58 protein-coding genes, 1 tRNA gene and 1 other annotated feature are annotated in these 57,671 nt (G+C 39.5%); of the genes, 11 read left to right on the top strand and 48 right to left on the bottom strand.

Annotated elements, in window-relative coordinates; genetic code table 11:
* Nucleotides 1-14: 14 nt before the first annotated feature.
* Entirely contained in the window at nucleotides 15-461 is a 447-nt protein-coding gene (locus FFM68_RS04545; protein ID WP_137618249.1) for a YueI family protein, read from the bottom strand.
* A gap of 241 nt (nucleotides 462-702) precedes the next feature.
* Here FFM68_RS04545 and FFM68_RS04540 point away from each other — a divergent pair, with 241 nt between their 5' ends.
* The 4 genes from FFM68_RS04540 (at nucleotide 703) to FFM68_RS04525 (ending at nucleotide 4,360) form a co-directional block, all read left to right on the top strand.
* Complete coding sequence (locus tag FFM68_RS04540; protein ID WP_167483458.1) at nucleotides 703-2,319, top strand: SulP family inorganic anion transporter; 1,617 nt, start codon at nucleotides 703-705, stop codon at nucleotides 2,317-2,319.
* 332 nt (nucleotides 2,320-2,651) lie between these two features.
* Nucleotides 2,652-3,341: a phosphatase PAP2 family protein gene (locus tag FFM68_RS04535; protein WP_137618247.1), complete on the top strand. Its 690-nt coding sequence runs from the start codon at nucleotides 2,652-2,654 to the stop codon at nucleotides 3,339-3,341.
* A 78-nt stretch (nucleotides 3,342-3,419) separates the two neighbouring features.
* The gene (locus tag FFM68_RS04530) at nucleotides 3,420-3,734 is read left to right on the top strand and encodes a PadR family transcriptional regulator (protein ID WP_137618246.1); all 315 of its coding nucleotides are present in this window, start codon (nucleotides 3,420-3,422) and stop codon (nucleotides 3,732-3,734) included.
* An 11-nt stretch (nucleotides 3,735-3,745) separates the two neighbouring features.
* Nucleotides 3,746-4,360: a hypothetical protein gene (locus FFM68_RS04525; RefSeq protein WP_167483449.1), complete on the top strand. Its 615-nt coding sequence runs from the start codon at nucleotides 3,746-3,748 to the stop codon at nucleotides 4,358-4,360.
* Between the two features lie 72 nt (nucleotides 4,361-4,432).
* On the opposite strand, the gene FFM68_RS04520 is transcribed toward FFM68_RS04525, so the two are convergent.
* The 8 genes from FFM68_RS04520 to rpoN all read right to left on the bottom strand — a co-directional run bounded on the left by FFM68_RS04520 (nucleotide 4,433) and on the right by rpoN (nucleotide 13,216).
* On the bottom strand, nucleotides 4,433-5,332 hold the full coding sequence (locus FFM68_RS04520; RefSeq protein WP_137618244.1) for a restriction endonuclease: 900 nt from the start codon (nucleotides 5,330-5,332) through the stop codon (nucleotides 4,433-4,435).
* 167 nt (nucleotides 5,333-5,499) lie between these two features.
* On the bottom strand, nucleotides 5,500-5,871 hold the full coding sequence (locus FFM68_RS04515) for a hypothetical protein (protein WP_137618243.1): 372 nt from the start codon (nucleotides 5,869-5,871) through the stop codon (nucleotides 5,500-5,502).
* 160 nt (nucleotides 5,872-6,031) lie between these two features.
* Entirely contained in the window at nucleotides 6,032-7,345 is a 1,314-nt protein-coding gene (gene eno / locus FFM68_RS04510) for a phosphopyruvate hydratase (protein ID WP_137603484.1), read from the bottom strand.
* 111 nt (nucleotides 7,346-7,456) lie between these two features.
* The gene (gene tpiA / locus FFM68_RS04505; RefSeq protein WP_137618242.1) at nucleotides 7,457-8,212 is read right to left on the bottom strand and encodes a triose-phosphate isomerase; all 756 of its coding nucleotides are present in this window, start codon (nucleotides 8,210-8,212) and stop codon (nucleotides 7,457-7,459) included.
* A 105-nt stretch (nucleotides 8,213-8,317) separates the two neighbouring features.
* Nucleotides 8,318-9,508, bottom strand: coding sequence for a phosphoglycerate kinase (locus tag FFM68_RS04500; RefSeq protein WP_137618241.1), 1,191 nt, complete (start codon nucleotides 9,506-9,508; stop codon nucleotides 8,318-8,320).
* 149 nt (nucleotides 9,509-9,657) lie between these two features.
* Nucleotides 9,658-10,659 carry a type I glyceraldehyde-3-phosphate dehydrogenase gene (gene gap, locus FFM68_RS04495; protein ID WP_137618240.1) on the bottom strand — a complete coding sequence of 334 codons (1,002 nt, stop codon included), beginning with the start codon at nucleotides 10,657-10,659 and terminating at the stop codon, nucleotides 9,658-9,660.
* 40 nt (nucleotides 10,660-10,699) lie between these two features.
* A complete protein-coding gene (locus FFM68_RS04490) occupies nucleotides 10,700-11,737 on the bottom strand; it encodes a sugar-binding transcriptional regulator (RefSeq protein ID WP_137618239.1) in 1,038 nt (345 codons plus the stop codon).
* 177 nt (nucleotides 11,738-11,914) lie between these two features.
* Entirely contained in the window at nucleotides 11,915-13,216 is a 1,302-nt protein-coding gene (gene rpoN, locus FFM68_RS04485) for an RNA polymerase factor sigma-54 (protein ID WP_137618238.1), read from the bottom strand.
* A 53-nt stretch (nucleotides 13,217-13,269) separates the two neighbouring features.
* Here rpoN and FFM68_RS04480 point away from each other — a divergent pair.
* Nucleotides 13,270-13,341: transfer RNA gene (locus tag FFM68_RS04480), tRNA-Arg, on the top strand.
* 361 nt (nucleotides 13,342-13,702) lie between these two features.
* Here FFM68_RS04480 and FFM68_RS04475 read toward each other — a convergent pair.
* The 3 genes from FFM68_RS04475 to FFM68_RS04465 form a co-directional block, all read right to left on the bottom strand.
* Nucleotides 13,703-13,939, bottom strand: a complete 237-nt coding sequence (locus FFM68_RS04475) for a hypothetical protein (protein ID WP_137618237.1) — start codon at nucleotides 13,937-13,939, stop codon at nucleotides 13,703-13,705.
* A 112-nt stretch (nucleotides 13,940-14,051) separates the two neighbouring features.
* On the bottom strand, nucleotides 14,052-14,654 hold the full coding sequence (gene rpoE, locus FFM68_RS04470) for a DNA-directed RNA polymerase subunit delta (protein ID WP_137618236.1): 603 nt from the start codon (nucleotides 14,652-14,654) through the stop codon (nucleotides 14,052-14,054).
* Nucleotides 14,655-14,727: 73 nt separating this feature from the next.
* Nucleotides 14,728-15,162, bottom strand: a complete 435-nt coding sequence (locus FFM68_RS04465; RefSeq protein WP_137609150.1) for a YwiB family protein — start codon at nucleotides 15,160-15,162, stop codon at nucleotides 14,728-14,730.
* 143 nt (nucleotides 15,163-15,305) lie between these two features.
* Between FFM68_RS04465 and FFM68_RS04460 the strand changes: the two genes are divergently transcribed.
* Both FFM68_RS04460 and FFM68_RS04455 read left to right on the top strand, forming a co-directional pair.
* Nucleotides 15,306-16,115, top strand: a complete 810-nt coding sequence (locus tag FFM68_RS04460; RefSeq protein ID WP_137618235.1) for a lipoate--protein ligase family protein — start codon at nucleotides 15,306-15,308, stop codon at nucleotides 16,113-16,115.
* Nucleotides 16,105-17,454, top strand: a complete 1,350-nt coding sequence (locus FFM68_RS04455) for an HD domain-containing protein (RefSeq protein ID WP_137618234.1) — start codon at nucleotides 16,105-16,107, stop codon at nucleotides 17,452-17,454. The genes FFM68_RS04460 and FFM68_RS04455 overlap by 11 nt, the downstream gene beginning before the upstream one ends.
* 72 nt (nucleotides 17,455-17,526) lie before the next feature.
* On the opposite strand, the gene FFM68_RS04450 is transcribed toward FFM68_RS04455, so the two are convergent.
* Entirely contained in the window at nucleotides 17,527-17,970 is a 444-nt protein-coding gene (locus tag FFM68_RS04450; RefSeq protein WP_137618233.1) for an NUDIX hydrolase, read from the bottom strand.
* A gap of 140 nt (nucleotides 17,971-18,110) precedes the next feature.
* On the opposite strand from FFM68_RS04450, the gene gloA reads away from it, so the two are divergent.
* Nucleotides 18,111-18,479 (top strand): lactoylglutathione lyase, encoded by a 369-nt coding sequence (gene gloA / locus FFM68_RS04445; RefSeq protein ID WP_137618232.1) that lies wholly within the window; start codon nucleotides 18,111-18,113, stop codon nucleotides 18,477-18,479.
* Between the two features lie 70 nt (nucleotides 18,480-18,549).
* Here gloA and FFM68_RS04440 read toward each other — a convergent pair whose 3' ends face one another.
* From FFM68_RS04440 to FFM68_RS04395, 10 genes are all read right to left on the bottom strand, one after another.
* The gene (locus FFM68_RS04440) at nucleotides 18,550-19,908 is read right to left on the bottom strand and encodes a TrkH family potassium uptake protein (RefSeq protein ID WP_137618231.1); all 1,359 of its coding nucleotides are present in this window, start codon (nucleotides 19,906-19,908) and stop codon (nucleotides 18,550-18,552) included.
* Between the two features lie 28 nt (nucleotides 19,909-19,936).
* The gene (locus tag FFM68_RS04435; protein WP_137618230.1) at nucleotides 19,937-20,572 is read right to left on the bottom strand and encodes a V-type ATP synthase subunit D; all 636 of its coding nucleotides are present in this window, start codon (nucleotides 20,570-20,572) and stop codon (nucleotides 19,937-19,939) included.
* A 4-nt stretch (nucleotides 20,573-20,576) separates the two neighbouring features.
* Nucleotides 20,577-21,953 (bottom strand): V-type ATP synthase subunit B, encoded by a 1,377-nt coding sequence (locus tag FFM68_RS04430; RefSeq protein WP_137618229.1) that lies wholly within the window; start codon nucleotides 21,951-21,953, stop codon nucleotides 20,577-20,579.
* Nucleotides 21,946-23,727 (bottom strand): V-type ATP synthase subunit A, encoded by a 1,782-nt coding sequence (locus FFM68_RS04425; RefSeq protein WP_137618228.1) that lies wholly within the window; start codon nucleotides 23,725-23,727, stop codon nucleotides 21,946-21,948. The genes FFM68_RS04430 and FFM68_RS04425 overlap by 8 nt, the downstream gene beginning before the upstream one ends.
* Nucleotides 23,728-23,740: 13 nt before the next feature.
* Entirely contained in the window at nucleotides 23,741-24,052 is a 312-nt protein-coding gene (locus tag FFM68_RS04420; protein WP_137618227.1) for a V-type ATP synthase subunit F, read from the bottom strand.
* Nucleotides 24,042-25,037, bottom strand: coding sequence for a V-type ATPase subunit (locus tag FFM68_RS04415; RefSeq protein WP_137618226.1), 996 nt, complete (start codon nucleotides 25,035-25,037; stop codon nucleotides 24,042-24,044). Before FFM68_RS04415 ends, FFM68_RS04420 begins: the two co-directional genes overlap by 11 nt.
* A 94-nt stretch (nucleotides 25,038-25,131) precedes the next feature.
* The gene (locus FFM68_RS04410) at nucleotides 25,132-25,716 is read right to left on the bottom strand and encodes a hypothetical protein (RefSeq protein WP_137618225.1); all 585 of its coding nucleotides are present in this window, start codon (nucleotides 25,714-25,716) and stop codon (nucleotides 25,132-25,134) included.
* A gap of 11 nt (nucleotides 25,717-25,727) precedes the next feature.
* On the bottom strand, nucleotides 25,728-26,198 hold the full coding sequence (locus tag FFM68_RS04405; protein WP_137609138.1) for a V-type ATP synthase subunit K: 471 nt from the start codon (nucleotides 26,196-26,198) through the stop codon (nucleotides 25,728-25,730).
* Nucleotides 26,199-26,216: 18 nt separating this feature from the next.
* Nucleotides 26,217-28,178: a V-type ATP synthase subunit I gene (locus FFM68_RS04400; RefSeq protein ID WP_137618224.1), complete on the bottom strand. Its 1,962-nt coding sequence runs from the start codon at nucleotides 28,176-28,178 to the stop codon at nucleotides 26,217-26,219.
* Nucleotides 28,168-28,488, bottom strand: coding sequence for a DUF3987 domain-containing protein (locus FFM68_RS04395; protein WP_137618223.1), 321 nt, complete (start codon nucleotides 28,486-28,488; stop codon nucleotides 28,168-28,170). Before FFM68_RS04395 ends, FFM68_RS04400 begins: the two co-directional genes overlap by 11 nt.
* Nucleotides 28,489-28,534: 46 nt before the next feature.
* Nucleotides 28,535-28,582 (bottom strand) — a sequence feature (sodium ion sensor (DUF1646 type); this cis-regulatory element may regulate processes involved in with the transportation of sodium ions).
* A 214-nt stretch (nucleotides 28,583-28,796) separates the two neighbouring features.
* Between FFM68_RS04395 and FFM68_RS04390 the strand changes: the two genes are divergently transcribed.
* Nucleotides 28,797-29,522, top strand: a complete 726-nt coding sequence (locus FFM68_RS04390) for a gamma-glutamyl-gamma-aminobutyrate hydrolase family protein (RefSeq protein WP_137618222.1) — start codon at nucleotides 28,797-28,799, stop codon at nucleotides 29,520-29,522.
* An 88-nt stretch (nucleotides 29,523-29,610) separates the two neighbouring features.
* Here the strand turns inward: FFM68_RS04390 and FFM68_RS04385 are convergent, their stop codons facing one another.
* The 11 genes from FFM68_RS04385 to zapA form a co-directional block, all read right to left on the bottom strand.
* Nucleotides 29,611-31,056 (bottom strand): alanine/glycine:cation symporter family protein, encoded by a 1,446-nt coding sequence (locus tag FFM68_RS04385; protein ID WP_137618221.1) that lies wholly within the window; start codon nucleotides 31,054-31,056, stop codon nucleotides 29,611-29,613.
* A gap of 153 nt (nucleotides 31,057-31,209) precedes the next feature.
* Nucleotides 31,210-32,025: an aldo/keto reductase gene (locus tag FFM68_RS04380; RefSeq protein WP_137618220.1), complete on the bottom strand. Its 816-nt coding sequence runs from the start codon at nucleotides 32,023-32,025 to the stop codon at nucleotides 31,210-31,212.
* Nucleotides 32,026-32,113: 88 nt separating this feature from the next.
* Nucleotides 32,114-33,370, bottom strand: coding sequence for an ABC transporter permease (locus tag FFM68_RS04375; protein ID WP_137618219.1), 1,257 nt, complete (start codon nucleotides 33,368-33,370; stop codon nucleotides 32,114-32,116).
* Complete coding sequence (locus tag FFM68_RS04370) at nucleotides 33,363-34,262, bottom strand: ABC transporter ATP-binding protein (protein WP_137618218.1); 900 nt, start codon at nucleotides 34,260-34,262, stop codon at nucleotides 33,363-33,365. Before FFM68_RS04370 ends, FFM68_RS04375 begins: the two co-directional genes overlap by 8 nt.
* 11 nt (nucleotides 34,263-34,273) lie before the next feature.
* Nucleotides 34,274-34,738: a DUF2178 domain-containing protein gene (locus tag FFM68_RS04365; RefSeq protein ID WP_137618217.1), complete on the bottom strand. Its 465-nt coding sequence runs from the start codon at nucleotides 34,736-34,738 to the stop codon at nucleotides 34,274-34,276.
* Complete coding sequence (locus FFM68_RS04360; protein WP_137618216.1) at nucleotides 34,735-34,944, bottom strand: helix-turn-helix transcriptional regulator; 210 nt, start codon at nucleotides 34,942-34,944, stop codon at nucleotides 34,735-34,737. Before FFM68_RS04360 ends, FFM68_RS04365 begins: the two co-directional genes overlap by 4 nt.
* Nucleotides 34,945-35,030: 86 nt before the next feature.
* On the bottom strand, nucleotides 35,031-36,806 hold the full coding sequence (gene uvrC / locus FFM68_RS04355; RefSeq protein ID WP_137618215.1) for an excinuclease ABC subunit UvrC: 1,776 nt from the start codon (nucleotides 36,804-36,806) through the stop codon (nucleotides 35,031-35,033).
* 122 nt (nucleotides 36,807-36,928) lie between these two features.
* On the bottom strand, nucleotides 36,929-37,243 hold the full coding sequence (gene trxA / locus FFM68_RS04350; RefSeq protein ID WP_137618214.1) for a thioredoxin: 315 nt from the start codon (nucleotides 37,241-37,243) through the stop codon (nucleotides 36,929-36,931).
* Nucleotides 37,244-37,357: 114 nt separating this feature from the next.
* Nucleotides 37,358-39,718: an endonuclease MutS2 gene (locus tag FFM68_RS04345; protein ID WP_137618213.1), complete on the bottom strand. Its 2,361-nt coding sequence runs from the start codon at nucleotides 39,716-39,718 to the stop codon at nucleotides 37,358-37,360.
* A gap of 62 nt (nucleotides 39,719-39,780) precedes the next feature.
* Nucleotides 39,781-40,329, bottom strand: a complete 549-nt coding sequence (locus FFM68_RS04340) for a CvpA family protein (protein WP_137618212.1) — start codon at nucleotides 40,327-40,329, stop codon at nucleotides 39,781-39,783.
* A 12-nt stretch (nucleotides 40,330-40,341) separates the two neighbouring features.
* Nucleotides 40,342-40,776 (bottom strand): cell division protein ZapA, encoded by a 435-nt coding sequence (zapA, locus tag FFM68_RS04335; RefSeq protein ID WP_137609124.1) that lies wholly within the window; start codon nucleotides 40,774-40,776, stop codon nucleotides 40,342-40,344.
* Between the two features lie 135 nt (nucleotides 40,777-40,911).
* Here zapA and rnhC point away from each other — a divergent pair, with 135 nt between their 5' ends.
* On the top strand, nucleotides 40,912-41,811 hold the full coding sequence (rnhC, locus tag FFM68_RS04330) for a ribonuclease HIII (protein ID WP_137618211.1): 900 nt from the start codon (nucleotides 40,912-40,914) through the stop codon (nucleotides 41,809-41,811).
* Between the two features lie 97 nt (nucleotides 41,812-41,908).
* Here the strand turns inward: rnhC and FFM68_RS04325 are convergent, their stop codons facing one another.
* The 8 genes from FFM68_RS04325 to FFM68_RS04290 form a co-directional block, all read right to left on the bottom strand.
* Nucleotides 41,909-43,099: an amidohydrolase family protein gene (locus tag FFM68_RS04325; protein ID WP_137618210.1), complete on the bottom strand. Its 1,191-nt coding sequence runs from the start codon at nucleotides 43,097-43,099 to the stop codon at nucleotides 41,909-41,911.
* Between the two features lie 102 nt (nucleotides 43,100-43,201).
* Nucleotides 43,202-44,662, bottom strand: coding sequence for an amidase (locus FFM68_RS04320; RefSeq protein ID WP_137618209.1), 1,461 nt, complete (start codon nucleotides 44,660-44,662; stop codon nucleotides 43,202-43,204).
* A gap of 96 nt (nucleotides 44,663-44,758) precedes the next feature.
* The gene (locus FFM68_RS04315; RefSeq protein WP_137618208.1) at nucleotides 44,759-44,962 is read right to left on the bottom strand and encodes a hypothetical protein; all 204 of its coding nucleotides are present in this window, start codon (nucleotides 44,960-44,962) and stop codon (nucleotides 44,759-44,761) included.
* A gap of 227 nt (nucleotides 44,963-45,189) precedes the next feature.
* Nucleotides 45,190-45,849: an amino acid ABC transporter permease gene (locus tag FFM68_RS04310; RefSeq protein ID WP_137618207.1), complete on the bottom strand. Its 660-nt coding sequence runs from the start codon at nucleotides 45,847-45,849 to the stop codon at nucleotides 45,190-45,192.
* Complete coding sequence (locus FFM68_RS04305) at nucleotides 45,849-46,685, bottom strand: transporter substrate-binding domain-containing protein (RefSeq protein WP_137618482.1); 837 nt, start codon at nucleotides 46,683-46,685, stop codon at nucleotides 45,849-45,851. The genes FFM68_RS04310 and FFM68_RS04305 overlap by 1 nt, the downstream gene beginning before the upstream one ends.
* Before the next feature lie 272 nt (nucleotides 46,686-46,957).
* Nucleotides 46,958-48,421 carry a ribosomal protection-like ABC-F family protein gene (gene abc-f / locus FFM68_RS04300; protein WP_137618206.1) on the bottom strand — a complete coding sequence of 488 codons (1,464 nt, stop codon included), beginning with the start codon at nucleotides 48,419-48,421 and terminating at the stop codon, nucleotides 46,958-46,960.
* 261 nt (nucleotides 48,422-48,682) lie between these two features.
* Complete coding sequence (locus FFM68_RS04295) at nucleotides 48,683-49,786, bottom strand: alpha-hydroxy-acid oxidizing protein (protein ID WP_137618205.1); 1,104 nt, start codon at nucleotides 49,784-49,786, stop codon at nucleotides 48,683-48,685.
* Between the two features lie 507 nt (nucleotides 49,787-50,293).
* Entirely contained in the window at nucleotides 50,294-50,623 is a 330-nt protein-coding gene (locus tag FFM68_RS04290; RefSeq protein ID WP_137618204.1) for a DUF4180 domain-containing protein, read from the bottom strand.
* Nucleotides 50,624-50,917: 294 nt separating this feature from the next.
* Between FFM68_RS04290 and FFM68_RS04285 the strand changes: the two genes are divergently transcribed.
* Complete coding sequence (locus FFM68_RS04285) at nucleotides 50,918-52,402, top strand: aldehyde dehydrogenase family protein (protein WP_137618203.1); 1,485 nt, start codon at nucleotides 50,918-50,920, stop codon at nucleotides 52,400-52,402.
* Nucleotides 52,403-52,702: 300 nt separating this feature from the next.
* On the opposite strand, the gene FFM68_RS04280 is transcribed toward FFM68_RS04285, so the two are convergent.
* From FFM68_RS04280 to FFM68_RS04255, 6 genes are all read right to left on the bottom strand, one after another.
* Nucleotides 52,703-54,058: an alanine/glycine:cation symporter family protein gene (locus FFM68_RS04280; RefSeq protein WP_137618202.1), complete on the bottom strand. Its 1,356-nt coding sequence runs from the start codon at nucleotides 54,056-54,058 to the stop codon at nucleotides 52,703-52,705.
* 481 nt (nucleotides 54,059-54,539) lie between these two features.
* On the bottom strand, nucleotides 54,540-54,851 hold the full coding sequence (locus FFM68_RS04275; protein WP_137618201.1) for a DUF1292 domain-containing protein: 312 nt from the start codon (nucleotides 54,849-54,851) through the stop codon (nucleotides 54,540-54,542).
* A gap of 15 nt (nucleotides 54,852-54,866) precedes the next feature.
* Nucleotides 54,867-55,295, bottom strand: a complete 429-nt coding sequence (gene ruvX, locus FFM68_RS04270; RefSeq protein ID WP_137618200.1) for a Holliday junction resolvase RuvX — start codon at nucleotides 55,293-55,295, stop codon at nucleotides 54,867-54,869.
* The gene (locus FFM68_RS04265; protein WP_137609112.1) at nucleotides 55,292-55,561 is read right to left on the bottom strand and encodes an IreB family regulatory phosphoprotein; all 270 of its coding nucleotides are present in this window, start codon (nucleotides 55,559-55,561) and stop codon (nucleotides 55,292-55,294) included. The genes ruvX and FFM68_RS04265 overlap by 4 nt, the downstream gene beginning before the upstream one ends.
* A gap of 269 nt (nucleotides 55,562-55,830) precedes the next feature.
* Nucleotides 55,831-57,171, bottom strand: coding sequence for a type I glutamate--ammonia ligase (glnA, locus tag FFM68_RS04260; RefSeq protein WP_137609111.1), 1,341 nt, complete (start codon nucleotides 57,169-57,171; stop codon nucleotides 55,831-55,833).
* Between the two features lie 47 nt (nucleotides 57,172-57,218).
* Entirely contained in the window at nucleotides 57,219-57,599 is a 381-nt protein-coding gene (locus FFM68_RS04255; RefSeq protein ID WP_137603531.1) for a MerR family transcriptional regulator, read from the bottom strand.
* Between the last annotated feature and the right edge of the window lie 72 nt (nucleotides 57,600-57,671).

The following is a 57,671-nucleotide window of genomic DNA, read 5'->3' as shown; positions in this document are numbered from 1 at the left end:
TAAGACAATTTTCTTTAATTAAAGAAACGACTGAAAAAGCTTTTCTTTTCTTTTGGCTCCTCGTCATCTTCTGATTTCGTTGGATATTTTGCTTCAATATCGATGATTTCTTCATTCACTGCGTAATCCGTTACTAATAAGATCCCGATACTCTCTTCTGATTCGGCAGTTGCATCATTGACGATCGTAAAATCAGCGGCATTTTTTGAAGCCAGACCAATAAAAACACGTTGCAGTTCTTCAGAGACTGCACCATTGATCAATAATTTCCCATCAGGATGTTGCTTGATCTCTTCGACCAAATTCTGTTGATCTTGTTTATTACGCATCTCTCCTACGGTCATACTTACAAAGCAACGCTCCCGAAATGTTCCCAAGTATTTTCTCTGCTCCTCTGGATTGATTCGTGGCGAGCCATAACGTCCTTTATCTAAGTGCTGCTGCACTTCATCTTTTGCCAATCTATTCACTTCCTTATAAATAAGTTTTTTCTTTAAAATCAGTATATCAAAAAAACAAAAAACTTGCTGACACTTTGCCAAGCTAATAAGAAATCCCTTTCACAGAAAAACTATTCAAAAACCATTGTACTTTTATTTGGATTATCTTATAGTTGAAGATGGTTTAAAAAAAGAAAATTTTTTATCAGAAGCCCGTCAATAAACGGGCTTTTGTCGTATTTTCAAAAAGGAGTGTTTTACAATCAAGCGTTATAAAAATTTGTTACAACAAGAGTTTCACCATTATTCAAAGGATAAACTGCAAAAAGATCTATTGGCTGGATTGACGGTCGCTGCTGTCGCATTGCCGTTAGCATTAGCCTTTGGTGTTTCCAGCGGCGCAGATGCTGCAGCTGGAATGATCACAGCTATCATTGCTGGTGTTGTGATTGGCAGTTTGTCTGGCGGATTTTATCAAATCTCTGGTCCGACTGGTGCCATGGCCGCCATTTTGATGGGGATCATCGCCGCACAAGGGCTCGCAGGCGTATTAGTCGCCACCTTTATTGCCGGAGTCATTTTATTACTCGCAGGCTTATTCAAATTAGGCACATTGACTTCCTTTATTCCTTCGCCGGTTATCACAGGCTTTACTTCAGGAATCGCCATTATTATCGCACTAGGACAAATCGATAACTTTTTAGGTACGACGTCTGTCGGCGAGACAGCTATCGCAAAATTGCTAAGTTATAAAACAGATTTTACACCGCATTTACCTACTTTATTATTAGGACTGATCATCTTATTCATATTGATCTTTTATCCCAAAAAATGGAACCAAGTTTTACCAGCTTCCCTTGCAGCAATTATTCTAGCGACTATCGCTGCCTTCATTTTTAAATTACCTGTAGCAAAAGTGGGCAAGATTCCCACCTCATTGCTGACAAGTGAACGACTGAATCTTGCTGCAATCGATCTTCCCTTGATCAAGCAATTATTTTTGCCCGCAGTCAGTATCGCGATGTTAGGAATGATTGAAAGTCTGCTCTGCGGTGCTTCAGCCGGACGAATGACCGGAAAAGATCTTGACAGCAACCAAGAATTAATTGCTCAAGGAATTGGCAATATTATTTTGCCTTTTTTTGGCGGGATTCCTGCAACGGCAGCAATTGCACGAACTAGCGTAGCTATCAAATCTGGTGCCCAAACACGATTGGCTGGAATTTTTCACGCACTCTTCTTATTTTTATCCATGATTATTTTTGCTCCAGTTATGTCACAGATTCCGATGGCCGCACTTGCCAGCGTCTTGCTTATCACAAGCTGGCGGATGCATGAATGGTCCACGATCAAAACGATGATTCGCCAAAAAAATCGAACCGCGCTGTTGCTGTTTTCTGTTACGATGTTGAGTACGATCGTTTTTGATTTAAGTATCGCGATTGTTATCGGCATTATTTTCAGCTGCATTTTCTTTATCGCTAAAAGTGCAAAAATCTCGATCATCACAGAAGAAATCGATTGGCAAAGAATTAACCTGCCACCTTCTACTGTCGGTTCTGATTGGGCGGTTATCTATATTACTGGACCATTATTCTTCATGTCTACCAATCAATTAAAACAAGAACTCGATCAAGTCGTAGATAAAGAAGGCCTCATCTTTTCGCTTCGCGGTGTGCCTAGTATCGACTTGACCGCATTAGATACTTTTGCTGATTACTTTTCAATCGCCGCGTTGCGCGATCAAAAATTAGTCTTTACTTCGATGCAGCCAGAAGTAGAAAAACAATTCCAACAACTTTGGCAAAAAAATACGGATCGTCCTATCCAACACCCAACCGTTGCTCATGCCCTGCATGCGTTGCATCAAGAATATTAGATCCTAAAGCTATGAAGAAAATTCTTCATAGCTTTTTTTGTGCAAGTTTAACGCGGCTGTCAGGGAAAGTAGGTGAATGATAACGAAAGAATTTATCCACTTTGGCTGATTTTATTTAAGTATCGATAGTTGGTCAAACCTTTCCACGCAACAACTTTTTGTTGTATAGCTTTGTGTAAAAAATTCTGCTAGGCTGTCACTCAAAAGCACCAATATTTTTGATGTGGTCGTTAATAAAATCTTTGAAAATAAGTACCTTGCATTATTTAGTAGATTACTTTATATTATTTAGTAGTTAAGTACTTAATAATATTTAGTAAAAGAAGAAAACTATGAACCTCATACATTTTAAAAAGAAAGACATCTATTCAGCATTATTCTGTTTATTGGTTTTTACTATCACCGCTAGTTTGATTTGGTTACAAAATAAAACGATTCTAACGATCGATTCCTTTTTAACCCATCAGATTCAGCAAATTTTCGGCCACCCACAAATGACTTATCACGGAAACTTTTTTAACGATTTGATGACCTTTTTTGCTACTTACGGCGATGCGACACCGCTGGTACTACTTTCCTTCATACTGTCCATTCCATTATTTATCAGCGGCTATCGTTTCTTAGTCATTTGGTTTTTAGGTGTTGTTGCGACAGGCGGAATCGTCGGCGTGATAATGAAATTATTCTTTCAACGAGAACGTCCTCTTGGACACTTATTAGAAGACGATGGTGGCTCTTTTCCAAGCGGTCATGCTGTCGGCAGTACTTTGGTTTGTTTGGCACTGCTAGTTGTTATCATCCCGTTACTGAAACAGCCCGCACTCAACTTCATTGTCAAAAGCCTTGTTTGGGTCAGCTGGATTAGTATTTTAGTTTCGCGCTTATATTTCAGCGCCCATCATTTTAGCGATCTCATCGGCGGTGTCTCGCTAGCAGCTTTTTGGTTTTTTTCGGCAGTAGTTGTCTACAGTTTGACAGCCGATTGGTTCAAAAAATACCTCTTCAAAAAAAGCAAAATCTAAAAAAACAATCGCGTTGGTAATTTGATAAATTCTTAGGTATGATAGGAGAAAAGTTTATAAAAAACGTAGGAGTAGCCCATGAATAAAGAAATGTTAAAAGGAAATATCGACCTACTTGTTCTGGCTGTTTTGAAAGAACAAGACAGTTACGGTTATGAGATTTCTAAGATCCTATCTGATAAATCAGGCAATGTTTTTGAGATCCAAGAAGCAACCTTATATTTAGCTCTAAAAAGATTGGAAAAACAAGAAGTGATTCAGTCTTATTGGGGTGAAAAAACGCATGGCGGAAAGAGGAAGTATTATCATATCACCGAAAGCGGCTTAGCACATTTTGAGGAAATAAAGAATGATTTTAAAACGTTGTCTGCTATCGTAAAAAAAATAATTTGAGGTGAATCATTTTGAAAGTGCACATTATTGATTTTAAGGAAATACGGTATCGAATCCTTCTTTTGATTTCAATTCTTTTATTTTTTGGTTGTTACCTGCTCGATATTCTTATCGAACCAAGAGAAACTGGCTTCATCTTTATTTTGGTGTATTTTACAGCGATACTCTTAGCAGCCTCTTGGGCGATTCTAAATTATATTGATAATTTGCGAATAAACCCGTTATATAAAAATTATCATACGATTGCCACATTCGTTGCATCCTTAACCGTTTCAAAAGATGAGCGTGAAGAAGTTGAACAGTTGATGAGCGATTATGTTGAAGATCAAGTCCAAAATGGTGCTGAACGAGAAACCGCCGAAAAAGAAATAATCGAACAATTCAGAACTAGCGAACTCCAACACAATCCCGCATTTTTCTATATTCATTCTTTTAACTATTTAATCAAGCTGGGAATCTTATTTATTGTGATTGGACTCATCCTTGCATTGATCGATCTAGTGATGGCCGATGCCCATACCCCCGCAATCGATGCTTTAGAAATCACATTGATTGGCTTTGGATTTGGCTTCTGGCTAACATTTGCCCTGTACCGCTTATTAAATCAAATTTTGATGAAGAAATAATTTTAAAGTCGAGTTGAACAACTCGACTTTTTTGATATATTCGTTTACGTTATCGGATGCGGTCAAATCGAATTACTCATCTTCAGTAAAGAAATCCAAATCAATTGCATGTACTTCAATAATTTGCTTAACGTCTACCCCGACTTTATGGCGAATCATTTCTTTGGCTAATCTTTCACCATCTATTAGCATAATTTTAGCTAGTTTCAAATTATTAACGTATTCTTTTGCCTCATTAGAAAATTTAGCTGTTGTAATAAATACGCCTTGGTTCAGACCTTCGTAACGATCATCCATTGCACCTTTAAACTTTTGGATTTCAGGACGTCCAACTGTCCTTGTAGGATTCCAACGTTTTGCTTGAACATAAATATTATGAAAGCCTAATGGATCTTCATTGATGATCCCATCAATACCGCCATCACCACTTTTGGCTGTCAATAAACTACCATTACCATACCCCATTGCATTTAGTAGCTTCAGCACAATTTTTTCGAAATAAAAGGGAGAATTTTCAAGAATTTTTGCCAGAATAGTTTCTCTGAGTTCTGCATCGATTAACGCTACTTTGCTGATAATTGCTTCTTCAGGAGTTTCCTCATCGTTGCTTGGATCTTCTGTATCAGCATTTCCACGCGACTTATTCTTAAATTTTCTAAAGGATTCAAACTGCATTAACTTCTTATTATCAACAAAATCCTCTTTCAGCAAATTATAACCCACATCAGTAATACGATAAATTCCACGACTAGGGCTTACAACAGCTCCCGCCTGTTTTAAATAAGATAACGACCAGCCTAATCGATTATTGAACTGAATGATTCCCGATTCAAGCCGAAAATTTATTTGTTCTTGAGTTAAGTTCAATACATTTGCAACTTCTATTCTAATTTCTTTGACAACTTTTGGTGATCCATCAGCTAATACTTGTAAAGTATATAGATACAATTCTTCGTATGTCGGTAAATTCACTACTATCTACTCCTCCAAAACAATAACAAACCATAACTTCCACTTTCCTACAAAACAATATAAGTAAATCACGGTTCAAAAACATCAATGTTCTGACGTTTTGAATCCTGGTGGCTACAACTATCTTTACTGGAAAACCTATATTTTATTACATTGAACAGATCAATTTATGAAATTCTATTCAACATATGTCCTTCAAATAATATTATTTTCTCTATTTTTTTTGCCTTAAATGTTTCAAATTCGTAATAGATTGTAAAATAATTTTCTTGATTTTTATTGGTTAATAACGCTAAGAAGAAGGCTTGCTTTCCATGCGAAACAGATGTAATAGAAGTTACAGTCTCTGCTTCCATGCTCCATTGTTCTAGATCTGCTAAATTTTTGATTTCCTTTCCATCAGGCAGGACTATGGAAATATGACTTGTTGAGTTTAATTGTAATTCCGTTAGATTCTTTGTTAACAGATTAATTGAATACGTTTCAATAAATTTATTCTTTGGCGAATTATTACAATTACTATTAGTAATAATTTTCAAATTTTTTCCTCCATTCAACTTTGTTACCTACATAGTATCATATTTCAATTTTATGACTACCTACCGACCTTTTACACTTATCAATACTCAATCCCCCTCATTTTGACACAAAAAAACCTGCGAGAATTTCTTCTCACAGGCTTCAGCTTAATAAATTTAATTATTTAGCGATGAATGGGTTGTTTTTTAAGTTGTAGAAAGATTTGATACCTTTGTATTCTGCAACGTCACCCAATTGGTCTTCGATACGTAATAATTGATTGTATTTAGCAATACGGTCAGTACGTGAAAGAGAACCAGTTTTGATTTGTCCAGCGTTTGTTGCAACAGCGATGTCAGAGATTGTTGAATCTTCTGTTTCACCAGAACGGTGAGAAACAACTGCTGTGTAGCCAGCTTCTTTAGCCATTTCGATAGCATTGAAAGTTTCTGTTAAAGTACCGATTTGGTTAACTTTGATAAGGATTGAGTTATCAACGCCCATTTCGATTGCTTTAGCTAATTTTTCAGTGTTTGTAACGAATAGATCGTCACCAACTAATTGAACTTTATCGCCTAAAGCTTCAGTTAATTTCTTAGTACCTTCCCAGTCGTTTTCGTCTAAGCCGTCTTCGATTGAGATGATTGGGTATTTAGCAACTAATTCTTCGTAGAATGCGATCATTTCATCTGTTGTCTTTTCGCCTTCGCCTGAGTCAGCTAAAACGTAAACACCTTTTTCTTTGTCGTAGAATTCTGAAGAAGCAGCATCCATAGCAAGAACGATATCTTTACCAGGTACATAACCAGCTTTTTCGATTGCTTCGATGATTACTTCGAAACCTTCTTCGTTAGAACCAAGGTTAGGAGCAAATCCGCCTTCGTCACCAACTGATGTAGCTAAACCTTTAGCTTTCAAGATTGAAGCCAATGCGTGGAATACTTCAGCACCATAACGTAAAGCTTCTTTGAATGTTGGAGCGCCAACTGGCATGATCATGAACTCTTGGAAGTCGATAGAGTTATCAGCATGTGATCCACCGTTGATGATATTCATCATAGGAGTAGGCAAAACTTTAGTATTAAATCCGCCAAGGTAGTTGTACAATGGGATTTCTAAATAGTCAGCAGCTGCACGAGCAACGGCAATAGAAACACCAAGAATAGCGTTCGCACCTAATTTACCTTTGTTAGGAGTGCCATCTAATTCGATCATAGCAGCATCGATTGCAGCTTGGTCGCGTACATCGTAGCCAATGATTGCTTCAGCGATAACATTGTTTACGTTATCGACTGCTTTAGTAACACCTTTACCGCCGTAACGAGCTTTGTCGCCATCACGTAATTCAACGGCTTCGTATTCACCAGTTGAAGCACCTGAAGGAACCATACCGCGGCCGAATGCGCCGTCTTCTGTATAAACTTCTACTTCGATTGTTGGGTTACCACGTGAATCTAGGACTTCGCGTGCGTAAACGTCTGAGATAATTGACATGTTTTGTCTCTCCTTTAAATTTTGTTTTATTAATAGGGGCAAGCCCTTATAACCAATATTAGTGAAAATCACGAACAGTTGCAAACAAAAGCTGCGATTTTCTGAAAAAAATTATTTTGCGCCTTCTAATAAAGCTAAGAATGAATCAGCTTTTAAGCTGGCTCCGCCGACTAAAGCACCATCAACGTTTTCTTTTGCCATGTATTCAGCAATGTTTTCTGGTTTTACAGAACCGCCGTATTGGATACGAACAGCTTCAGAAACTGCTTTGCCGTAGATTCCTTCAACAGTTGAACGAACAACACCACAAATTTCGTCTGCAATTTGTGCGTCAGCAGATTTACCAGTACCGATCGCCCAGATTGGTTCATAAGCAATGACCATGCTTGAAACTTGTTCAGCAGAAAGGTCAGCTAAACCAGCTTTGATTTGTCCTTCGATCCATTCAGCTGTTTTGCCAGCTTCATAAGTTTCTAAAGACTCACCACAGCAAAGAATTGGCAACATGCCGTTAGCAAAGATTGCTTTGGCTTTTTTGTTGATTTCTTCGTCTGTTTCGTGGAAGTATTCACGACGTTCTGAATGGCCGATGATTACATAGTCCACACCAAGATCAGCTAAAGCTGCTGGTGAAGTTTCACCAGTAAATGCTCCAGCATTTTCCCAGTAACAGTTTTGAGCAGAGATTTTTAAGTCAGTGCCTTTAGCTGCTTCAACTAATTCTTGTAAGAATAAAGCAGGTGATCCAATTACTGAATCTACTTTATCATTTGCAGGAACATTGTTTTTTACTGCTTCGGCAAAATCTTTTGCTTCTGAAGCAGTTAAATTCATTTTCCAGTTACCAGCGATAATTGGTTTACGCATTTAAAAAAACTCCTTTTCATATTAAGGTATCCGTTATCCATTCACAATCCAACTCTTTGCAGACAACTATCTGCCTAAGAGCTGGAGGAATGAAGTTAACTTTTCCTATTTATTATTGATTGCTGCAAGACCAGGTAATTCTTTACCTTCTAATAATTCAAGACTTGCGCCGCCACCTGTTGAGATGTGGGTGAATTTGTCAGCAAAGCCAAGTTGTTCAGCTGCTGCTGCAGAGTCTCCGCCACCAATAATTGTTGTAGCATCTGTTAAGTTTGCGATTGCTTCACAAACACCGATTGTTCCATTTGCAAAGTTGCTCATTTCGAACACACCCATAGGTCCGTTCCAAACAACTGTTTTTGCGCCTTTTAATGTTTGAGCGAATAAAGCGATTGATTCTGGTCCAATGTCAAGACCCATTTGTCCTGCTGGAACATCACCAGTATGTTCTTCAGTTGGAACGTCATTTGAGAATTCAGCCGCTGTGATTGAGTCAACTGGTAATACTAATTTATCGCCCGCTGCTTCAATTAATTCTTTTGCTAATTCCACTTTGTCAGCTTCTACTAATGAGTTACCGATTTCCATGCCTTTAGCTTTGTAGAATGTGTATGTCATTCCGCCGCCGATCAAGATTTTGTCAGCTTTAGGAATCAAGTTTTTGATTACGCCGATTTTATCCGAAACTTTCGCGCCACCTAAGATAGCGATCATAGGGCGTTTAGGTTCTTCAACAGCTTCGCCGATGAATTTGATTTCTTTTTCCATTAAGAATCCAGCAACAGTTGGAATTCCAGTAGAAGCGATCCCTACGTTTGAAGCGTGGGCCCGGTGTGCAGTACCAAATGCGTCATTTACGAATACATCGCCTAATGAAGCCCAGTATTTGCCAAGTTCAGCGTCATTGCCGCTTTCTTTTTTGCCGTCGATATCTTCAAAACGAGTATTTTCAAATACAACTACGTCGCCGTCTTTCATGTCTGCGATTGCTGCTTCTAATTCAGAACCACGAGTTTCAGGTACGAACGTTACGTTTTTACCTAATAATTCGCTTAGACGTTCAGCAACAGGTTTTAATGATTTGCCTGCTTTGTCTTCTTCTGTTTTCACACGACCTAAGTGAGAGAACAAAATAGCTTTGCCGCCTTGTTCTAAAATGTAGTTGATTGTTGGTAACGCCGCTTTGATACGAGTGTCATCAGTAATCACGCCATCTTTAACAGGAACGTTAAAATCCACACGGACTAAAACTTTCTTGTCTTTCAAGTCAAGATCTTTAACTGTCATTTTTGCCATGAAAGAAAACCTCCAAATATTTTTTTGAATCTCTATCATTATACAACTCTTTCTAATAAAAGAGCTAATGATAGACTTACGAAAAAAACGGAGAAGCGCGTTGCTTCCCCGCCTTGTTTCAGACAATTTGTTTTCGTTTAAACTAAATCTTAAAGTTTTGCGAAGTATTCTAAAGTACGAACTAATTGAGCAGTGTATGACATTTCGTTGTCATACCAAGCAACAGTTTTAACTAATTGTTGTTCGCCAACTGTCATTACTTTAGTTTGAGTTTCGTCAAATAATGAACCGTAAGTCATGCCTACGATATCTGAAGAAACGATTTCGTCAGTGTTGTAACCGAATGATTCGTTTGATGCTGCTTTCATAGCTGCATTTACTTCATCAACAGTAACTTTTTTGTTAAGAACAGTCACTAATTCAGTTAATGAACCAGTTGCAACAGGAACACGTTGAGCTGCTCCGTCTAATTTACCGTTCAAGTCAGGGATAACTAAACCGATTGCTTTAGCAGCACCAGTTGAGTTAGGCACGATGTTTGCTGCAGCAGCACGTGCGCGACGGAAGTCACCTTTAGGATGAGGTCCATCAAGAGTCATTTGGTCACCAGTGTAAGCGTGGATAGTTGTCATTAAACCTTCAACAACACCAAATTCGTCATTTAAAGTTTTAGCCATAGGAGCTAAACAGTTAGTAGTACATGAAGCACCAGAAATAACTGTTTCGTCACCAGTTAAAGTTTCGTGGTTAGTATTGTAAACGATTGTTGGAACATCGTTACCACCAGGAGCTGAGATAACAACACGTTTAGCACCAGCTGTTAAATGTTTTTCAGCAGCAGGTTTAGAAGTGAAGAAGCCAGTACATTCTAATACGATGTCTACTCCTAGTTCTCCCCAAGGTAATTCTTCAGGGTTGCGGTTAGCAAGAACTTTAACTTCTTTTCCGTTCACGTTGAATGAACCTTCATGAACTTCAACAGTTCCGTTAAAGCGACCTTGAGTTGTATCATATTTTAACAAGTGAGCCAACATTTTAGCGTCTGTTAAGTCGTTGATAGCTACAACTTCCAATCCTTCTACATCTTGGATACGGCGGAATGCTAAGCGTCCGATACGTCCAAATCCGTTAATTCCAACTTTTACTGTCATTTAAGATTTCCTCCTTATGGAATCAAAAAATATATTTATTTTAAAGGGATGACCCTTTTAAAATCTCATTTGCAGCAGCTTCATCTGTGATGAGCCACGTTTGTTTTGGAGCATTTTTCATATATGCTGTGATGGCTTTCGCTTTGCTTTTGCCACCTGCGACAGCTAGAACAATCGGCATCTTTTGAATATCTTCTAATGATAAACCGATACGTGGTACTTTATGAACGATTGCTCCATGTTCATCAAAAAAGTAACCAAATGATTCTGCTACAGCATTTTTTTGTTTCAAACGAATGATTTCATCTTCTGACATCTTTCGTCTGGCTGCCATGTGTACCGCCCGACCAATACTGTGTACAACACAATTTGCCTCTTTGATCATCGCCAAGACATTTTTAATCGAAGGTTCTTTCAGCAGTGTGTGATACGCTAATTCACTCAATTGTTCTGGCACATACAACACGCGATGTTCACCATGTGCATTAGCTGCCATCAAGGCACTCACTGAATTGGCTTGAATAGCTACCGCTTCACCGATACCGCCTCGGGCTGGAACAAAAGTATTATGACGTTTCGCTGTTTCTAACGGGCTGACGTGTCTAGCAACTTCTGCCATTGTCGTACCGCCCATCACTGCGATTATGTTTCGGCCATCTGGTAATTGACGTTGCAATGCTTCGTCAATCAACTCGCCAAATTCACCGATCACTTTTTCCTGTTCATCACTGTTACCAGAAACAATCAGGCATCGTTCGATTTTAAATTGCGAAGCAAGCCGTTTTTCTAACTGATCCATACCGGTAAATTGTTCCATCAAAACTTCTAGATGTTGCAATAAACCTTCGCCTTTTTCAGTCAGCAACATGCCGCTCTTTGTCGCATCAATCAAACGCTGATCTCTAAGATAATCTGTCTCACTACGCAGTACACGCTCAGTAAGACCTAATGAATCAGCTAAGTTTCTTCGACCGATTGGTTGCATCCAAAAAATATTCTGCATGATGCGATATCTTTTCTTTACAACCTCTAACACATCAGGGGCGATTGCTTCGAGTACTCTTAATTCACTTAACAAAGGAATCCCTCCGCTGGACTCAAGTAGTCCCTCATAGACGTTTGGCGACCCATGAATTTTAAAAAAAATGCAAGAAAATCAAATTACTCATTTGAAATTTGCAAATTTCTTACATTTCAGAGTGTAACAGGTTTGAGACTTCTATGCAAGGAAAAAGACCCGCTTTTTTCACTTGATTTAATCAAAACGTTTTCTTTTCGATGAACTGGGAATATTTAGCGCATCCCGATATTTTGCTACTGTTCGTCGAGAAATTTTTTGCGCTTGTTCAGCAAGCAATCCGACGATTTTTTGATCTGATAATGGCTTGTGCTTATCTTCTTGTTCGATTAAAGTACTGATCAACTGTTTAACTTCATCTGCCGATGTTTCTTCATCATTGACTTTATTGACAAAAAAACGGCGTAATTCAAATACACCAAAATCCGTCTCGATATACTTGCCATTGACCGCACGGCTGATCGTCGATTCATGGACTTCTAATTGTTTAGCTACATCTTTTAACATCAATGGCTTTAATGTACCTTGTTTGTTTTCAAAAAAAGCTGCTTGATGCTGTACAATGATTTTTCCGACCTCAAGAATCGTATCTTTTCGCTGGCCGAGGGTTTTATTCAGCCATTCAAATTGTTGCAATTTTTCTTTTAAATAAACTTTGGTCTCTTCATCGGCCTGCAGTTTCAAGCGATTAAAATAATTTTCTTGAAAATTCAAGCGCAGTTGTCCTCGTTTATTAGATAAAACGACTAACTGGCCTTCTCGCCTTACTAATGTAAGATCTGGAATAATAAAGTTTGAGTCTTGGCTTCCAAAACCTGTTCCTGGAAATGGATTCAAGGATCGAATATAATCCAGAATCTGTTGAACTTGAGCTAAACTGATTTTGTATTCCTTGGCAATTTGTTCAAATTTTCTTTTCGCAATCGCCTCAAAAGATTCTTCTAACAAGAGATACGCCAAGTCTGGTGCGTAATCATCTTGCTCGGTTTGCAACATCAAACATTCTTGCAAGTTTCTAGCACCCACTCCTGGCGGATCTAATTGTTGCAAGAGTGTCAACGCATCCAGATATTGAATATCTGTCGCTTTCAACTCTTTTTTAATTTCCTCTTCATCGACCTTCAAATAGCCGTTTACATCGATGTACTCTACTAACACCAACATGATCTCACGAATAAACGTGTCGCGGTAATTCAAATGGATCTGATGGATCAAATGCTCAAATAACGAGACCGGATGATCGGCGATTTGGATAAAAGAATCTTCTTTGACCGGTCCGCTGTGCATTTGCATCAAGTCGCTTTGGATTTTTGGAGCGACCACATCAAACAACGGATTTTCTAAAGAAACCGTTTCAACATAGTCTTGCAACTCTTCAGTATTAAATTGTAAGATCTGGATAGCCTGCTGCAATTCTTGTGTCATCGCTAGTTTTTGAGTCTGTTGCTGCTTTTGCGAATAACTTTGTTGAAACTTCATATTACTTTCCCCTTGTTTTTTTCAAATTATATGCTAAACTAATACTCGTGCTTGCGCCCTTAGTGTAGTGGATATCACGTAAGATTCCGGTTCTTGAGACGGGGGTTCGATTCCCTCAGGGCGCATTTTCTCAACAATTTAGAGTATACATCAAATGACAAGATTACACAAAACCGCTATATATGAAGATTTACGGTATATTCACTTACAAAGAGTTTGTGGTTAAAAGTAATTCGTGGCCTTTCTGTAGTTAAACCTTTAATAAAGTGGGTTAGGTTTTATCAATATAATAGTAAGCAAAAGAAGCTGAAAGGCTTCTTTTTTTGTTTCTGTTAATTATTTAAGTTTGGAGAAAACTAGACAAACAGGCTCTAGATTTATCAAAAAAGCTGATAAACCTCATCTTTTAAATCTTCACGCGTCATTTCATTCATCCTACCGTTGTTCAGGGCAAAATAAAAAGCACAAAGCTCCTTGGTCTGTACTCTACTCAACTATTTCAATGTCTTTGATATCTTTTATCAGTACCGTTTCTAGTGGATAAGATTTTCTATACATTTGTGGTAGATGAGTTGTTGCCACATCTAGCAATAAAGTCTCTCCTATATCATTATCGAAAACTGTTTCGCAATCATCCACGAATCCAACAATACTATTTCCACTATTTAACATTACTTGCACAATATGACCGATAAAATTATACATTTCATTTATTTTTTTCATTTTTATTCTCAGCGTTTTACCTCTCTGCATCACTTGATACTACTCTGTAGAGCGGTGTCTTTTTTTGATCGGTTTCACTAAGTTAAAAAAAGAAAAGAATAGATCAATCGATCTATTCTTCGTCCTCTTCATCATCAAAATCATCGTCGTCATCATCGATAACACTTAGATCATCTTCGATTCCGCCTGGGACAACTTCTTCATCATCCTCGTTTGCATCCGCTCCGATTTCTTGTAAATCAGAGTTGTATGCTGCGATTTCGTCATCGTCATCGTCATCATCGTCGTCGATTTCATCTTCTTCATCGTCGGCTAATAAGTCTGCATCCTCTGGATCATCGTCATTATAGTCGATCGCATCTTCATCGCCATTGATGAAGGCATTGACTTTTTTGCGTTTTTTACGACGCGGTGCATCTTCTTCTTCGTCGTCTACATGGTTGACTTCTTCATCGATAGAATCGATCGCATACCATGAACGTAATCCCCAGCGATTATCGCCTAGAGAAATAAAGCTTCCATCAATATTTAAATCGGTATAAAATTGGGCTAATGCATCACGAATTTCACTGTCTGATTTGCCAAGATAATTTTGGATTTGATTTACTAGATCCGAAAAATCCATTACATCTGCGCGTTCTTCCAGAATTGCGTGTGCCACTTCAATCATTGATAATTCATCTTTGTTCAAACCATCAAAAATACTAAGTTCCAAGTATGACACGTCCTTTCAAAGTCTACTCCTTATCATACAAAATCAAAAGCTAAAAAGCAAACCTTTCTTGTACTCAGGTTGTAAATTCTAAGACCATTTGATAGTCGCCGACTTTTTCTTCTTTCATATAAAGAGTATAATCAATCGTAATGATTCCGGAAAATGGACGATCTTTCAAACTGACATGTAAATTTTTTGCGTAAGTTGAAATGATGAACATGCCGTAGGGGGTTTTGTAATTTGTCTCCAGTTTTTCACGATAGGCAAATCGCATGCGCATCCGCGCTTCGCCAGAACGGATCAATTGAACTTGCGAATCTGGGGTCACCTTCACCGTAACAGGTGCCTCTTGTCCGTCCGGTTGAATCTCTTTGTAACGAATATACAACGTGTCTCCCATCTTGACGACTTGTCCAAGGAGATCAAATACGAAATCTTCTGACTCATTATTTTGAGTGACTTTCGTTTGAACTTTTATTTTTGCTGGAATGCCTTCTTTAATATTCACAGAGCTTCCACTCCTTCCACTATTTATTTTTGTCGGTTTTACTTTTTTTGTCAACTACTTCTGCTTTTTGAGCGACTTAATTAGTTGCTTTTCACATTTTTGTTTATAATAGTAAAAAAATTAAAGAACGAAAGGACGATTAGATGAAAGAAGCATTGCTTTTTGATCAAGGGATGCTCCCAGAAAATGATTTGTTCAGCCCCTTTGCTTTAACTGATGTGTTAACAGCATTCAGTGGTGAGCAGGAACAGCCGATCATTCATTTCTGGCAATTACCACAAACATTGATCTTAGGAATGAAAGACAGTCGCGTGACTTACTTTGACCAAGCGCTCAAGACTGTCCAAAAAGAAAATTATCACCTGCTTTTACGTAATGCTGGCGGGTTGGGCGTAATCAGTGACGCTGGGATCCTAAATGTCTCATTGATTCTTCCAAAAAATACGATCTCCGCACTATCGATTGATGATGGTTATCAAGCCATGGTGGATTGGCTGGAACAGACTCGTTTCGGTCAATTAAAATTAACAGTCGGTGAAATCACTGATTCTTATTGTCCAGGTAAATATGATCTTTCAATCAATGGCAAAAAAATTGCGGGGATCGCACAACGACGAGTAAAAGATGGTGTCGCGATCATGATGTATTTAAGCGTCAATGGTGAGCAAAATTTGCGGGGCAACATTGTTCGCAGCTATTATCAAAGCGGATTAGAAGAACAATTTGGAATCGATTATCCGCCAGTAAATCCGGCAAGCATGACAACCCTGCATGATGCGGCAGCTTTTGATGTAACGATTGATTCTGTCAAAAATGAATTACTGCAAACCTTGCCGCATCAGGATCAAACGTCCTTTTTACCAAATTTTCAGCAATTAGACGATTATCAACGACGCATTCAAAATATGTACCAACGCAATTCGATCATTCAGGAGGCTCTCAATGACCTATAAATATCAAATGCTCCCACTGGAAAAAGTTTTCCGCGATCCTGTTCACAATTATATCCATGTCCAACACCAAGTAATTTTGGATTTGATCAATTCAAGAGAAGTTCAACGTTTGCGCCGAATCAAGCAACTCGGGACGACCTCTTATACGTTTCATGGAGCAGAACACAGCCGTTTTGCCCATTCACTAGGAGTATATGACATCACTCGCCGAATCTGCGATATTTTTCAGCGAAACTTTTCTAAAGAAAAATACGGGAAAGACGGTTGGGATGACTCCCATCGTTTAGTCGCCTTGTGTGCGGCCTTGCTGCACGATGTTGGGCACGGTCCTTATTCGCATACTTTCGAACATATTTTCCATACTGATCATGAAGCGTTGACTGTCGCCATCATTACTTCACCAGAAACAGAAGTTTTTCAGATTTTAAATAATGTTGAAGAGGGATTTCCAGAAAAAGTTGCCAGTGTGATCACTAAAACTTATGAAAATCCGCAAGTAGTACAAATGATCTCTAGCCAGATCGACGCGGATCGAATGGATTATTTGTTGCGAGATGCCTACTACACTGGGACAGAGTATGGTACTTTTGATTTAACACGAATCTTGCGGGTCATTCGGCCTTATGCCGGCGGGATCGCTTTTTCGATGAATGGGATGCATGCTGTTGAGGACTATATCGTTAGTCGTTATCAAATGTATGTCCAAGTTTATTTCCATCCAGTTTCTCGTGCGATGGAAGTGCTGTTAGAACATTTATTAGATCGTGCCCACGAACTGTATCAGCGTAACGCGGATATTTTTACGCTTCATTCGCAATTTTTGATTCCTTTTTTGAAAGAAGATTTCTCGTTGGCCGATTATTTGAAATTGGACGACGGAGTACTAAACACGTATTTCTCTCAATGGATGGAAGAGCAAGATTTGATTTTAAGTGATCTAGCCGACCGCTTCTTAAATCGCAAACCATTAAAATCAATCGCAGTCGACACTAGTGATAATCCACGTTTAACTGAAATGAAAACTTTAGTTGAAAAAGCCGGCTTTGACCCACGTTATTATACTGCGATCAATTCCAGTTACGATCTACCTTATGACCTGTATCATCCTGAAAAAGGCAGCCACCGAACACAGATTGAATTGATGCAAAAAGACGGCTCATTGATTGAATTATCAAAGGCCAGTCAATTAGTTTCCGCACTGACTGGGCAAGGACAAGGCGATGTCCGTTTCTATTATCCAAAAGAAATGACCCAGCAAGATAGTAAAAATTCTGATCTTTTTGAAGATTATTACCAGGCTTTTGCTAAATATATTCACAACGGTGAGTTAGTCAATTAAAAAAACTTTCTGAGAAGGATTGGCCCCCAAACGTTAGACCAAGGCTCTAACATTTGAGGGTCACTACAAAACTCAGAAAGTTTTTTTCTTTAGCCATTCTTCCACTGCCCATTTATGGCTGCCCCGCTTCAATAATTCAAGCGCTTTAGCTGGCGATTCCCAGCTGCTGTTGTTGCCTTCTTCTAACGGCTCAGATATTTTTTTCCAACTTTTTGCAAAATAAAAATAGCCGGGATTGTAAAAGAAAGTCGTACGATGACGAGAATAAAAATATTCATCAGCCTGCCCTAGATAATCGGATAAAATGACTTCATAGCCTAATTCTTCCAACATCTCACGAGCGATTGCTTCTTCTTTAGTCTCGTTTCCTTCGATTTCTCCTCCAGGCAAAAAGTAAGCGCCATTAGGAGCTTGAACAAGTGCAATATTTCCTTCCTCATTTATTAAAATTGCGTAAGCCGCGTAACGCGCTTGATAATTTTTATCGGTTTCTTTTACGCCAAACACTGGGATCATTGGTATCCTCCTGCAAATTGTATTTACTAGTTAGTTTACATTAAAAAATCCTCATAAACAACCACTGAGCTGAACATGCTGCTGCAATTTAAACTTTTATGTTATCATGAAATTATCAATTATTAGGAGGTTGCTTATTTATGAAAATGGCACATACTTGCGTCCGCGTAAAAGACTTAGACGCATCCGTAAAATTTTATCAAGACGCATTTGGCTTTGAGGAATCCCGTCGTCGTGATTTTCCAGAATCAAAGTTCACTCTTGTTTACTTAACTTTACCAGGAGATGAGTACGAACTAGAGTTGACTTACAACTATGATCATGCTGCATATGACTTAGGAAACGGATACGGTCATATTGCAATTCGTTCAGAAGATATCACGCAACTTCATGAACAACATAAAGCTCACGGTTTTGCTGTTACCGATATGAAAGGCTTGCCTGGAACAGATCCCTCATATTATTTCATTACCGATCCAGATGGCTACAAAATTGAAGTAATTCGTTAAAATGTAAAAGGTTGTGGCAGTTGCCGCAACCTTTTTTATACTTATATGAACTTTTTTAAACAACGGACTCTTAACCGATAATCACACTTTCTTCTGGAAGCTTGTAACGCCCGCCTTTGGCTTTTATCAAGCGCATCATTAAGGCAAAACCCACGGTCAAAACACCCACTCGTCCAAGATACATCAAACCGATGATCAAAAGCTTTCCTATCAGACTTAAATTCGGTGTTAATCCCATTGTAAGCCCTACAGTTCCAAAAGCTGAAAATGTTTCAAACAACAGATATTCAATTCCGCGAAAGTGCGGCAAGATCTCAGTTGCTGACATCACCATCGTCACGCCGATACACAAGCTTAATGTAATAAAAAATAAGGTGAGCGCGCGTGAGACAATCGATGGTCGGATCGTCCGCCGAAATACTTCCGCATGTTCCCTTCCTTTCAAGAGGGAAATCGCTTGGACTACCAAAACTCCAAATGTCGTTGTCTTCAGACCACCGGCTGTGGAGCCTGATGTTCCCCCGATAAACATCAAAACAATTGTAAACAAGATCCCCGCCTGGCTAACACTCCCATAATCAACTGAAAAATAACCAGCCGTTCGAGCAGTCACCGACATAAAAAATATGTTAACAAAACTATCAAGCGCAGATACATTTCCGACGATTGTCTGTCCACCGGCTTCGGATACATAAAAAACGATCGTCCCGATAATCAGCAGACTGCTCGATACAGTTAACGCTAACTTACTATGCAAACTCAGTCTTCTTGTTTTACGAAAATTCAACAAATCTCGCCAAACGATAAAGCCCAATCCACCAGCAATGATCAAGCCGGAGATTACTAATAATACATACGCGTTGTTTTGAAAACCTACTAGACTATCTCCAAACAAATCAAAGCCAGCATTGCAAAAGGCTGAAACAGAATGGAACAACGCATACCAAAGACCTTTTGACATTCCATAACTAGGAATAAAATCTATCGCCAGCAGCAAAGCCCCCACTAATTGAAAGCCCAGTGCAAACCGAAGAATGTAAAACATCAAGCGCATCACGCCTGATAAAGTATCGAGATTTAATGACTCTTGCAAAATGATCCTAGTCAACAATCCGACTTTTTTCTTCATGAGTGCAATAAAAATAAACGGCATCATCATAAAACCTAATCCACCAACTTCAATTAAGCACAAAATGACCCATTGTCCTCCCATATTCCAATGTTCACTAGTTGTCAGTGTCGTAAGTCCCGTTACACAAGTTGCCGATGTAGCCGTAAATAAGGCATCGATGAATGGCGTCCCTTTCCCTGATTGTGTAAACACCGGCAGGGTCAACAGTAAACCGCCTAATAAAATCACTACCGCAAATCCTAAGGCGATAAATTGGATCGGATGAAGTTTGTTAGACCAATACTTTTTTCTATTCATACTTCCTACTTTCAAAAAAAGGAACTACTTAGTAAGTAGTCCCCATATTTTTAACTTTGATCATACGAGTTACTTCTGCCCGTTCGTTTTCTTCTAACTTCATTTGGATAAAGTAAATTGTCTCTTCCAATTGCGGGATCGTCATATACTCTAGAGCATTTACGCGTCGGCGTGTCTTTTCGATCTCTTTTGCCATCAATTGACACGTTTTTTCGATCTCAGTCAGCTCCAATAATTCGGGCAAGACTTCTGTAAATTTTTGCAGACTTTGATCCAGTTCATCGTTGGAATTCAGGAAACCATATTCCAACGGTCCATCTGACAATTCTGATTGATGTTGAAAATTCATTATCGGTACTTTGACACTCATAACGTCTTTTTCGATCACATCCAGTGTAACCCGTTCTTTTGGAACAGCTAACAACTCTTCGATATATTTGTCATTTAACAACGCATCCGCTACTGAAAAATTTTTCATTGCTTGTTGCAACTTCACTTCAACTTCTGTGCGCAATTGATCGTTCTTTTTAACTAATAAAATAAAACGACGCATCAGCTCATCTTGCTTATCTTTCAACAGTTTATGCCCGCGACTAGCTGTTGTTAATTGTTTTTTCAGCCGGGTGAGTTCCATCCGCGTTGGATTGACGTTTAATTTCACCATAGGATCAAACTCCTTCTGTTAAATATTCATCCAACATGTCATCTTTGATCCGTTTCAACTCTGTACGCGGCAACATCGCTAAAAGTTCCCAGCCAAGATCCAACGTTTCTTCGATCGAGCGGTTTTCATAAAATCCTTGATTGACATACTCTTCTTCAAAGCGCTCGGCAAATTTTGCATAGATTTTATCGACATCTGATAATGCGGAATCTCCAAGCACTACTGCTAACTCTTTAGCTTGCTTTCCTTGCGCATACGCCGCAAACAACTGGTTCATCGTCGGTGCGTGATCTTTCCGCGTCTTGCCTTCACCGGTTCCTTTATCTTTTAAACGTGACAAGGATGGCAATACATCGATTGGCGGTTGAATTCCATTTTTATCCAATTCACGGGATAAAATGATTTGCCCTTCCGTAATATACCCAGTTAAGTCAGGGATTGGATGCGTCTTGTCATCTTCTGGCATCGTCAAGATTGGGATCTGCGTTACAGAACCTTTCAACCCGCGAATCCTGCCGGCACGTTCATACAATGTCGCTAGATTCGTATAAAGATAACCAGGATAGCCTCTTCGACCAGGAACTTCCCGCCGAGCAGCCGAAATTTCACGCAATGCTTCACAATAATTTGTCATATCTGTCATGATAACTAAGACGTGCATGCCTTTTTCATAGGCTAAATATTCAGCGGCAGTCAAAGCCATCCGCGGCGTGGCGATCCGTTCAATTGCTGGATCATTCGCCAGATTCATAAAAACTACGGAACGATCGATCGCCCCAGTTTGACGAAAATCTTCCATGAAAAATTCTGCTTCTTCAAACGTAATACCGATTCCAGCAAAAACAACCGCAAAATCATCGTCTGCATTCAATACGGTCGCTTGCCGAGCAATTTGAGCAGCTAATTCTTTGTGCGGTAAACCAAAACCAGAAAACACCGGCAGTTTTTGACCGCGAACTAGCGTATTCAAATGATCAATCGCTGAGATTCCTGTTTGGATAAATTCATCCGGATAATCTCGTGAAACAGGATTGATTACTTCCCCATTGATATCAACATTTTTTTCAGCTAAAATCTCTGGTCCGCCGTCTTTGGGCCGACCGAGACCATCAAATACCCGACCGACCATATCTTCTGAAACACCCAGCTCTAATGGATGACCTAAAAAACGTGCAGTCGATTCTTTTAAATTGATACCACTAGTTCCTTCAAAGATTTGGACTAACGCCTTGTCTTCGTGAATCTCTAAGACTTGGCCGCGTCGGATTTCTCCATTGCTCAAACGGACTTCCAACAACTCTTCGTATTTGATTCCTTCTACTTTGTCAATCGCCATCAAAGGGCCGACCACTTCATTGATCGTTTTGTATTCTTTAATCATTGGTCATTCCTCCTTCTGCAACGATTGCTTGGATTTCCGCAACGATATCTAAATTGATTTGATCCAATTTGGCTAATTCTGTTTCTGGGATGTATTTGCTCCGCGCGATTCGATCACGTAAAACAAATGTCCCGTCCATGATTTCTTTCAAATACGTTCCCAACTCTAATGCGCGTTGCCCCTCTTTATTAAACGTCAAAATATTTTGGATCATTTTAAATTGTTTTTCTCTTGAGGTAAATGTATCAACATCGTCAAAAGCATTTTGCTGCAAATAATCTTCACGTAAAGATTTCGCGACTTCAAGTGTCAGTCGATCTTTTTCAGATAACGAATCAATTCCGACTAAACGAACAATTTCATTTAATTCAGATTCTTTTTGCAGTATTTTCATTCCTTCTGCGACCATTTGTGACCAATTCGCCTGCAATGCGTTGTCTAAATATTTCCCAACTTCTGTGGAGTATAAAGAATAACTTTGCAGCCAATCGATCGATGGAAAATGGCGTTGTTGTGCTAAAGTTGCGCTTAATCCCCAGAAAACTTTTACGACCCGCAACGTATTTTGTGTTACAGGCTCAGAAGTATCTCCCCCTGAAGGGGATACGGCGCTGATTGCTGTAATCGACCCTTCACGTCTATCACTGCCCAGAGCAATTACGCGGCCGGATCGTTCATAATATTCTGCTAACCGACTACCCAAATAAGCTGGATACCCTTCATCACCAGGCATTTCTTCTAAACGTCCGCTCATTTCACGCAAAGCTTCTGCCCAGCGTGAAGTTGAATCTGCCATGATCGCAATATTGTAGCCCATATCTCGAAAATATTCCGCGATTGTGATTCCGGTGTAAATGGACGCTTCCCGTGCCGCTACCGGCATATTTGAAGTATTGGCAATCAAAATCGTTCGTTCCATTACCGATTCGCCTGTTTTAGGATCAACTAGTTCAGGAAATTCATTCAGTACATCTGTCATTTCATTCCCACGTTCACCGCAACCAACATAAACTACGATATCGACGTCGGCCCATTTTGCGATCTGATGCTGAACAACTGTTTTCCCAGCGCCGAATGGTCCTGGAACTGCAGCGGCTCCGCCTTTTACTACAGGGAAAAACGTATCGATGACTCGTTGACCGGTAATCATTGGTGCTTCTGGATTTAATTTTTCTGAAACTGGACGACCGCGACGAACCGGCCATTTTTGTAACATCGAAAATTCTTGTGGTCCGTTGGCTGTCTCAATTACATAGACAGGATCATCGATCGTATATTCACCCGATGAAATTTTTTTCACTGTTCCTTTAATGCCATTAGGAACCATGATTTTATGAGTGATGATCTTCGTTTCTTCAACCGTCCCAACTATATCGCCAGCTGATACAGTAACGCCTGTCTCAACAGACGCTTCAAACCACCATTTCTTTGTATGATCTAAAGCAGGGATTTGAACTCCACGATTAAGAAAATTACTATTCGTTTGTTCTTTAAACGTATCCAATGGACGCTGGATTCCATCGAACATTTGTGAAAGGATCCCTGGTCCTAATTCAACCGAGAGCGCTTCTCCAGTCGTTCTAACGGGTTCGCCAGGACCGATTCCTGCCGTTTCTTCATATACTTGAATGGAGGCGACATTGCCGCGCATCTCGATAATTTCGCCGATAACTCCAAGGTCACCAACATAACAAATATCTTGAATCGCTGCTTGCTCCATATTTTCTGCCAGCACTAGTGGGCCAGAAACTTTTATTATTCTTCCTTCTTGCAAGACATTAGCTCCTTTATAAAATATTCTGTCCGACTGCTCGTTCAACTTGTCCTTGGATCATAGATTTGCCGATTCCTAGTGTTCCTTCGTGATTAGGGATCAGTACGATCGCTGGAACCATTTCTTGTTCATAACGTTTGATCGTATCCGGAACAAGTTGAGCAAATTCCTCAGTGATATAAATGACACCATATTCGTTCTTAGCCATTTCGTCGATCTGCTGACGAATGATTTGTTTATCTTTTGTGGTACGAGTATCAAAATCAAAAAGTCTGAAAGGTAGAATCGAGTCTTTATCGCCAATTGCGCCGATTTTATGTGCCATAAGTCTCTCGCATCCTCTCTCTTATTTGTTCATCCGTTAATCCTACTCGTTTGCCCGTAATGATCAATCGCAAATTTTTTGCTTCGATTGCCTTTGCATTCAGCAAAGCCAAAACAGGCAAAGGACCAAAAGCTTGCGTCTGAGCTGTCTCATAAAAACTTGTCAAGTAGTCATCACAGAGCCGTTCCAATTGGTTCAACTTGATAGTATTGTTTTGGATGATCGGTTCGATCACCTCAGCATACGAAGTTGTTCGTAAATAGTTGGTCAGCTGTTCCAAACCGATTTCAACACTGGCTAATAACTCTTCTTTTGGAATACTTCCTTGACTGGACAAGGCAGTTAGCATGAAGTTTCGGCTTCTCTGCTGTTTGATCCCGCGTGCAGTCATCAATATGTTCGTAAAATCGATAAAGCTAGTCACTTCTTCTGATAACTCTGGTTCACCAATTTTGTCAGCGATTTTTCTTTGTGCATTTAAATAATTACGATCTAAAATAATATCGATTCCTTGCAAACTATTCGACTCTTCAAAATGCTCCCGCACCTCTTGGATACTTTCTAGTAAAATGTCTGGCAATCCGCTTGCCTGACCCGTTCGAATAGCGGTCTTGATCTGATCTAAGGAATAGAAGCCGTCATAAATATAAAGCGCATCAAAATTTTGCTCTAATAATTCGGCTTTGATTAATGCCTTGAGATTGTGGAAGGTATAGCGCATCGTATAGATCCAAATAACATCAGGATCAGGAATCATTTTTACTAATTCCATTAGTAAACTCGCTTGGGCCTGTCCCAAGGCTTCCTCAAAGCTCTCATAAAAATTATCCGTCAAATACTCACCGTAAATCGTTCCTCGAAACAGTGTCTCGATTTCCGTCAAATCATCGGATTTCACCATTCTCGTCAGTAGTTCTGGTGACAACAATTCCAATTCTTTTAAACGAACCAGCGGATTCAATTCATGATACATAGCTTGTTTCATTCAATGCCTCCTAATTCGCAGTTACTGCATTACTTTTTAGCAAAAATCCGTGCAACACAAGATCGACTTTGATTGACATTCCTATTGCGCTCGCTTAATCAAACAGCGCTTGAGCAATGGCAAAGCTTTCTCGTTCTTGGATCTCTCTAACTAAACTTTGGTAAAGAAAGTTATACTGGACACCGTTCTTATCTAAAATAAAACCCGCTTGATCAGCAATAGTCGTATCAGCTAAATTTAATTGATACGCCAGTTGTTGATTTTGCTCAACTAACCATTCTTTGGTAAAAATCGACTGAGACTTTTCTCCTGGAATAAAAGCCAGTTCACCATGTATGGGAAGTTTATTCAAAGCCCGCTGAGCAAATTCTTGTTGTTCTTTTGCGGAACGACTTTCCATTTGAAGAACTGCTTCAGCAAATACTCGTTCTAAAACAGCTTGTTTCTGATTTAAAATCTGCTGTTTTTGTGCAACTTGTTGGCGATTTGCTTCCTGCTTATACTTGTTCTCTAGATTTTGTAAGTTTTTCTCCAAACGTTTCTGATGATCTGCTATTATTTCTGCTTCTGCTGCTTGAAATTCTTGTTCGATTCGTGTCCGTTCAGTTTCTTTTAACTGGCGCTGTTCCAAATCAGCTTGTTGCTTCAATTGTTCGACTATTTTTTCGATTGCTTCCATCAAAAAACTCCTTATACTTGTCCTACTAACAAGAATGAGATAACGAAACCTAAGATTGCATAAGTTTCAACCATCGCAGCATAGATAATTCCCTTTGTCGCATGTTCTGGTTTTTTCGCTAAGATCTGAATACCAGCAGCTGCCACTCGTCCTTGAGCAATCCCTGAAAATAATCCAGTAAAAGCAATCGGTAATGACGCGCCTAGATAACCTAACCCTTGGACCACGGTCAAATCACCTGACAAGTTTGTAAAAATCAAAAAGGCAATAACGAATCCATACAACCCTTGTGTCCCTGGCAATAATTGCAAGATCAGGGCTTGACCAAATTTTTCTGGTTGGCTAGTGGTCAAAGCTGCTGCCGCTTCCCCGGTCATACCGACACCTTTTGATGACCCGATTCCAGAAAAGATTGTTGCTGTTGCCATTCCTAAAATCGCAAAAATAATACCGCCGCTGTTGTTAATCAAATACTCCATCATTGTCTAAAATTCCTCCAATTATTTTTCTTGTTCAATATTTACATATTTTTCTTCTGTCTTTAATGGGCGAAACGCGCGCCCACCGCCTTCGTAAAATTTGCCAAAAAACTCGACATATTGTAACCGGGCGCCATGAACATATGCTGAAAGTAACGATAAGAAAATATTCAAGCCGTGTAAGGCTACCATCAATAAAATTCCGACACTAAAACGTGCAACTGGCGGCATATATCCTACTAACATATTGAACGCCGCAGCGATACTCCCGCCGGAAATACCTAATGCCATCAACCGTGTATAACTAACAAGATCACCGATATAGCTGGTGATTCCATATAAGTTATACGCACCTTTTGCCAAACCTTTGATTTTTGATTTTGACTGCAGCATTGGTGTAAGAATGATCAGCAATGCACTCACTATTGCCAAAACAACTCCGACTATAAATAACGGTTGACTATTCAATAACATTTTTCCTAAACCGCCGACAATCGCACCAACCATGATTCCTTGCCAAGCAAAGCCATCAGAAACCGCGCCAAGATAATTTTTGGCTTTGATATTTTCTTTTGCCGCTAAGCCTAACCCGATAAAGATTTGGATTACACCAAAAATGATCGATAAGATCAAAATACTGATGACATCGTCACTTGTTGAAAGAATTGGCGGATACCCTAACGAATAACCGAAAAATGAATTATAAATCAAGCCCCACATAATAGTCGGAACAGCTAAGATTTGGAAAAAATGCATGAACCGTTCCATTCCTCGCGGCAAGACTGTTCGCAGTGCGAGTGTGGTCGCCAATAACATCAATGCGCCATATCCTGCATCTGCCACCATCATGCCAAAAAATACGAAATAAAAGGGCATGAACCATGGTGTTGGATCGATCTCGTGATATTTAGGCAAACTATACATTTCTGTCAACATCTCAAATGGTTTAACTACTGCATTGTTTTTCAATTTCGTCGGTATTTCTTCAGCAATCTCGACTTCTGTCGGTTCTTCGATTTCTAAATAAAGATTCTCTTGACCAATCAAGTCATTTATAAAAGCTTCGAATCTGTTGAAGCTCGCGGTTTCCAGCCAACCTTGGAGCAAAAATACTTTGTCGTCTTTGATAAACCGATCATGAATCATCCAACGATTTTTATAAGCCAGCAGTACTTCTTCCGCCATTTCCAAACTTTCGATGCTGATTTTCTTTTGACCAATCAAACGTGCCAAACGTTTTTGTTCTTCCACTGATTCAAGCAATACTTGCTGGATTGCAGCCAATTCAACTTTAGGTAATTCTTTTTCCTTATAAGTAAAGGTGATGACACTGAACTGATGTATCAGCTCTTGAATGATTGATGCTTCCTTTCGCAGATAAACCAATGAAAAATTAACGAGCTGCTCATCACTATAAATTAATTCATAATAGATTTGTCGTTCCTTTATCTGCTGTTCAAGCAATTCCCAGACGCTAGCATCGACTGTTCCTAAAAAATAGTTCGCCGAGCGTAATGAAAAATCTTCAGCCAAGAAATCCAGTGCTTGCCATTTTTGTAAAAGACTTTCTCGTTCATGCAATACTCGTTGTTTTTCATTCATTTCGGTAAACCGCTGTTCTAATTCTTGGATACTTGTTAATTCCGCTAATAAAGCCGATTCATCAAATTTTTCTTCCAGTGTTTTCAGCGTAGCTTGCTGGCGTTTGAGATGCATTCCTTTTTCACGACTGCTGCCATGGTGTTCAATAAATTGAATAGCATGGGCTATTTCTTCTAGCTGCTGGTCAATCTTTGAAAGTCCATCTTGACTAGGTAGCGGAGCTGCTGCTTCAAAGTATTCCTCCACCCACTCATTACTGACAGTCTGCTGAAAGAGGTCGCGGATCTCTACTCCTTGGAATCCTTGGATCGCAGAAAGAATCTGTTCGCTATATCCTTGTTGAGCAATCAAAGTTAGCTTGCTCATTTTGCTAACTGCCATATTCTGAGATCACCCTTTCAATGATTGCTTGGATCGTTTGTTCTTTCTTTTCAAGATAATTCTTCTCCATCAACTTGATCGCCGCTGTAGCACTATTAGTCAACTCTTGCTCTTCGTCAGCCAATTTTTGCGTCAAGCTTTTTTCTTTTTCTGTCGACACCTCAGAAAAAGTATTTTTCAATGCTGCTTTTTTTTCTTGCAGTATTTTTTTTCGACTTGCTTCATAAGCAGCCAACTCTGCAATCAGTTTTTCTTTTTCACGCTCATTTTGTTCTTCTGCAAATTTTATTTTTTCTAAAGCTTCTAGCACACAAACCCTCCTTTGTATGAAAAAAAAGCGCAAACTAGCAAGGTCGTTCTTCTCACCCCTTGAAGAACCCGATCCTTGAAGCTTGCGCCCAACCGTTTTGTTTATATTTACAACTATAGTATACCAAAAATTGGTATATCCGTAACTAGTTTTCACCAAAAAGTATAAAAATCACCTTCATCGCTTAAACAAATAATCGTAATATTATAGAAGTTTTTTATTTGGTTAAATAAAAGAAAATTTAATAATCGAAATACTTGCTTTTTAAGTTTTGACTATGGTATCAAATGATAGAGGAGTGATCGTTCATGAAAAAAAATATCATTGGAATTGCAGCAAATCAACTTTATCAAAACAATCAAGCATTTTTTGATCAACAAATTACTTATACTCCACAAGGTTTTATTGATGGTGTCCATCAAGCAGGCGGCATCCCGGTAGTCTTGCCGATCAGTGATCCTGAATCAGCTAGCGACTATGTGGCGGCTATCGACAAATTATTACTAGCCGGTGGACAAGATGTAACACCTTTTCTATATGAAGAAGAGCCCCATCCAAAATTAGGTCCGACAAGTATTGAACGAGACTCTTTTGAAATGGCTTTGATCAAAGAAGCCATTCGGCAAAACAAACCGATTTTTACTGTTTGCCGCGGAACACAATTGCTGAATGTGACATTAGGCGGAACGCTATACCAAGATTTATCTCAATACCCTAAATGGGAAGTCAAACATGATATGTTTCCTACCGTTCCAAATTTTGGTCTGCATTCAATTACGGTAAAAGCGAATTCAACCTTAGCCTCACTTTTTGGCGAACAAGCAAAAGTGAATTCCTATCATCATCAAGCCATCAAAGATCTCGCTGAAAGTCTTGTACCCATTGCTTGGGCTCCTGACGGGATCATTGAAGCCGTCGAAAGCCGCGAAAAAAATACAAAGATCCTCGGCGTGCAGTGGCATCCAGAACTAACTCATAAAAAAGATCCCATGGAGCAAAGCTTATTTGATTATTTTGTACAAGAATTTGAATAATCAATAACGGGCTTCTTTTAACGCTCACTATTTTTGAATGATGAAAAAATCAAGCGACAGCAAATTTGTATTCTTGCTGTCGCTTTTTTTATTCATCATCAAAGGATGCATCCAACGGAATTGAGGCCAAATCGTCCGTCTCGCTCACTGCTAAGCGAGCAAAGTAAGATTTTGTTTCCTTGAATACAACCGGGCTTAATAAAATCAAGGCAATAATATTGGGAAATGCCATTAAGCCGTTGAATATATCCGCAATTGTCCATACAGCTGATACGGTTAAGTAAGGACCGATAAAGACTGCTAAGATGTAAACGATACGAAAAGCAGAAGAGAATTTGGTGTTCCCACCTGTTAAATAACTTAAACAACGCTCTGAATAATAATTCCAGCCTAATATAGTCGTAAAGGCGAAGAAAGCTAAACAAACCATCAACAGTAATGATACAACCGTTTGTGAGATTGGCAAAGCTTCGGTAAAGGCATAAATCGTCACCGCCGATCCTTCCAAACCGGTTTTCCAAGCACCTGTCAAAATAATCGCCATTCCAGTCATATTACAAACGACCAATGTATCAATAAAAGTTCCGGTCATTGAAACAAGTCCTTGACGCACCGGTTCTTTTGATTGTGCGGCAGCAGCAGCAATCGGAGCACTACCTAAACCGGATTCATTTGAAAAGATCCCTCGAGCGACACCTTTTTGCATTGCGATCATCATCGCTCCCATTGCTCCGCCAGAAACAGCTCGTAAGCCAAAAGCGCTTTGAACGATTTCCACAATAACTGCCGGCAGTTTGGTGATATTGATTATGATCATGAACAAACACAAACCAACGTAGATGACGATCATCAATGGCACGATGATTTCAGATACTCGTGCGATTCGTTGGACACCGCCAATCAACACGATCGCAACTAAAACTGTAACGACAATTCCAGAAATAATCACCGCCCATGAATATTGATTGCCAAACAATGTAACCGTATTTATTTTTTCTGGATCAAAAAACGTTTCTGCAGCGGAAGTGATCCCATTGATCTGAGCAATCGTACCGATTCCGATCAAACCAGCAACTGCTCCAAAAAAGGCAAACATTTTTGCCAGCCATTTCCATTTTTGGCCAAGTCCGTTTTCAATATAATAAAAGGGGCCGCCTAAAGCTTTGCCATGATCATCGAACGTTCGATATTTGACCGCCAATAATCCCTCAGCATATTTCGTTGCCATTCCTAATAATCCAGCGACTTCTAACCAAAATAAAGCGCCCGGTCCCCCTGCAACGATCGCAGTAGCGACTCCAACAATATTACCTGTACCAATCGTAGCCGACAAAGCCGTACATAGTGCTTGAAAACTGGTGACATCTCCTTGTCCGCCTTCTTCATTTTTTATCATATACTTTAGTGCTAGCGGCAAGCGGCGAATTTGGATCATGCGACAACCAATCGTTAAAACAATACCGATTCCTAAAATTAATACGATCATCGGGGCTCCCCAAATCAACGAATTAATTTTCACTAAATAATCACCCATCAAAAACCTCCTATTTTTTTGCTATTCTATCATAAAATTATTAAAAAAAGGATTATCTTTCAAAAAAAAAGTTTTTATTGACTTTTATCGCCACGAAAAAAAACACATGTGAGATCAAATTAGAACCATTCTCACATGTGTTTTTATAACAATTTAGAAATTAAAATTATCTGGATCTGCACCAAGTCGTTCATTAATATTCAAATGATCGATTTGTTTCATTTCATCCTCACTTAGTTCAAAATCAAAGACATCAAAGTTTTCTTTGATTCGTTCCTCATGGACCGATTTAGGGATCACGATGATATCGCTTTGTAAATGCCAGCGAATAATGACTTGTGCCGCTGACTTTTTGTGCTTCTTACCGATCTCTGTCAATGTCGGATTTTGTAAGATTTTTCCTTGCCCTAACGGCGACCAAGCTTCGACTGCGATTCCTTCTTTAGCCAAATATTCCCGCAGATTTTCTTGCGTCAATGTTGGATGAAGTTCAATTTGATCCACCATTGGTTTAATTTTAGCAGTGGTCATCAGTTCTTCAATATGATGCTGATGAAAATTAGATACTCCAATTGCTTTGGCGCGGCCACTTGCATAGATTTCTTCCATTGCCCGCCAGGAATCATTGAATTTTCCTTCAACTGGCCAATGAATCAAATATAGATCCACATAATCCAAACCCAAGCGTTCTAAGCTATCATTGAAGGCTTGATGAGCGGTCTCATATCCTTGATCAGCATTCCACAGTTTGGTAGTAACGAACAAATTTTCTCGCTTGATTCCTGATTGAGCGATTCCTTTGCCAACACCCGTTTCATTTTTGTAAATAGCGGCGGTATCAATCAAATGATAGCCATTTTCAATCGCCCATTTTACAGAATTTGTAGCATCCGTTTCTTCTACGCGCCAAACACCTAAACCTAAGCGAGGCATTTCGATTCCATTTGCTAATCTTTTTGTTTTATCCATCAAATTTCCTCCTTGTTCCTCGTGCTGCAATTTGTTTAAAGCTTATCTTTATTGTGAGAGACTTTGATTCCAGGGTCAACTGATTTGTTTACTTTTGACGATTATTCCGCATGATTGCAATCGATTGTTTCAACGCACTGAGTGTACCGCCTTCACTGTAAACTAAAACGTTTGATTTGTATAACTGAGCAGAAAAAACAGTTAACAAGCCGGTGAAAATCACAAGAATCCCTAGAGAAATAAATGCGCCGGACATTGCGGCAGTCCCTGAAGCTAAGCGGATCGGCATACTGTAAGAAGATAAAAATGGAATATATGAGGTGACTTTAATGATCACGTTTGTCGGATCCGAGCTTCCTAAAATCAAGCCTAACATATACCCTATCATCGAAAGGTACATGACCGGCTGGATCGCTTTAGCTGTATCTTCAGGCTTGCTGACCAATGAACCGCACAAAGCTGAAAGAACGGTATATAAGAAAATCCCTACCAGCATGAAGCCGACAATCATTAATATGTTGCTGCCAAATATACTTTTCAACGATACATTTTCAATCATTCCTTTTACCATTGGAAGGTCTTTGAACTGGCGATAGCCTATGACCAGCGCGATGCCATAGATCAGCAACTGAGTCAGTGCCACTAACAACACTCCTAGTAATTTTCCATAATAATGCGTCTTCGCCTTCATACTTGAAAGTAGCACTTCCATGATCCGCGTTCCTTTTTCTGAAGCGATCTCTTGCGCAATGATTGATGAATAGCTCATGATGAAAACAAACATGATGATTGTTGTTAAGAAACTAAACACATACTGAGTGTCTGAATTGCCGCCATCACTTTCCATCTTGCCATTTTCAAAACTGACTTTTGCAGCTTCAAATTTTGCCGGCTCCATAACTTCTTGAACTTGAGTGGTAGTTAAATTCAGCGAACTCGCACGAAGCGTTGTTTGCATCGAGCTCAAAATTTGCTGCAGCGCCATTTCTGTAGAAGTCCCTAAAGAGGCTTTACTATATAATTTCCCCGAAACTTGATGCTCATCCAGTTTTAGATCAAGATACGCGTCAATTTTCTTATCTTCTAATTGATCTTGAGCTTTTTTATCGCTTGCTACAACTTTAAATGTATAATCTTTATTTTCAGTCTTAGCTAGTTGCTCGGCTGCGGCGGGGTGGTTACTGACGATCCCAATTTGATTGATTTCATTTGCGTCGCCGAAGAAATGTTGGGATAAATAGAAAATCCCCATAACAAAAAATGGCGCTAAGATCATGATCGCAAAAGCGGTCGATTTTACATTTTTTTTATAAACGTCTTTGACGATGATTCCTAGCTTACTCATTTATAACACCCGCTTTCCATTTAAAGATTTCTTCTAACGTCGGTGGTTGCTGATTGAACATTGGGATATAGCCGTTCTTAGTCGCTTCAGCAAAGATTGCTTGTCCCACAGACGGATTTTCCAATGTGATATCAAAAATGCCGTCATCTTTTTGAACAACGGTGTGGACTCCAGCAAATGCCTGCAGCGCTTCTTTCGTCATCGGTGATTCTAAATATAATTTGCTGCGGCCGTAAGATTCGCGGATCTCATGGACCTTGCCGTTCAACACGGTTTCTCCATTTCGCAGCATGATCAAATGATCACAGATTTTTTCGACATTATCCATATTGTGACTAGAGAAAATGACACAAGAACCTTTTTCTTTTAATTCAATAATGCCATTTTTTAATAACTCCGCATTGACAGGATCTAAGCCACTGAACGGTTCGTCTAAAATAACCAGCTTAGGTTCATGGATCAATGTCGATATCAATTGGACTTTTTGTTGATTTCCTTTCGAAAGGGATTTTACTTTGTCCGTTTTCTTCCCTTTGACTTGAAATTTTTCCATCCATTCATCGATTTTTGGCAAAATCTCTTGTTTGCTCTTTCCTCGCAACGATGCAAAAAACAATAATTGGTTCTCAATCGTGACCTTAGGATACAACCCGCGTTCTTCCGGTAAATAGCCGATCAAATTATAATCTTTTTCCGACATTTCATGACCATCCCACTGAACACTTCCGGAATCTTTTGTTAAAAAGTCCAGAATCAAACGAAATGTTGTCGTCTTTCCTGCACCATTTTGACCGATCAGTCCCAAAATTTTCCCGTCTTCAATCGTAAAGTTTAGATCGTTCAATGCCTTATACGAGCCAAAACTTTTGCTTAAATGCTCTACTTGTAACATTTCCTCACTCCTTATAATTTCTTTCTAAAATAAAGATAACAAATCAAATAACTACCCAAAAATACATAAAGCAGACTGCTGGATACAAACATCAAATCTGCTGAAATAAAACTTCCGACCATAGTTAAAATCAATAACACGATTGCCATGACAGAACCAGTGATTTGCAGGGATTTGCTTGAGATTGCTAAATTGCGTTCATCTGTTTTAGCGATTCGATGCTGTCTCAATTTTTCCGGGTCATTCATTGTACGGTGATTTCTTACGATATATATCAGAAACACACAACTCAATGATAGGAAAAAACCGAATAAAAAGCCGGCTGCACGATCGTTTATTGCTAATTCATACCAAGTCGTTCCAATCAATAAAATTCCTAGACATGCCAACATGAAAATAGTTGCGGCTGAATAGATCAGCGTTTGTTTTTGTAATTTTTTCCGATACGCGCGATCGATTTTAGTTAACGCTCTCACAATTCCTCATCCTCCTCAGAAAAAATAAATACATCTTCGATCGTCAAGTCGAAAAAGCGAGCGATTTTATGAGCTAAGAGCAAAGACGCGTTGTAGCGACCACTTTCCAGTGAAATAATCGTCTGTCTGGTGACTTCTAGTTCCTGCGCTAAATCATTTTGGGTCAGCTTATGTTCTTTTCGAAGTATTTGAATTCGATTCTGCATGTGACCACCTCTTAATGTATAGTGTCCTTTACATTATTTGACAAAAGTATAGCATCCCCTACTTTTTATGTAAAGGATGCTATACTTTATTTTTTCTGTAATTGATTATACGTATTTTCTGCCACTGCTTTAGGCAATCCTACTTTTTGCAGCTCCTCGATCGAAGCCGCTTGGATATTTTTCAATGATTTGAATTCTTTCAACAACATTTTTCTGCGTTTTGGGCCTAAGCCGTCGATATTATCAAGTTTTGAAGCAAAACTATTTTTACTGCGCAGCTGACGATGGAAAGTGATTGCAAAGCGATGGACCTCATCTTGGATACGCTGCAGCAAGAAAAATTCTTGCGAGTTTCGTTCTAATGGTACAACACTTAATTCTGGACCAAAAAGCAACTCACTCGTTTTGTGCTTATCATCTTTTGCCAGACCGGCAATCGGAATATCAATCCCCAGTTGATTGGCTAAAACATCTTTCGCCACATCGACTTGTCCTTTTCCCCCGTCGATTACGATTAAATCAGGAAAGGGCAGTCCTTCTTTTAAGACCCGCGAATAACGTCGGTAGATCACTTCACGCATTGAAGCGTAGTCATCCGGTCCTTTGACTGTTTTGATCTTATATTTACGGTATTCTTTCTTCGCTGGTTTTCCATCGATGAAAACGACCATCGCAGAAACGGGATCCGTTCCCATAATATTCGAATTATCAAAAGCTTCGATTCGAATCGGTGCCGGGATATTCATTGCATCGCCTAGTTTTTCTACTGCACCAATTGTTCGTGCTTCACTGCGGCCGATCAAATCAAATTTTTCATTCAAGGCGACGTGGGCATTCTTTCCAGCTAGCTTCACTAATTTTTTCTTTTCCCCACGTTGCGGCTGCAATACTTTTGTGGCTAATAATGCTTCTACACTGGCTTTGTCGATATTATCCGGGATCAAAACTTCTTTAGGAATAAAATGTTCATTTTCTTGATAGAACTGGCCGATATAAGTCAAAAAATCTTCTTCCGCATCATTATAAAATGGGAACATCGAGACGTCTCGTTCAATCAATTTTCCTTGACGAACAAAAAAGACTTGGACACACATCCACCCTTTATCCGTTGCATAACCAAAAATATCGCGATCGACTAAATCAGTTGTCGTCATTTTTTGCTTAGTCATGACTGTCTCGATTGCTTTGATCTGATCACGGTATTCGGCGGCTTTTTCAAATTCCATATCTGCCGCGGCTTGATTCATTTTTTCGTTTAATTGTTCTTGGATCTCTGTATGACCGCCCGTCAAAAATTGTTTGATCTCTTCGACCATATCTTTATATACTTGCGGATCGACATGAAACGCATACGGGCAAAGACATTGCCCCAGATGATAATAAAGGCAAGGTGTCTTTTGCGATGGCTTGCACTTACGTAACGGAAATAAACGATCCAATAGTTTCTTCGTTTCGTTCGCAGCATTCACATCAGGATATGGACCAAAGTAATGGGCCTTATCTTTCAAGACCTTTCGTGTAATCATCAAACGCGGATACTTTTCATTGGTAATTTTCAAAAAAGGATACGTTTTATCATCCTTCAACATGATATTGTACTTTGGATCATTTTTTTTGATCAAATTGATCTCAAGTAACAACGCCTCAATGTTAGACTCTGTTACGATATATTCAAAATCCACGATCTCACTGACTAACCGTTCAGTTTTTGTATTGTGGCTACCAGTAAAATAAGAGCGGACTCGATTTTTTAAAATTTTTGCTTTCCCAACGTAAATGATCGTACCGTTTTTATCTTTCATCAAGTAACAGCCGGGTTGATCAGGCAAAAGCGCTAATTTATTTTTTATTCGTTCGTTCATAAGCTGTTTCCCTTCACCGCTCTCTTGTAATTAACCGCCGCTTTTTAAATTCTATCCAGTAAAGTCGGCTGGTAAAGTTGAACTGACAAAAAAGCTGGACATAAAGTCCAGCTCAATACTTCTTACATGTGAGCTTGGATAAGCTCTTTTAATTGATCTTTCGTGTGAACGCCGATCACTTTATCAACGACTTGTCCGTCTTTTTTCAAAAGAAGCGTTGGGATGCTCATGATTCCGAATGATGCAGGAGTTTCTGGATTTTCATCCACATCCATTTTTACGATTCTGAATTCATCTTCATCGTATTCCTCAGATAATTGTTCTAAGATCGGTGCTTGCATCCGACAAGGACCACACCAAGTAGCCCAAAAGTCGATCAAAACAAGTCCGTTATCTGTTTCTTCATTAAAAGTTTTATCAGTAACTACTTGTGACATTTGAATTCCTCCTATATTCGTTTGGATGCTCGATAAATAAGCATCTGTTTTCTTGATAAAAATAGTATAGCACGCGTGCTTTTTCTACGCTACTCTTCTGCTTACACTTGTAAACTATTTGAATGTTACCACGGTTGCACCGCTGCCGCCTTGATTTGCCGGAGCAAATTCAAAGGTCTTAACATTTCGATTATTTTTCAAATAATCTGTGATTCCTTTACGTAAAGCGCCGGTTCCTTTCCCATGAATGATCCGAACTTGGGCAAAATTAGCAAGTAGCGCCGCATCGATATATTGATCAACTTCAGCGAGTGCTTCTTCATAACGCTTCCCGCGTAAATCTAATTCTGGTTTTACTCGAGCACTAGCACCACGCTGCACACCGGTAACTACTCGTTGTTTTGGTTCTTCTACCGGTGTAGTCAGCGTCATGTCTTCTTCTGAGACTGTCATCTTCAAAATCCCTAGTTGAACTTGCCAGTCATTGTCGCCGACTTTTTGAATCAACGTTCCACGTTGACCATAAGTCTCTACGATAACTTCATCGTTTGGTTTAAATTGTTTTTTCGCTTTTGCTTTTTGTAAAACTTTATTTTTCTTTAATTGTTCGTCTTGTTTTAAATCAGCGAGCTGGGACTTTGCATCAATCAAGTGATGTTCTTTTACATTTCCTTGACCGGACAGTTGCATTTGACGAATCTCTTTGATAATTTTTTCAGCATTCTCTTCTGCTTCATTGACAATGGCATTTGCTTTTTTGCGTGCTTTTGCCATTTCTTGTTCTCGTTCGTCGAAGAAATAAGAATAGGCTGTTTTCAGATCACGATACAATTTTTCTGACTCATCCACATAATGACGAATCTCTAAATACTCAGTCTCTGTTGCTTTTCGTTGATTTTCTAAATCTGCGATCATTTCATTAAGATCTTGGCTTTCTTCATCGATGATCTGCTTAGCACTTTCAATTACTAACGGATCTAAACCAAGTCGGCGTGAAATCTCAAAGGCATTGCTTCGACCGGGAACACCGATCAAGAGCCGATACGTTGGACTTAATGTATCGACATCAAACTCCATACTGGCATTGATCGTATTAGAACGATTGTAGCCATAAATTTTCAATTCTGGATAATGGGTCGTCGCCATGACATAGGCAGCTTTTGCCCCAACCGCATCTAGAATCGCAATCGCCAATGCCGCACCTTCTTGTGGATCCGTTCCCGCACCAAGCTCATCGAATAATACTAAACTATGCTCATCGATTTTATCTAAAATCGACACGATATTGGTCATATGAGAAGAAAAGGTTGATAAGCTTTGTTCGATGGATTGCTCATCACCAATGTCTGCAAAGATTTCTGTAAAAATACCCATTTGACTTTCTTCGGCAACTGGCAAAGGAAATCCTGCTTGCCCCATCAATTGCAACAGTCCTAAAGTTTTTAACGAGATTGTTTTACCACCGGTGTTCGGGCCGGTGATTACTACTGCTTGGAAGTCTTGTCCGATCATCAGATCATTTGCGACCGCTTTTTCTTGATCCAATAAGGGATGACGAGCTTGTTTGAAAGAAACATGATTAGCTTGATTGATCTGTGGAACAACCGCTTTTAATGTCTTTGCAAACCGTGCTTTGGCATTCATTAAATCAAAACGGCCTAAAACATAAGCATTATGCAAAATGTCGTGACGAGGTGCTACTAATTCTCCAGATAATTCTGCTAAAATACGTTCGATCTCCGTTCGCTCTGCAATTTGTTGCTGACGCAGACGGTTGTTCAATTCTACGACTTGCTTAGGTTCCATAAACAATGTTTGACCTGAAGCGCTTTGATCATGGACTACTCCGCCAAAGACTCCGCGGTATTCTTGCTTCACTGGAATCACGTAACGATCATTTCTCATGGTAATCAAGCTATCGCTTAAATATTTCGCATTTTTCCCGCGAATCAATCCGTCTAGCTGTTCGCGGATTGTTTGTTCACTGCGACGGATTTGACTGCGGATCGTTCGTAATTCTGGCGAAGCCTCATCTCGTACATGACCGTCTTCTTCCACCGAACGACGCAATTTCCCGCTTAATTCCGGCAATGTCGTCAACTGTTCTTCCCAAAAATACAGCCGCAAAAATTCCAACTCACTGTCTTTTAAATCTTCAATGAAACGAACCAATTCGCTCGTAGTAGAAAGAACTCGCGAAACTTCTGCTAATTCCAAACCATTCAGATTCGCACCAATCTCGATTCGTTTCATATGTGGTTTGATATTATTTAATTTAGGAATCGGAAGCCCCCCGCGCAAACGTTGGACCTTCATGCCATCTTCTGTCTCATCCAACCACGCTTGAACCGTCGCTTCATCGCTAGAAGGTGCCAATTGGCGAAGCTCTTCTTCCCCTTGTTCAGTCGTTAAAAACTGTTGAATCATTTTCGTAACTTGTTCAAACTCTAATGTTTTTAGGATACGTTCATTCATTTTTTCACCTTCTATACATAAATAAACCGAAACCTGTCAAACAGCGTCCCGGTTTTTTTACTTTATCCAATAATTTTTGTGACCCATAAATTGTCAAACTGCGAGCTTAGAAACAGCGAATGTTCAATGATAAACCGCGCAAACCAACTGTTTTCTAGCTGACCTTGAATCAGAGCCATCGGTACAAAACTCACTAACTTCAAAATCAAAAAGATCGCCACGTAACAGATAATCACCTGCAAGACCCCCGCGATGATCCCATCGTATTGGGGAATCGCCACTTTAAACAACAGATCTTTAAAAAAGATCGCAATCAAATGCGTCAAGAGCCAACCAATCACTAAGATCATCACAAAAGCCACGCCTGCATAAAACGCCTTATCTAAATTGAAGGCTTGTTCAACAGAATAATAGACCATTTTTGATTCGGCTGTAACCGATGGGTACGGCACGAACAGGTCCAAATGTGTTCCCAACTGCTGATAAAACATTCGTGCAACAATAAATGTCAGCAGATAACCGATTGAAAATACTAACTGATAGGCAACGCCGCGGCGATAGCCAACATAAAAAGATAGCAGTAATGCAAATAAAATTATCAATGTTAACATAATATCCCTCACTTATTTATTTGCCGCTCTTTTTTGAATCTCACGTTTTCGATTTTCATTAACGATCTGCTGAGCTTCTACGTGATTTCGAATTGGAACATTTTCTTTTCCATTTTTCCGCATGATTTCTTTAGCTTCAGCTTCAATGGCTTCGATTTTTTTTATCCGATTCTCTAATTCTAAATTATGAGCAGCCTGCCCATCAAGCGTATGTTGCTGCTTTTCTAGTTTCATTAATGCTTCTTGCTTTTTCAGCTGGTCTGAAATCGCATTGATCGCCAGCAACATTGCCGCCTTTTCTGGTGTAATGGCAGGCGACAACGATAGAATCTCTTCTAACTGCTCATTGACCAACGCAGTCACCATATCCATATGTTGCTTGGATTCCTGTCCAATGATAGTATAAGTCTGACCGGCAACGATTGCCTTATAGCGATTTTGCGCCATATCGATCAACCTTCCTAAAACAATTTTTTTAATAGTTTCGTAACAAAAACACTAATATATTATATGCTAAAATCTTTGATATGTACAACTTTCATCAATTAAAAGCGAATTAACTTAAAGAAAAGAGAAAAAACTATGAGCTCTGCTGTTTTAAAATTATCAAAAGCTGAAATTCAAAAACTCAAAATGTATTATTCTGACCACCTATTGAATAAAAAAGTTCCCTATAGTGAATTTTCCGCTAAAAAAAACGGGACAAGCATTACAGCCTATACTTCAGGTAAAGTCTTATTTCAAGGCAATAACGCCGAACAAGAAGCAGCCCGCTGGGGAAAAACAGATACTGCTCCTAAAAAAAGCAGCACTTTGCCTAAAAATTTTGCTTCATTAGCTGTGCTTGGTAGTGATGAAGTCGGCAATGGCAGCTATTTTGGCCCTCTGTGTGTCTGTGCAGCGTATGTCGATAAGGAGCAGCTAGCTACTTTGCAGCAATTAGGTGTCAAAGACTCAAAAATGTTAACTGATGATCAGATTCGTAAAATGGCACTGACGCTCAAAGAATTGATCCCTTATAAATTATTAGTCGTTGATCCTGAAAAATATAATGAGATCCAGCCTAAATACAATGCCGTTCGAATGAAAGTCGCACTGCACAACCAAGCGATCCGTCTGCTATTGGAACAAATCAAACCAACGAAACCTGACGCGATCTTAATCGATCAATTCACTTCTGAAGCAAATTATTTAAAGTATGTTAAACAAGAACCAAAACGCGTTGAACAAAAGATCTATTTTGTCACTAAAGGTGAACAATACCATCTTTCTGTTGCGGCGGCTTCGATTATTAGCCGAGCTAGTTTCCTTGAAGAATTGGATAAAGCCTCTTTAGAACTTGAAACCAAAGTACCTTCCGGCGCCGGCAAACCTTCTGATGAACTCGCAGCAAAATTATTACGACAAGGTGGGATAGATTTACTGCGCAAATACGTCAAATTGCATTTTACCAATACTGAAAAAGCCCAAAAAATGATCTAGAAAACCTTTCGATAATGACATGTTTAATACATCAATCCTAAAAAGTTAGACCAAAAAGCTAACTTTTTAGGATCGTTCCATCTGCCGCAAGTTTTCTTTAGACTTCCTTTCCGGCCAAGAAAACTTGACGAATGTTTCTTAAATCTTGGATCTCTTTGGTCACATCCCCTTCTGCCACAACGATATCTGCTTGCAGACCACTTTTCAATTCGCCAGTAACTTCTGACAATTCAAATACACGAGCGGGATTTTGTGTCGCTGTTTGAATGGCTTCCACAGGTGTTAATCCATAATGGACCATCAATTCTAATTCTTCGACGATTGGTACACTTGGCGCCTCTAACATCACCATATCTGTTCCCGCAAGAATCGTTACACCTTCATCATAAATGGCTTTGAAGTTTTCTGAATAAGCCTGTACAGAACTTTCAAAAAAATCTAAATGATGTGAATAGGTTTCTGTTGATTGATTGGAATGATCGATTCCGACTTCTTGAACTTTCTGATTGTATTCTGCCAGAAAATGATAAGCAAACATCGTCGGCGTCCATGACTGCTGGTTTTTCACCATTTGTTTGGCTTGATCCACCGTTAAGAAATTTCCATGTTCGATCGTATCAAAGCCCGCATCGATACACATTTGAATCCCCGGTTGCGTCCCTGAATGGACCACACATTTCATTCCTAATCGATGAGCTTCGGCTACTCCTGCATCTAATTCTTCTTGCGTAAACTCACAAATATCATCACGGTTAGTCGTCAACAGCTTGATCCAATCTGCTCCGTCTTTTTTTTGACGCCGAATCGTGTGGCGAATATTTTCTACGCCATCGACTTCCTCGATACCATCTTCATGTCCGTGTCCGCCAGTAATACAAATTCCGCGATCTGTATGCAAAATTCTCGGTGCTTTGACAAACCCTTTTTCTGCAGCTAGACGTAATGTCTCTAATAAAAATTGTGGCCCGCAACAATCTCGGATCGTTGTCACCCCTTTTTCCAAACACGTTTCTGCTTGCTGCTGTGCATAGTAAGCGATCATGAAGTCATTGTAATGATGCAAGTCTGGTTGCGTCCAATAATACCCCAGATGAATATGAGCATCCATCAAGCCCGGTAAAATCGATGCTTCGCCATAATCACGGACCTGTGCTTGTGGAAATTCTTTTTCCAATTCTGCTGCTTTGCCAACAGCTAAAATAATATCTTCTGCATAAACGACTCCGCCATCTTCAATAACCGTTTTTCCATCGCCTGTAATCACATGGCGCGCTTTTAATAAAATCATTCTCTTGTCTCCTTCCAATTAAACCGCTTTCACAACTTTATTAAGTGTACCAAAAAAACCATCAAGATTGATAGTCCAATCTGATGGTTCTAGCAAAACAACTTATTTTTCTCGGTAGTATGCAGGTAATTGGAAACCATATTCCGTTTCAAATAGTTTTCCGACTTGTAAAAGCAGATCTTCTCGTCCCCGTGCGGCGGTAAATTGAATACCTAAAGGCAAATCGTGCGCCAAGTGCGTTGGCAAACTGATAGCCGGTTGTCCCGTTAGATTTGCTAACTGAGTGTAAGGCGTGATTTGAAGACTTCTTTCGAACATTTGATCCACTAGTTCTTGTAATTCATTTTCTGATAAATTTTCGGCGTTAGCCAATGACGAACGGATGGCATCACTTTGCAAGTCTTCACCTACCTTAGGTGCTGTTGTCGCAGTTGTCGGAGTCAACAGCAGATCATAATCTTTAAACAATTCTTCCATCGTAAAAGCCGCTTTATCCCACAAATTTAATGCATTGATATAGTGGCTGGCAGGAATTTTTTTGCCGTATTGATAGATGCCCCATGACATCAATTCCATATCTTCTTTTCTAACAGCACGACTTATCCCTTGTTCGATTCCCACAAACATAGCCGCCGTTTCGGCCCCGTTCATCAAATAATAACTTGCCATCAGCTCTTTTCCATCCATTGGATACGCAATCAGCTCCACTTGATGACCTTGCGCCAACAAAAATTCATACGCTTGTTCTACCGCCTGGATTGCTTCAGCAGAAACGATCGAATCAATTGGCGAATCGATGATAACAGCAACTTTCAAAGTCTTTTGATTAGCTGCTTCTTTATGCCGCCAAGCTTTTTTAGGTGCTTGATACGGCGCTGCACTATTAATTTCTCGCATGCCATAGAAAAGTTTCTCAGTATCACGCATCGAGACAGTCAGAGCAAAATCGATCGCCGCTCCCTGCCAGCCGCGCCAACCACTTGGGCCTACCGGCATCACACCGCGAGTTGGTTTCAAACCAATCAATCCGCAAAAAGAAGCAGGAATCCGGATTGATCCGCCGCCGTCACTTGCTCCGGCAATCGGCACGATCCCAGCTGCAACTGCACTGGCTGCTCCACCGCTAGATCCTCCTGAGTAATAAGCAGGATTCCATGGATTTTTAGCAGGCCCATAGACTTGGGCATCCGTGATATTTTTAAAGCCGAACTCCGGCGCATTTGTTTGAGCAAACGGGATCAAGCCATTTTTTAACAGCTGATTTGTAAAATTACTATTACGGCTTGCACGCTGTTCCAGCAATAATCTTGAACCCGATGTACTCAACCAATTCTTTTTATCTTGTCCTAACATTTTTAACGGGATGGGGAGTCCAGCAAAAGGTTGCTCTGCGATTTTTTCGTGTATACGATATTCCGCAAGCGCCTCCTGATCCATCATCGTTACAAACGCATTTAACTGTGGATTTTGTTGACGTGCCTTTGTTTTGAAAATTTCTAACAATTCTTGAAAACTAATCTCTTGATTGCGCAATTTTTCCGCCCAATATAGGCCGTCTTTCATTGTCAGCACCTCTTGTATACTTTTATTTAACCAATTCTATTTGTAAAAAAACGGATGAAACAAGCCTTCGTCTCATCATTTTTTGTCATCATACAATTAAAGTTTCTCCAAGATATCAGACTCAGGGACATGTAAAAAAGAACACCCTCGCTCTTGCACAAAAATACCGTAAGAGTGATACTTTCTGTTAGAAAAACGAGCAAAGTCTGTAAGCTCAATCACACCCGTTAGAATGTCATCAGCAACTCTAAACTGCACACTATCATGTAACGCAAATTTTGCAGGTGGTAGATGTTTCATAGCTTCACTTCCAATCTGTTCTCGCTCATTTACCGGATCCCTTGAGTTAACTTCATATTCTACCTGAAGTTAGTTGAAAATCAAGAGAAACAGATTTTCAAGTACATCTACTGATGAAAAGTGTTTCCTCAATAATTGCGGCTTTTTTTAATATAAAAGTTATCATTTGGCAAAAAGCCTTAGTATAAAAGCCAAGAACTCAAGCAGTAGTTGAGTTCTTGGCTTTTTTATATATATTTCTGTTGAAAATAATGCTCTAAGCGATGCTGGATCTGACCAATGCCGATACAAAGCAGCCAATAAAGTAATGCGACTAAAATATACATCGATAAATAATCAAATGTCCGACCACCAATAATCTTAGCTTTTTGAAAAATATCCGGTACGGTGATCATTGCTGCCAAAGAAGTCCCTTTGAGCAGATCCATTGCGACATTACTCAATGCCGGAATCGAGATCCGGACAGCTTGCGGTAAAATAATATAGCGCATCGTTGGAAAGAAACGATTGCCTAACGCAGCAGCTGCATCCCATTGACCTGCACTAACGCCTGCGATTGAACCGCGATAAATTTCACCGATAAAAGCGCTGCTAGTCAAACTAAAACAAATAACAGCTGCTACGACCGCATTTAATTGATACGGCAAGCCAAAATACAACAGAAATAATAAAACTAGTGCCGGTGTTCCTCGTAGGAAAGACAGATAAAAGCGGACAAATAGCTTGACCGGCCGCCAAGATGCAAAGCCCAGCACAGTCATTATGACTCCAAGAAGATTTCCGAAAATAAATGCCGCCAGACTAATTCCTAAAGTGTAGCCCAATCCGCTTAAAAGAAAAGGAATCGACTCCAGCATCAACGCTAAATCGATTGTCGGAATGTACATTATTCCGCCGAGACTTTCTCAGATACTTCTTGTTCTGGTTTCACTGAAACATCTGTTCCAAAATATTGTTTCGATATTTTTTCTAACGTACCATCTTTTTTCAAGGTTGCCAAAGCCCCATTGATTTTTGCTTTTAACGCTTGATTGTCTTTATCAAATAAAAAGCCGGTAAAATTTGCGTTAAAATAGACATCTTCTAAAATCTTGACTGGAATATCCGGTAGAGCGGCCACAGACATTTTTTGAAGATAGTAATCATTCAAGATCACATCAGTGCGCCCGTTTGCTACATCCGTCAAGTATTGATCATTGGTTGCGTTATCATAAGTCACTGCTTTTGCGCCGTATTTTTCTGCGATCTTCATATAACTCGTATTCGGTTCGCCGGCTGCTTTCTTACCTTTAAGGTCTTCCAGCGAATGGATGCCTGAATCATCGCTTTTTCTTACGATCATGCTGTCAAAAGAATGTTTGATCGGTGAAGATAGCGCAAATTTTTTACTGCGTTCTTTAGAAAGACCAAAATCATTAGCTGCAAAGTCTGCTTCTCCACGATTGACTGCTGTCACTTGTCCATCGACATTGTACTCTTTAAAGTTGATTTTTAGATCCAACTGTTTTGCAACGGCTTTGGCCACATCTACATCATAGCCGACTAATTTATTCTCATCATTATAGTAAGAAGAAGGAAAAAGTGTGCCTGAAGTTGCTACTGTCAATTCTTGCTTTTCTTCCACTTTTTTCCAACTGTTGTCCCCATCAACTTGCTTATTCCCGCAGGCTGCAAAAACCAATCCTGCCATTATAAATGTTAACCCTACCAACCATTTTTTCAACACTATCGTCTCCATTCATTATTCATTTTTAACTACCGTTTCTTTTATACCATATAAAAAACGAATAAATATAGAAACTTGCTTATGAAAAACAGTTGCTAATACAGTCACATCAAACGTCTGTGTGTCTTAATACAACTATTTAATAACAAATAATTGGTCACTAAAGATCATGATATAACGGTCCGACAGCACTATAGCGACATTGTAACCACACTTCAACTGAAGCCCCTTTTGATCATTGAACACATCGTATGATTTAACTATCTTAACTAACTGAGTTGCAGACGAAAATCTTTAATTTCATAAATTTCGTCCGCATTTTTTTCAACAAAATAACGATCATGAGAAGTAAAAATCACGGTGCCAGAATACGCACCTATCAATGTTTCCAATGCTTCAAGCGTTTTGAGATCGATAAAATTTGTCGGCTCGTCAAGAATCAATACATTTGAAGGTCTCGTAAACAATAAAGCAATCTGTATTCGAGTCGCTTCCCCGCCGCTTAACCCGCTGATTGGTTTAGTCATCTCCAGTTGAGAAAAGTCTAAATTATGCAAAATGCTGCGAATGAGTGGTTCCTTATATTCAGTTTGTTCCATCAAATAAGTTAAAATCGTCTGCTCCCCGCTTATTTTGTAAGACATCTGATGATACGTCGAAAACACAACTTTAGGAGATAAAACGATCCCTTCCTCGTTGTTCAAAATACTTTGTAACAGCGAAGATTTTCCAGCGCCATTTTTTCCAGTGATCGCGATGCGTTTGCCTAACCCAAACTGAAAATCACAGCGATCAAACAAAACTTTTTCTCCTTTTTTTAAGTGAAAAGCGTCTCCTCGAATCGGAAATTTATTATGCAGTTCAAGCGTTTTAGAAGGTGGAAAAATGAGCGTTCGCTCTGCTTGAGAACCCTTTTTCTCTTCAAGCTGCGATAAGCGGCTTTCCATTGCCTTGGCGGATTTCTGAAGATTTTTCTGCACAGTATCTTTTTGTTTAGAGGACGATAATCGATCAGGACGAATATTCTGCTGTTTTTTCTTCAGTGAAATTTTTTTATTTTGTTCAGCTTGTGCTTTCTTTTTGGCAATTGCTGACTCCAAACGCCCCTTTTCCTTCATAAATTTTTCAGCTGCTCGCTCATTCTCAAGGTTTTTCAACTCTTTTTGTTGACGAAAATCATCATAATTTCCGCTGTATTCTGTGATTTTCCCAGCTTCTATTTCCCATATTTTCGTTGCCAATTGATTCAAAAAGTACCGATCATGGCTGACAAACAACAACGTTCCATAATAATAGCGCAACTCTTCTATCAACGTCTGAATGCTTGCTTGATCAAGATGCGTTGTTGGTTCATCTAGCAGTAGTCCTGCTTCGTAACTTGACAGCACTTGTGCCAATCGAAACTTTGTCGCCTCACCACCGCTCAATGTGTCCACTTGATTTTTCGGCACAAAGAAACGACCCATCAGCTCCCAATCAATAGTTGCCAAATTGATTTCAGCAACTTCAGCACTTTGCCGAAAAAAATTAAACTCCCCAGCTCGTTGCACCCTTCCTGTGTCAGGTTTTAGCTCACCTTGAATTATTTTCAATAAGGTTGATTTTCCTTGCCCATTAGGACCGACGATCCCAATTCGATCTCCTTGATAAACAGTCAATGAATCAAGCGAAAAAAGTTCTTTTGCGCCGAAACTATGACGAATATTTGTTAACTTTATAGATAAATTTTCCATCGTATTCAATTTCCTTTCTTGCTAGGAAAGGAAAAAAGTGTATAGAAAAAGACATAGCCTAAGACTATGCCTTGCATTTGCTTTAGAAAAGTATACACTCATCCCTTGAAATTGCCGCACCTAGACTTTTGAATTGCTATTTAATTAGTCATTCAAAAGTTTATTCCACAATTTCATCGATGCTGTCATTACTTTTCCTCCTCTTGTTATTTATAATAAAAAGATACCATGCAAAAAGAAAATAGTAAAGTCCCATTGCTTTTACAAATAACCGTTCTCTCTTAAACGAGTCTGTTTGATATCTGTGATTGTTTGTGTCCCGGCTAGTTGCATGACCATCTCTAATTCTTTTTTGAAAAATTCAAAGACTTGCTGCACACCCGTTCCTCCGCCTAGAGCCAACCCATAAATAACCGGACGACCGATTGCTACTAAGTCAGCACCAGAAGCCAGCGCTTTAAAGACATGTTGTCCACGGCGAACGCCGCTGTCAAAAACAATTGGTGCCCTTCCTGCTACAGCCTCAGCTACATATTGCAACGAATCAAATGCTGCCGGTCCACCGTCAAGCTGACGTCCGCCATGATTGGATACCCAGATACCTGAAGCACCAGAAGCCAGTGAGCGTTCCACATCTTCTTCTGATTGAACACCTTTGACATACACCGGAAGCTCAGAATGGCTGGCGATGAACTCGACATCTTTAGGGCTTAATTTTTGTTTAGAAGATCCATAAACGGCATCCATGGTTTGACCGATCCCGGATTGATATGCTTGAACGATCGGCATTGCTAATGGAAAAGTAAACCCATTGCGGCGATCCGTTTCACGATTTCCGCCGACTGTCGCATCCGCGGTCAATACAATCGCTTTTGCACCATTACGTTTAGCCATCTCCAATATGTCGCGATTGATACCGTCATCTTTACTCATATAAAATTGAAACCATTGCGGAGCTTCCATTCCGCCGGCTGCTCGAATTTCTTCAAGTGTACAGGAGGCATAAGAACTAGCCGTATAGATCGTTCCAAAACGAGCGACACCTTTAGCAGAAGCTTTTTCAGCTGCAATATTTGCTAATCCGTGAGCTGCGACCGGTGCCATAATGATCGGAGCCGTCAGCTGTTCGTCTCCAAATTTAGTCGTTGTATCTGGCAATTCGACATCACGTAATACGTGCGGAATAATCAATTTATGATTAAAAGCCCTTACATTTTCTTGATAGGTAAAAATATCCCCCGCCCCGCTGCTGATATAACCATACCCGCCTTTAGGTATAATCTCTTTAGCCGCCGTTTCAAGATCCTCCATATTAATAAAATCAATCGCACCTTCTGCTGTACTCGCTTGATAAATTTTCTCCACTTTCCATCCCTGCCTTCAAATTGATATCGCTTACAAGAATGATGTTACGCTTTCAGTCAAACGGTGACAAATAATCTGTTTAACAAAAAATGGACGTATGACCAATAAACTCAAATTCAACGTTTAATCTAAGAGTGCTTATTGCTTTTAGTTTTGCTATTGATTGTTATTTGGCAGAACGCCATCTACTCAATCAACTTCTTCGACTATCATAAGCTTTTTATCTATTTCACAGATATGCTTGCTACATATTGACAACGCTTTCTTTTGCTCCTATAATAACTAACAGACTATCTGAAAGGAAGCGACGCTCTTATGTATGCAATTATTGTTTTACATAGTTACATTACCGCTAAGGGCAAAAGGACGTATGATAAAAATCTAGCGTGGCGTTTTAATTCCAAGGAACAAGCGATGAAACTTGCGGATAAACTAGGCGGGAGTGTAGCTAAAGTTGGGTAATCTTAAAAAATAAACGAGATCAGCTTGATTAGCAGCTGATCTCGTTTATTTGCTTAAATAACTAATAGCTTCATCTAAATTCGGCACGAAATAAAAATTGCTTCCCTTATTACTCTCACGAATAAAGTCTTTTAATGCCTTGCTCCCCTCACTAAAATCACCAACAATAGCTAAACGTACGTCATAATTTATATAAGCTTGTAAAATTTCACCTGCTAGCTGTGAACTCAGATCAAAAAAAGTACTGCTGATCGCGTCTTTTGGCAAGATGATATTACTTGTTCCATACTGATAGTCTATCGTCATCGCAAAATCTAGCGCAGAATCTTTGTCAAAAATTATTGGCTCCTCTTTGTCATACCTCACTACTACCATCTTACTCTCGTTTCTTTCCAGCTCTGAAATAAACAGCGTGATCACCTCGCATTATTTAATACAACTAGCATATCATACTCCATGAATTATTCCTTGAATTATCCCTACGATACTTTCGAAATTTCCTTGCTAGCAGCAGAAAAACTAACAACTCACATTGGATTACAGTTAAAAAACGCCCGAATAAACTAATGTAAAATTCATAATCGTGGGCTGATTTCACAAAATTTAATTGTAATCTTTTATGAAAGCGGTATACTTGAAAGTAATCTAGTGAGAAGGAGAGGTTTTTTAATGAGTTACCAAGTAGAATTACAAGATCAGTACGGTTTGTTTATAGATGGCGCATGGACCGCTAGTGAAAAGGACCGGTTGCTTTCCGCAAAAAATCCCGCTGACGGTCAAGAACTTGCAAAATTCGTAGATGCAACTGATGCAGAGGTCGACTTAGCGGTTGCAGCTGCACGTGCGGCTTTACCTGAATGGCGAAAAATCTCGATTGAGGATCGTTCACGAATTCTTTTAAAAATCGCGGATATCATTGAAGAAAATGCGGAACATTTAGCGTTAGTAGAAACATTGGATAATGGGAAACCTTTACGTGAAACTCAAATTATCGATGTTCCTTATGGCGCAGATCATTTCCGTTACTTTGCTGGCGTGTTGCGTTCAGAAGAAGGAACGGCTCAGCAATTAGATGAAAATACATTAACCATCAATTTAAAAGAACCGATCGGTGTCGTGGGGCAAATTATTCCGTGGAATTTTCCATTCTTGATGGCGGCATGGAAAATTGCGCCAGCTTTGGCAGCTGGTAATACGATCGTTATCCACCCATCGTCTACAACTTCTTTAAGCGTTTTAGAATTTGCGCGTCTCACACAAGAAGTTTTACCTAAAGGCGTTTTAAATGTTGTTACCGGAAAAGGCTCCAAGTCTGGTGAATACATGCTCCACCATGAAGGAATCGATAAATTAGCGTTCACTGGTTCAACTGAGATTGGTTACAACGTAGCGATCTCCGCCGCAAAACGATTGATTCCAGCTACTTTGGAATTAGGTGGCAAATCAGCAAACATCTTCTTTGACGATATGCCTTATGAAAAGGCTTTAGATGGCGCTCAATTAGGAATCTTATTCAACCAAGGTCAAGTTTGCTGCGCGGGATCACGGATCTTTGTTCAGTCAGGTATCTATGACCGCTTTGTTGAAGACTTGTCAAAAGCCTTTGATAAAGTAAATGTTGGCCTGCCTTGGGAAGATGGCATCCAGATGGGGGCACAAATAAATGAAAATCAAGTCCAAACGATTTTGAAATACATCGAAATCGGTAAGGCAGAAGGCGCAGAAATCAAAGCCGGTGGCAAACGACTTACAGCTGATGGATTAGATCAGGGTTGCTTCGTAGCCCCTACTTTGATCACAAATGTGACAAATGATATGCGTATTGCCAAAGAAGAAATCTTTGGACCTGTGGCAGTTGTTATTAAGTTCGATACCGCTGAAGAAGTCATTGCAATGGCTAATGATTCGATCTATGGATTAGGTGGCGGCGTTTGGACCCAAAACATCAATACAGCATTGACAGTCAGTCGTGCCTTAGAAACCGGGCGCGTGTGGGTAAATACTTACAACCAGATCCCAGCAGGTGCACCATTCGGCGGGTATAAAAAATCTGGAATCGGTCGTGAAACTTATAAATCTATGTTAGAGGCTTACACCCAAACAAAAAATATTATGATCGATACAAGTAGTGCTCCATCAGGATTTTTTAGTTAATAATTAGCTTGTGCAATAAACGCATGAACAGTACGTAGCCCGTTTTGGTTACGTACTGTTTTATTCATTTGTTCTCGAGAAGGCTGAAACCTCTCAAAAAAATTTCAAAGTCAGTTAAGCTCCCATTAAGCTTCAGCTATTATAGTAGCTTCAACCCAATAATCTTTTTCATTTTGCCAGTTGCATTTGTGACTGGCCTCCTTTTTTTAAAAAAAGCTGGGAAAATGAATACGATGGTATTCATTTTCCCAGCTTTATTATTTCTACACTATTGAGCCTTTCGTTTACTAATCGGCCTTATTACTTAGAAGATAATTCATATTCTTTTGTAGCGATAACAATTTTTTTATAAAGTGCAAAGATTGCAATAATATTAGGAATGATCATCAACCCATTAAATAAATCAGCCATCGACCAAACCAACTCTACCTTCAAGCCGCTGCCAATCGCAATAAAAATTGCAACTAAAACCGCATAAATTGGAACTGCTTTTTTCCCAAATAAGTATTTCACATTGGCTTCTCCAAAAAAGTACCACCCTATCAATGTCGCATAAGCAAATAACGTCACACATATCGCTATAAATGGGTAGCCAAAACTACCTAGTGTCTGAGAATATGCATGTTGTGTCAATTCAATCCCATCTAAAAAGACCCCGTTTTTAGTTGTCCCAAGTGATCCACTAGTCAAAATTACAAAGACTGTCATCGGCAACAAAATAATCGTATCGATAAAGACACCCATCATTGCGACCAATCCTTGTTTTGCCGGGTGCGATACTCTAGCTAATGCATGAGCATGCGGAGTAGATCCCATACCTGCTTCATGAGTAAATAACCCGCGAGCAATTCCAAAACGAATACTTTCCTTTACCCCAACACCCAAGATGCCACCCATTACAGCCTCTGGTTTGAATGCGCCGACAAAGATCTCTCGAATAGCTTCAGGGATCATTGCAAAATTGATGATTACAACGATGATCGAAACAAGCGCAAAGAAAACAGCCATCAAAGGAACGATTTTTTCCGTCACAGCGGCGACTCGCTCGGTTCCTCCAATAAAAACATACAAACTCGCTAGCCCTAAAACAACGCCAGTCACCAGCGGCGGGATATTAAACGCTGCCTCCATGGCTTGTCCTACCGAATTTGCCTGAACCATATTCCCCATAAATCCTAATGCAAGTATTAATAAAACAGAAAATAATGCCGCTGCATATTTGCCAACCATTCCACTGAAGGCAGCTCTTATATAGTATACTGGGCCGCCGACAATTTCATTTCCTTTTCGTGTTCTATAAATTTGGGAAAGTGTCGCTTCTGCATAAATAATCGCCATTCCCATCAATGCGCTAAGCCACATCCAAAAAACTGATCCCGGTCCTCCCATCACCATTGCAGTAGCAACACCTGCCAAGTTTCCCGTTCCTATTTGGGCCGCGATAGAAGTCATCAGCGATTGGAACGAAGTCATCCCTTCATCGCCCGCCTTATTACCTCTTAAACTTATATTTCCAAAAGTCAATTTGAAACTCTCTTTTAGTTTTCTAAACTGAACAAACCGCGTTTGAATTGAGAAAAAGACCCCCGCAAAACATAGAAGTGCAATAATAATGTAATCCCATAAAAAATCCCGTAAAGCGTTTATTATTTCCATCAGCTCATCCCACCCATTTTTTATTTAAAACCTACCTTACACTAAAAAACAAAGTATTCCCCAACCAACTAGGACACAAAACGTTTTTTTCTACTCTTTTAAGCAGGACAGAAAAGTGTAGAAAAAATTACCGACACCATAAAAAACACAGAAACGGACAAACTCATGCTATTGTAAATTCTTTTTTTCATTATATTAGATTTATTATACCAAAAAAGCACATTTACTAGGTAATCATTCCCACCCCATTTTCTAAGTATATTTGGACTGATCGCAGCTTACTCAATCATTTTTCTACTTATTTCTCGTTTCATTGCCTCCTGTGATTAGATAATTTAGGCAAAAATTTTCCCTAGTAAAAATTCTGACTTTAACCAACTGACCATGTTTCATGAGCATTCTCTATTTTTTAATTAACTTAGCCAAAAAGTACAAAAAAAAAGAAACCCCATCATATCAGGGTTTCTCTTAGTTTTTTAGCTTATTGTTCTTCTTCAGTCATGAATGTGTTGAAGACTTCTTCAATCATGTCCCACTCAGCATCTGTTTCAATTTGTTCTAATTCGCCTTCGCTGCCATCTTCATTTTCAAGGTAGGCATAGGCTTGTAATTCAACATCTTCATCTTCAGGAGCGCCTGCTGGATAAAGAAGTACATAGTTGCGGTTAAATTCTTCTTGACCATCGATCGTTAGAAGAATTTCGTAGAGCGTTTCATTTCCTTCATCATCTACTAAAGTAATTACTTCATGTTCGTGGTCGTGGTCATGATCATGTGTGTGTTCGTGGGCCATCTTCATTCCTCTTTTCTAAAATTTGTTGCCGGCGCGATCAAGATAGTTTTGTAAAATCATGACTGCTGCCAGCTTATCGATAACTTTTTTTCTTTTCGAACGTGATACGTCCGCTTGTTCAATCAACATCCGTTCAGCTTGGACCGTTGTCAATCGTTCATCTTGAAAATCAACTGGTAAATCAAAGAGTTCTTTGATTTTTTCGGCATATGCGATCGAAGCCTCTGCCCGCGGACCAATTGAGTTATTCATATTTTTAGGGAGTCCTACTACAAATTTGGTGACTTGGTATTCTTTGACTAGTTCGCCTAAGCGCTCAAAGCCAAATTTCCCTTGTTCTTCGTCGATTCGGATGATCTCGACTCCTTGAGCCGTCCAACCAAATGGATCACTCACCGCGATCCCGACAGTTTTCGAGCCGACATCTAATCCCATTACTCTCATCGAATCTCTATACCATGATCCTTCAAGTAATATTTTACCAAAACTTCCATAACTTCATCGCGTTCATGACGACGAATCAAGTTTCGAGCATCTTGATAACGAGGAATATACGCAGGATCGCCTGACAATAAATAGCCGACGATTTGGTTGATCGGATTGTAGCCTTTTTCAGCTAACGCATTGTAGACAATCGTCAATGTTTCACTAATCTCTTTCTTACGATTGTCATCAAAATCAAAACGGACTGTTTCATCTGTGTATCCCATTTTCTCACACCTCTCCTTGGAATTACCAACAATTACATTTTACTAGAAGAAGACAAAACTTACAAATTTTGCAAGTGATCGATTTCTCGACTTTAGGAAATCTTCCGAATTATTATACCATGATTTTGTGAAGAATATACGCTTTTTAAGATCATCTTGCGTCGTTTAAAAAGTCTCTGCCTAAAAAACTAATGATTCTTCCGATCTTAATAACTATTTTTGCTTACAAAAAAGCTCTTGGGAAAACCCAAGAGTTTTGCGAGTTAGGATTAATAAAGCTCTAAATATTGATCACGTTCCCACTCTGAAACGGTCTGACGAAAGGCAGCCCATTCCATCCGTTTCGCTTCGCTAAAGTTTGTATAGATGTGATCGCCTAACGCATCGACCATCGTTTGGTCTTTACGCAATGCTTTGATTGCATTGTGGATCGTTGAAGGCAAATCATAAATTTCAGCTTCTTTACGTTCCTCTTCAGTCATCACGTAAATATTACGATCAACTGCTTCTGGCGGTGTCAATTCATTCCGAATACCATCTAAACCAGCTTCTAATAATACAGCCATTGTTAAGTATGGATTAGCTGCTGGATCGACTGAACGTAATTCAAGACGGGTAGATAGACCACGTGATTCAGGGACACGAATCAATGGTGAACGGTTGTGTCCGCTCCAAGCAACATAAACAGGTGCTTCAAAGCCAGGAACTAAACGTTTATAAGAGTTTACGATCGGGTTGCATACTGCCGTGTATGCGCGTGCGTGTTTTAAGAGACCTGCTAAAAATTGGTAAGCTGTTTTGCTTAATTTCATTGGACCATCTTCATCATAGAAAACATTGCCTTCATCATTGAATAATGACATGTTGCAATGCATACCAGAACCATTGATTCCATAAAGTGGTTTTGGCATAAAGGTGGCATGAAGACCGTGTTTGCGTGCAATTGTTTTAACAACTAATTTGAAAGTTTGAATGTTGTCGCATGCTTCAACTACGTCTGCATACTTGAAGTCGATCTCGTGTTGCCCTGGAGCAACTTCGTGGTGTGAAGCCTCAACTTCAAAGCCTAAACTTTCAAGTTCTAACACGATATCACGACGACAATTTTCACCTAAGTCAGTTGGGGCAAAATCAAAGTAACCGCCTTTGTCGTTCAAATCTAAGGTTGGATCGCCATTTTCATCTAATTTGAATAGGAAAAATTCTGGTTCAGGTCCTAAATTAAATGAAGTAAAGCCAAACTCATCCATTCCTTTTAGCACACGTTTCAAGTTTCCGCGAGGATCTCCTGCAAATGGTTTGCCATCTGGTCCATAAATATCACAAATCAAACGTCCAACCTTTCCATGGTCGTTTTCCCATGGAAAAATCATCCAAGTAGACAAATCTGGATACAAGTACATATCGCTTTCTTCGATTCGAACAAATCCTTCGATTGATGAACCGTCGAACATCATTTTATCATCTAGCACTTTTTCCATTTGACTAACAGGTACTTCAACATTTTTGATAGTTCCCAAAATATCTGTAAACATCAGACGTAAGAAACGGACATTCTCTTCCTCGACAATTCGTTTGATATCCTCTTTACTTAGATCTCTTTTCGGCATAATAACTAATCCCTTCCTCGCACTTCATTTTTTATTTCCTATAATCACTACAACTTTGGCCCTTGTGATTGATATGGATTCTGTTGTTGCAAGCCGCCTTGAGTCAACATCTCGTCATAAAAGATACGGCGGACATCTTTATCAGTCAATGGCGGTTTTTCTTTGGCAGCTTTGACTTCTTCTTGTCGCATTTGATAGACCCGTTTGATTCCTGCCATGTTGAGTCCATCGGATAAATAATCTTTGATTTCTAATAACACATCAATGTCGTTTAGAGAATACATCCTACGGTTTCCCTCACTTCGTTCCGGGTGGATCAATTCTTGCTCCTCATAGTACCGAATCTGTCTTGCAGTCAAATCTGTTAATTTCATAACCGTACCAATTGGAAAAACGGCAAGTGAACGACGCAATTCTTTTTCCCGCATAACAGCTCCTCCTTGTTTTTTGATGTTGAAAAAAGAATACCACCCGATAGACCAATCGTCAAGTGTTAATGT

This window comes from Enterococcus xiangfangensis, from assembly GCF_005405365.1.
In the GTDB taxonomy this organism is placed as follows: Bacteria; Bacillota; Bacilli; order Lactobacillales; family Enterococcaceae; genus Enterococcus_A; species Enterococcus_A xiangfangensis.
This window is presented reverse-complemented; position numbering and strand designations above follow the sequence as displayed.

What these genes read in the sequence shown, in the direction of transcription:
- FFM68_RS04420 (WP_137618227.1), bottom strand. Translation starts at nt 24,052, where the DNA reads ATGGCACATAAAATCGGCGCAATTGGCGATAAAGACTCGATTCTACCT.
- FFM68_RS04390 (WP_137618222.1), top strand. Translation starts at nt 28,797, where the DNA reads ATGAAAAAAAATATCATTGGAATTGCAGCAAATCAACTTTATCAAAAC.
- uvrC (WP_137618215.1), bottom strand. Translation starts at nt 36,806, where the DNA reads ATGAACGAACGAATAAAAAATAAATTAGCGCTTTTGCCTGATCAACCC.
- FFM68_RS04320 (WP_137618209.1), bottom strand. Translation starts at nt 44,662, where the DNA reads ATGAAAGACGGCCTATATTGGGCGGAAAAATTGCGCAATCAAGAGATT.
- FFM68_RS04500 (WP_137618241.1), bottom strand. Translation starts at nt 9,508, where the DNA reads ATGGCAAAAATGACAGTTAAAGATCTTGACTTGAAAGACAAGAAAGTT.
- FFM68_RS04450 (WP_137618233.1), bottom strand. Translation starts at nt 17,970, where the DNA reads ATGATCCCAGTGTTTGGCGTAAAAGAAACCGATAAAAATTATCAAGCG.
- FFM68_RS04310 (WP_137618207.1), bottom strand. Translation starts at nt 45,849, where the DNA reads ATGTACATTCCGACAATCGATTTAGCGTTGATGCTGGAGTCGATTCCT.
- FFM68_RS04285 (WP_137618203.1), top strand. Translation starts at nt 50,918, where the DNA reads ATGAGTTACCAAGTAGAATTACAAGATCAGTACGGTTTGTTTATAGAT.
- FFM68_RS04315 (WP_137618208.1), bottom strand. Translation starts at nt 44,962, where the DNA reads ATGAAACATCTACCACCTGCAAAATTTGCGTTACATGATAGTGTGCAG.
- abc-f (WP_137618206.1), bottom strand. Translation starts at nt 48,421, where the DNA reads ATGGAAAATTTATCTATAAAGTTAACAAATATTCGTCATAGTTTCGGC.
- FFM68_RS04290 (WP_137618204.1), bottom strand. Translation starts at nt 50,623, where the DNA reads ATGGTAGTAGTGAGGTATGACAAAGAGGAGCCAATAATTTTTGACAAA.
- FFM68_RS04455 (WP_137618234.1), top strand. Translation starts at nt 16,105, where the DNA reads ATGACCTATAAATATCAAATGCTCCCACTGGAAAAAGTTTTCCGCGAT.
- FFM68_RS04435 (WP_137618230.1), bottom strand. Translation starts at nt 20,572, where the DNA reads ATGGTGAAATTAAACGTCAATCCAACGCGGATGGAACTCACCCGGCTG.
- gloA (WP_137618232.1), top strand. Translation starts at nt 18,111, where the DNA reads ATGAAAATGGCACATACTTGCGTCCGCGTAAAAGACTTAGACGCATCC.
- rnhC (WP_137618211.1), top strand. Translation starts at nt 40,912, where the DNA reads ATGAGCTCTGCTGTTTTAAAATTATCAAAAGCTGAAATTCAAAAACTC.
- FFM68_RS04370 (WP_137618218.1), bottom strand. Translation starts at nt 34,262, where the DNA reads ATGTTACAAGTAGAGCATTTAAGCAAAAGTTTTGGCTCGTATAAGGCA.
- FFM68_RS04460 (WP_137618235.1), top strand. Translation starts at nt 15,306, where the DNA reads ATGAAAGAAGCATTGCTTTTTGATCAAGGGATGCTCCCAGAAAATGAT.
- FFM68_RS04380 (WP_137618220.1), bottom strand. Translation starts at nt 32,025, where the DNA reads ATGGATAAAACAAAAAGATTAGCAAATGGAATCGAAATGCCTCGCTTA.
- FFM68_RS04475 (WP_137618237.1), bottom strand. Translation starts at nt 13,939, where the DNA reads ATGAAAAAAATAAATGAAATGTATAATTTTATCGGTCATATTGTGCAA.
- FFM68_RS04440 (WP_137618231.1), bottom strand. Translation starts at nt 19,908, where the DNA reads ATGAATAGAAAAAAGTATTGGTCTAACAAACTTCATCCGATCCAATTT.
- FFM68_RS04400 (WP_137618224.1), bottom strand. Translation starts at nt 28,178, where the DNA reads ATGGCAGTTAGCAAAATGAGCAAGCTAACTTTGATTGCTCAACAAGGA.
- eno (WP_137603484.1), bottom strand. Translation starts at nt 7,345, where the DNA reads ATGTCAATTATCTCAGACGTTTACGCACGCGAAGTCCTAGATTCACGT.
- FFM68_RS04530 (WP_137618246.1), top strand. Translation starts at nt 3,420, where the DNA reads ATGAATAAAGAAATGTTAAAAGGAAATATCGACCTACTTGTTCTGGCT.
- FFM68_RS04340 (WP_137618212.1), bottom strand. Translation starts at nt 40,329, where the DNA reads ATGTTAACATTGATAATTTTATTTGCATTACTGCTATCTTTTTATGTT.
- FFM68_RS04275 (WP_137618201.1), bottom strand. Translation starts at nt 54,851, where the DNA reads ATGGCCCACGAACACACACATGATCATGACCACGACCACGAACATGAA.
- FFM68_RS04385 (WP_137618221.1), bottom strand. Translation starts at nt 31,056, where the DNA reads ATGGGTGATTATTTAGTGAAAATTAATTCGTTGATTTGGGGAGCCCCG.
- FFM68_RS04345 (WP_137618213.1), bottom strand. Translation starts at nt 39,718, where the DNA reads ATGAATGAACGTATCCTAAAAACATTAGAGTTTGAACAAGTTACGAAA.
- rpoN (WP_137618238.1), bottom strand. Translation starts at nt 13,216, where the DNA reads ATGAAGTTTCAACAAAGTTATTCGCAAAAGCAGCAACAGACTCAAAAA.
- FFM68_RS04280 (WP_137618202.1), bottom strand. Translation starts at nt 54,058, where the DNA reads ATGGAAATAATAAACGCTTTACGGGATTTTTTATGGGATTACATTATT.
- gap (WP_137618240.1), bottom strand. Translation starts at nt 10,659, where the DNA reads ATGACAGTAAAAGTTGGAATTAACGGATTTGGACGTATCGGACGCTTA.
- zapA (WP_137609124.1), bottom strand. Translation starts at nt 40,776, where the DNA reads ATGGCGCAAAATCGCTATAAGGCAATCGTTGCCGGTCAGACTTATACT.
- FFM68_RS04255 (WP_137603531.1), bottom strand. Translation starts at nt 57,599, where the DNA reads ATGCGGGAAAAAGAATTGCGTCGTTCACTTGCCGTTTTTCCAATTGGT.
- FFM68_RS04535 (WP_137618247.1), top strand. Translation starts at nt 2,652, where the DNA reads ATGAACCTCATACATTTTAAAAAGAAAGACATCTATTCAGCATTATTC.
- FFM68_RS04375 (WP_137618219.1), bottom strand. Translation starts at nt 33,370, where the DNA reads ATGAGTAAGCTAGGAATCATCGTCAAAGACGTTTATAAAAAAAATGTA.
- FFM68_RS04360 (WP_137618216.1), bottom strand. Translation starts at nt 34,944, where the DNA reads ATGCAGAATCGAATTCAAATACTTCGAAAAGAACATAAGCTGACCCAA.
- tpiA (WP_137618242.1), bottom strand. Translation starts at nt 8,212, where the DNA reads ATGCGTAAACCAATTATCGCTGGTAACTGGAAAATGAATTTAACTGCT.
- FFM68_RS04430 (WP_137618229.1), bottom strand. Translation starts at nt 21,953, where the DNA reads ATGATTAAAGAATACAAAACGATCAATGAAGTGGTCGGCCCTTTGATG.
- FFM68_RS04405 (WP_137609138.1), bottom strand. Translation starts at nt 26,198, where the DNA reads ATGATGGAGTATTTGATTAACAACAGCGGCGGTATTATTTTTGCGATT.
- FFM68_RS04415 (WP_137618226.1), bottom strand. Translation starts at nt 25,037, where the DNA reads ATGAAACAAGCTATGTATCATGAATTGAATCCGCTGGTTCGTTTAAAA.
- FFM68_RS04410 (WP_137618225.1), bottom strand. Translation starts at nt 25,716, where the DNA reads ATGGAAGCAATCGAAAAAATAGTCGAACAATTGAAGCAACAAGCTGAT.
- trxA (WP_137618214.1), bottom strand. Translation starts at nt 37,243, where the DNA reads ATGTCACAAGTAGTTACTGATAAAACTTTTAATGAAGAAACAGATAAC.
- FFM68_RS04325 (WP_137618210.1), bottom strand. Translation starts at nt 43,099, where the DNA reads ATGATTTTATTAAAAGCGCGCCATGTGATTACAGGCGATGGAAAAACG.
- ruvX (WP_137618200.1), bottom strand. Translation starts at nt 55,295, where the DNA reads ATGAGAGTAATGGGATTAGATGTCGGCTCGAAAACTGTCGGGATCGCG.
- FFM68_RS04265 (WP_137609112.1), bottom strand. Translation starts at nt 55,561, where the DNA reads ATGGGATACACAGATGAAACAGTCCGTTTTGATTTTGATGACAATCGT.
- glnA (WP_137609111.1), bottom strand. Translation starts at nt 57,171, where the DNA reads ATGCCGAAAAGAGATCTAAGTAAAGAGGATATCAAACGAATTGTCGAG.